This is a genomic window from Kluyvera ascorbata ATCC 33433 (assembly GCF_000735365.1).
Lineage (GTDB): Bacteria > Pseudomonadota > Gammaproteobacteria > Enterobacterales > Enterobacteriaceae > Kluyvera > Kluyvera ascorbata.
The window spans coordinates 1-57130 of the sequence record NZ_JMPL01000010.1; the positions used below are offsets into that span (position 1 = coordinate 1).

Below are 57130 nucleotides of genomic sequence, written 5' to 3' on the forward strand. Positions count from 1 at the left end.
AAGAGACATTGATTTCAGCTTGATTACAGATTACATCGACATGCTAAAGCGTGTTGATAACAGAATTTGCCTGGCGGCTGTAGCGCGGTGGTCCCACCTGACCCCATGCCGAACTCAGAAGTGAAACGCCGTAGCGCCGATGGTAGTGTGGGGTCTCCCCATGCGAGAGTAGGGAACTGCCAGGCATCAATTAGTGAAGAAGCCCATCCTGACGGATGGGCTTTTTTGCGTGTGTGGAAAATGAAAGCGCGGTGGCGCACGCTGCCGGATGGCGGCGAAAACGCCTTATCCTACCTACTATTCTGTCCCTAACCACGCCACAATAAACGCCACTATTTCCTGCAAATTATTCAAATCCAACACCGGCACATCAACGTTTAGCCGAATATCGCTGGCGACAGCAATCGTATGTTCATCGATAGTCAACTCGCTCACTGCATGTCCGGCATCCTGGCGAAATAGCAGAATTTTGGCGACGGATTCATGCTTGAAGCCTTCAACCAGCACAAGATCCAGCTTCGATGCGTCCATCCTACTCACCAGAAAAGCCAGATCGAGCTCCTCTTCTTCCGGTGTTTCCGTCATCAGTGCCCAACGCTGTTTACTCGCCACCAGAGTCTGTGCTGCCCCTGCCTTACGGAGTTCATAGCTGTCCTTACCCGGCTTATCGACATCCATATTGTGATGAGTATGCTTGATGAGGCCAGGGCGAATCCCGAGCTGGCAAAGCTCAGGTATGAGCTTTTTCAATAGCGTCGTTTTCCCCGTCCCGCTCCAGGCGGCAATGGCCAACAATGGAATCATGATTTTTCCTGATTAAGCTGCAAATCTTCCGGCGTATTCATGTTGCGAAATGCCGCTTTCATGTCGCTAAAATCGACAGAATGGCCGCCAACCTGACGCATAAATACCATCACGCGGCGTTCGCCGCTAGTAAGATAATCTACGATCTGCGGGGCGAGACTGCGGTGGGCAAGCGCCACTGCAGGGTGATCGCGATCGCCATCATGCACCCAAACGACGGGCGCGTCATGACGTCCTGCCACCAGGCGTTCAACCAGATTATTGGGAATAAACGGCGTATCACAGGGGCAAAACAGAAACCACTCGGCGGTTCTCTGCTGCATAACCGATAACAGTCCGGCAAGCGGCCCTGGATAACCCGACAGCGTATCAGCAATGACCGTTAATCCACTCTGCCGATAGATATCCAGATTGCGATTAGCACTAATGACGACATCATTTACCTGCGAACACAGACAATCTGCAACGTGCTGCCACAATGGTTTACCGTTAAGCAGCATTAATCCTTTATCCTGACCGCCCATTCTTGAGGCTTTACCGCCTGCTAATACCACGCCGGTTATCTGGCTCTGTGCATTCACCGCTATCGCCTCTTTTATTGTGTGGTTTACCCTGCTAACGTGTCTCCATCAAGCGTAAGGAGCACGACCATGAAATGTAAACGTCTGAATGAAGTTATCGAACTCCTCCAGCCAGCCTGGCAGAAAGAGCCTGAGCTGAATTTACTGCAATTTTTGCAGAAACTGGCGAAGGAGTCAGGCTATGACGGCGAATTGGCCGATTTAACGGATGATATTCTGATCTATCATCTGAAAATGCGTGACTCGGCCAAAGATGCGGTCATTCCGGGTATTCAGAAAGATTATGAAGAAGACTTTAAAACCGCGCTGCTACGCGCTCGCGGCGTAATAAAAGAGTAAAAGGTTGTAAGCAGAGCCACTCAAATCACTGTGAAATGATATCCTGAATCATTCGTATCGTTATCGGATGTCAGGATGAACGACAAGGCTTTCACTTTCCAGACTCTCCACCCGGATACCATCATCGATGCCCTATTCGAGCAGGGTATCCGGGTTGATTCTGGACTTACCCCTCTTAACAGCTATGAGAACCGGGTTTATCAGTTTCAGGATGAAGATCGTCGCCGCATGGTGGTGAAGTTCTATCGTCCGGAACGCTGGTCAGCGGCGCAGATTCTTGAAGAACATCAGTTCGCGCTTGAACTGGTTCAGGATGAAGTTCCCGTTGCGGCACCTATCGTTTTTAATGACCAGACGCTGCTAACTCACGAAGGCTTCTATTTTGCCGTCTTCCCTAGCATGGGCGGTCGCCAGTTCGAATCCGATAATCTGGATCAGATGGAGTGGGTTGGGCGCTATCTTGGGCGTATGCACCAGACGGGCCGCAAATCCCGCTTTACCGCGCGTCCTTCTATTGGTGTTAAAGAGTATCTCATTGAACCCCGAGCCCTCTTTGAGCATTCGGCGCTCATTCCTGCTGGTTTAAAAGACCGTTTCCTGAAAGCGACCGACGATTTGATCGATGCGGTTATGGGGCTATGGCACGGGCGTTTCGATGCCTTGCGCTTACACGGTGACTGCCACGCTGGAAATATTCTCTGGCGCGACGGCCCGCTGTTTGTCGATCTCGATGATGCGCGCAACGGCCCTGCAGTCCAGGATCTCTGGATGTTGCTTAACGGCTCTCAGGCAGAGAGACGTATGCAGCTTGAAACCATCGTTGAGGCTTACGAAGAATTCAGCAGCTTTAATTCAGACGAATTGGCGCTGATTGAGCCTTTACGTGCAATGCGGTTGGTTTATTATCTTGCCTGGATTATCAGGCGTTGGGATGACCCTGCATTTCCGAAAAATTTTCCCTGGTTAACCGGGGAAGATTTCTGGCATCGGCAGATCGCAACTTTTATAGAGCAGGTGAAGGTTCTACAGGAACCCCCTCTTCAGTTAACGCCAATGTATTAATTCGACACAGTCAGGAGAGAGTGAGTTATGAAAAAGGTTTGGCTTGCGCTGGCAGGTATGATTCTGGCATTCAGCGCATCCGCTGCTCAGATTACCGACGGCAAACAATACGTTACGATTGATAAGCCGGTTGCAGGTGAGCCGCAGGTGCTGGAGTTCTTCTCCTTCTACTGCCCGCATTGCTATCAGTTTGAAGAAGTTCTGCACGTTTCTGACAACGTGAAGAAAAAGCTGCCGGAAGGCACTAAAATGACCAAATACCACGTTGAGTTCCTGGGCCCATTGGGCAAAGACCTGACTCAGGCGTGGGCGGTAGCGATGGCGCTGGGCGTTGAAGATCAGATTACTGCACCGATGTTTGAAGCGGTACAGAAAACCCAGACCGTGCAGACCGTTGCAGATATCCGTAAAGTCTTCACCGACGCTGGCGTGAAGGGCGAAGATTATGACGCCGCCTGGAACAGCTTCGTGGTGAAATCTCTGGTCGCGCAGCAGGAAAAAGCGGCAGCCGATCTGCAGCTGCAGGGCGTGCCAGCAATGTTTGTTAACGGCAAATACCAGCTGAACCCGCAGGGCATGGACACCAGCAATATGGACGTCTTTGTCGCTCAGTATGCTGATACCGTAAAACAGCTTGTTGAGAAGAAATAAAAAAGAAAACGCCGGTCAATGACCGGCGTTTTTGTATTCTGCTTTGATGTCTGTAATCTGATGATCTTTCTCTTCCCACAGCGCATTCAGCCATAGCTGGAAGCGTCGCTTAAAGTTCTTATCTCCCACGTAGTCACCATGCATCTCCGGGTCAATCGGACGCAGATTCACACGAACCACAATGCGCGTCAGTTTACCGCTGAGCATATCGTAGAACGGTGTCTTATCGTTTTCCGGGTAGCAGAGCGTCACGTCGAGCAGCTTATCAAACTGGGTGCCTAACACGTTCAGCGCCATCGCAATACCGGCAGCTTTTGGCGGCAGCAGGTTTTGATAGGGCGAACGGGTTTGCAGGCGCTTTTCAGGCGTAAAGCGTGAGCCTTCGACAAAGTTGACGATTGTTGTTGGGTGCGCGCGGAATTTCTCGCAGGAACGGCGAGTCGTTTCTACATCTTTACCGCGGCGTTCCGGGTGGCGAATCAGATAGCTGCGTGAATAACGGCGCATAAATGGCATATCCAGCGCCCAGCATGCCAGCCCCATGAAGGGCACCCAGGCCAGCTGCTGCTTGAGGAAGTATTTGTTCATTGGGATATGCTTGCGGAAGATCACGCATAGCACCACGATGTCTGCCCAGCTGTGGTGGTTGCAGATAAGCAGGTACCAGTTCTTTTTATTGAGCGTCTCGAGCCCTTCAATATCCCACTTGAGCCAGGGGTTGAGATGCAGCAGCGCTGCCAGCCCTTCACACCAGCAGTACATCATAAAGTTGCAGAATACCGAGACGGAACGCCAGATCACCGGTACCGGTAAAATCAATTTAATAATGCCGGCGAGAATAATCGGTATTGAGCACAATATGGTCAATAAAATGGTGAGTGCGATACTGATGGGCAACGTTATCGCGGCGAGCAATCTCGACATAGTTTGTTTATTCAGATAGTTAGTTATTTAACGTGCGTATATAAAAGAGCACAAGGGGATGATTTTAACAGAAAACGCGCCAAATGACGGGTCTTACCGGAATAGAAAAATGGTCATAGTGTCTATCCACACTGTGTGAATTACCACCAGATCGCTCTCACTAACCTTGATCTTTAGTTAACTAATTGAAATTATTTAGATAATTTTTACTTTATCGCTGGTTACATATCATTTGTTATCAGTAAAATAAAACTATTCACAAACTTATCCACAATTTGTTTTGCGTGCGATCGCGAGGATCTGCAAATCTTTTCGCGTTATTTTGGCGAAAAACTCATGTTTTCATGCCGTATGTGGCATCCTTTACCCATAATCTGATAAACAGGCACGGAAATTATGGTTCAGATCCCTGAAAACCCTCTCATCCTCGTTGATGGATCTTCTTATCTCTATCGGGCATATCACGCATTCCCACCGCTGACGAACCGTGCGGGAGAGCCGACAGGCGCGATGTACGGCGTGTTAAACATGCTGCGCAGCCTTATCCTCCAGTATCAGCCAACCCACGCCGCAGTGGTATTTGATGCGAAGGGAAAAACCTTCCGTGACGAATTGTTTGAAGACTACAAATCCCATCGCCCGCCAATGCCGGACGATCTGCGTGCGCAGATTGAACCGCTGCACACTATGGTGAAAGCCATGGGACTTCCGCTGCTGGCCGTCTCTGGCGTTGAAGCGGATGACGTGATCGGCACGCTGGCGCGTGAAGCTGAAAAAGCGGGCCGTCCGGTGCTCATCAGCACCGGGGATAAAGATATGGCGCAGCTCGTCACACCGGGCATTACGCTTATCAATACCATGACCAATACCATTCTTGGCCCGGATGAAGTCGTGACCAAATACGGCGTGCCGCCGGAGCTGATTATTGACTTCCTCGCGCTGATGGGCGACTCCTCGGATAACATTCCGGGTGTGCCGGGCGTGGGTGAAAAAACCGCGCAGGCGCTGCTGCAAGGGCTGGGCGGCCTGGATACGCTCTACGGTGAACCGGAAAAAATCGCCGGGCTGACCTTCCGTGGCGCGAAGACCATGGCGGCGAAGCTTGAGCAGAACAAAGATCTGGCCTACCTCTCCTATAAGCTGGCGACCATCAAAACGGACGTTGAGCTGGAGCTGGGCTGTGAGCAGCTGATTGTTGCGGAGCCTGCGGCCGATGAGCTGTTAACGCTGTTCAAGAAATACGAATTTAAGCGCTGGATCACCGACGTAGAGTCCGGCACCTGGATGCAGGCCAAGGGCTCGAAACCAGCCGTTAAGCCTGCTGGTAAAGCCGCCGACGTTGAAATTGAGGTTGAAGTTGAAGAAACGGCAGCCACATTGTCATCCGAAAACTATGTCACCATTCTCGATGAAGCCACGCTGGTAAGCTGGATTGAGAAGCTGAAAAAAGCACCGCTGTTCGCTTTCGATACCGAAACCGACAGCCTGGACAATATCTCTGCCAATATGGTGGGGCTGTCGTTTGCGACCGAGCCGGGCATCGCTGCCTATGTGCCAGTTGCGCATGATTACCTCGATGCTCCAGACCAGATCTCCCGGGAACGCGCACTGGAACTTCTCAAGCCGCTGCTGGAAGACGAAAAGCTGCTGAAGGTTGGCCAGAACCTGAAATACGACCGCGGTATCCTTGCTAACTACGGCATCGAACTGCGCGGTATCGCCTATGACACCATGCTGGAGTCCTACACGCTGGATAGCGTTGTCGGGCGTCATGATATGGACAGCCTCTCTGACCGCTGGTTAAAACACAAAACGATCACTTTTGAAGAGATTGCCGGCAAAGGTAAAAACCAGCTGACCTTCAACCAGATTGCATTGGAAGAAGCCGGTCGCTATGCGGCGGAAGACGCCGATGTGACGCTCCAGCTGCACCTGAAGATGTGGCCGAAGCTGCAGAAGCATGAAGGGCCGCTGCGCATCTTTAACGAGATTGAAATGCCGCTGGTGCCGGTGCTGTCACGCGTTGAGCGCAACGGCGTGAAGATTGATCCTGCTGTATTACATGCGCACTCGCAGGAGATTGCTAAGCGCCTGGTAGAGCTGGAGCAAAAGGCTTACGAAATTGCCGGCGAAGAGTTTAACCTCTCCTCGCCGAAGCAGCTGCAGACCATTCTGTTTGAAAAGCAGGGCATCAAGCCGCTGAAGAAAACGCCGGGCGGCGCGCCGTCGACATCGGAAGAGGTGCTGGAAGAGTTGGCGCTCGACTACCCGCTGCCGAAAGTGATTCTGGAGTATCGTGGTTTGGCGAAGCTGAAATCGACTTATACCGATAAGCTGCCGCTGATGATCAACCCGAAAACTGGCCGTGTTCATACCTCCTATCACCAGGCGGTCACCGCAACCGGGCGTTTGTCCTCAACCGATCCAAACTTGCAGAACATACCGGTGCGTAATGAAGAGGGGCGCCGTATTCGCCAGGCGTTTATTGCCCCTGAAGATTACCTCATCGTCTCTGCCGACTACTCGCAAATCGAACTGCGCATTATGGCGCACCTGTCTCGCGATGAAGGCCTGCTGAAAGCATTTGCCGAAGGTAAGGATATCCACCGCGCCACCGCGGCTGAGGTATTTGGCCTACCGCTGGAAAGCGTGAGCAATGAACAGCGTCGCAGCGCTAAGGCGATTAACTTCGGCCTGATTTATGGCATGAGCGCCTTCGGCCTGGCTCGCCAGCTTAATATCCCGCGTAAAGAAGCCCAGAAATATATGGACCTCTACTTCGAGCGTTATCCTGGCGTGCTGGACTATATGGAACGCACTCGCCAGCAGGCTAAAGAGCAGGGCTATGTTGCCACGCTCGACGGTCGTCGCCTCTATCTGCCGGACATCAAATCCAGCAACGGCGCTCGCCGTGCAGGTGCTGAACGTGCGGCGATTAACGCCCCGATGCAGGGAACCGCTGCCGACATCATCAAACGCGCGATGATTGCGGTGGATAAATGGTTAGAAAGCGAGAAACCGCGCGTCCGTATGATCATGCAGGTACACGATGAATTGGTCTTTGAAGTGCATAAAGACGATCTGGATGCGGTATCGAAGAAGGTGCATGAATTAATGGAAAACAGTACGACTCTGGACGTGCCATTGCTGGTGGAAGTCGGCAGCGGTGAAAACTGGGATCAAGCTCATTAAGTATCCGATGAATAACGCTCTTTTTTGTAAGTAAGCAACATAACTTATCTAGTTTTGTGATGAACATTAGAATTCGTTATGTAACAAATGAAAAAAACTACAAAAAGTGCTTTCTGTACGGGGTAAAAAAGAGTAGAGTTAATCTCGTAGGGTACAGAGGTAAGATGTTCTATCTTTCAGACCTTTTACTTCACGTAATCGGATTTGGCTGAATATTTTAGCCGCCCCAGTCAGTAATGACTGGGGCGTTTTTTATTGGGCGAAAGAAAAGTTTTCGTCACGATAAATTTAAAAGATATTGAGTTAAATCAGCGGGATGTAGCGAGCCCGGAACAGGGCGCAGCGCGCCGCTATCCGGGATAAATGCGGGGGGTTACTCTTCTGCTGCTTCGACTTCTTCCTGTGGAGGAATGTCGTTAAACCAGCTATCCAGCTTCTGGCGCAGCTTATCAACACCCTGCTTTTTCAGTGAAGAAAAGGCTTCAACCTGCACGTCGCCGTTAAAGGCCAGCGCCGCTTCACGAACCTGGTTCAGCTGCGCTTTGCGCGCGCCGCTTGCCAGCTTATCCGCCTTCGTCAGCAGTACCAGTACCGGAATCTCACTCGCAACAGCCCATTCGATCATCTGCTGGTCGAGATCCTTCAGCGGATGACGGATATCCATCAGTACCACTAATCCTTTCAAACACAGACGCTTCTCCAGGTATTCACCCAGCGCACGCTGCCATTTGATTTTCATCTCTTCCGGAACCTGCGCGTAGCCATAGCCCGGCAGGTCGACCAGACGTTTGCCATCGGCGACTTCAAACAGGTTAATCAGCTGAGTACGGCCGGGCGTTTTTGAAGTACGTGCCAGGCTTTTCTGGTTGGTCAGCGTATTCAGGGCGCTGGATTTCCCCGCGTTAGAACGGCCAGCAAATGCCACTTCGATTCCGGTATCGGAAGGTAAGTGGCGGATATCAGGCGCACTGGTCACAAAGTGCGTCTGTTGATAATTCCAGTTAGTCAAAACGGTCATCTCCGTTAAATAAGGCAATGTGGGCGATTATACCCGATCGGCAAAAAAAGACTGGTTTTCCTCGTTGAGCATCGACTGTAAGACGATGCCCCTTCGTTTGTAAGACATTTGCCATTGCTACTATGCGAAATTTAGGAGAAAACGGAGGCGACATAATATTCAAACTATTTGGAATCATATAGTTAATGTTGGGCAATATTCTGAATTGTTCATCTTCCACCGTTTCGTTGCTTGTTAGTTTAATCCAACAAGGTAAAGTAGCACGCATCGGCAAGGGAGCCGGAAGGAATTCAGACTCAGGATGAGCGGTCAGGAACGCCAGGAGGCGAAGACCGAAGGAATTAGCCAGGAAGGCGAACGTCTGGAGACGTTGAACACGGATAAGGACCATAACAGGGACTGTTATAGAGCTAACGGATAGACAGGGCGCGTTGAGAGCCAACATGGAATGTATAACCCGTAGAGGGTTGTGAGTCAGGAAAAAAGGCGACAGATTACTCTGTCGCCTTTTTTCTTTGTTTGCTTTCTGCTAGATTCCGGCTCAATTCTATACTGAATAAAACGGCTTAAAGACAGACATCATGAAAAAACCAACCTCTGCACCGCGCAGTAAAGCTCCGGGCAAACAGCGCCGTAAAACGCGCGAAGAACTGGACCTGGAAGCTCGCGAACGTAAAAACGATAAAAAGCACCGTGGTAACGCGGCAGGTAGCCGTGCGACTGGCTCTAACGGTGCATCCGGCTCCAATAAGCAAAAGCAGCAAAAAGATCCTCGTATTGGCAGTAAAAAACCAATTGCGCTGGGCGTTACTGACGCACCGGTCGTTAAACAGCCCAAACCGAAGAGCGAGAAACCTATGCTTTCACCGCAGGCCGAGCTGGATATGCTGGAGAGTGATGAGCGCCTGGATGCGCTGCTGGAACGTCTGGAAAATGACGAAACCCTGACTGCTGAAGAGCAGAAATGGGTCGACGCTAAACTGGATCGCATCGATGAACTGATGCAGCAACTCGGCCTCTCTTACGATGATGACGAAGAAGAAGAGGAAGAAGAGGGCAAGGAAGACATGATGCGTCTGCTGAGAGGCGGAAACTAACGTTTGCACCCGATTGGCTTGCCAGTCCTGCTTATAACCCTTTTGGTTGTATGTTATCTGGTGTGGTTATTCGTTAAACTACGACGGTTGTCGCGGCGTCAAAAGTGGCTGCGCAACCGGCTGTTGCTCCGAAATGGAGCCAGACCGGCACGCCGTCGTCGTTTTCGACACCATCGGAAGGAGTGAGCATGTCTGAGCAGTTAATCGACTGGGATCTGGCCCTGATCCAGAAATATAACTATTCCGGGCCGCGCTATACCTCGTATCCCACCGCACTGGAATTCTCTGACGCCTTTGGCGAGCCTGAGTTTCACCACGCCGTCGCGCGTTACCCTGAGCGTCCGCTGTCGCTGTACGTGCATATTCCGTTCTGCCACAAGCTCTGCTATTTCTGCGGCTGCAATAAAATCGTCACCCGCCAGCAGCATAAAGCTGACCAATATCTTGATGTGCTGGAGCAGGAAATCCGCCAGCGCGCGCCGCTGTTTACCGGCCGTCACGTCAGCCAGCTTCACTGGGGCGGCGGTACGCCAACCTATCTGAACAAGGCGCAAATTAGCCGCCTGATGACGCTGCTGCGCGAGCATTTTCACTTTGATGCCGATGCTGAAATCTCTATTGAAGTTGACCCGCGCGAAATTGAGCTGGACGTTATCGACCACCTGCGCGCCGAGGGCTTTAACCGCCTGAGCATGGGCGTACAGGACTTCAACAAAGAAGTGCAGCGGCTGGTGAACCGTGAGCAGGATGAAGACTTTATCTTTGCGCTGCTCAACCACGCGCGCGAAATTGGCTTCACCTCGACCAATATCGACCTTATCTACGGCCTGCCGAAGCAAACGCCGGAGAGCTTTGCCTTCACGCTGCAGCGCGTCGCTGAGCTGAATCCCGACCGTTTAAGCGTGTTTAACTACGCGCACCTGCCGACGCTGTTCGCCGCGCAGCGCAAAATCAAAGATGCCGACCTGCCGTCGGCACAGCAAAAGCTGGATATTTTGCAGGAAACCATCGGCTCTCTGACGCAGGCAGGCTACCAGTTTATCGGTATGGACCACTTTGCTCGTCCGGATAACGAACTGGCCGTGGCCCAGCGTGAAGGCGTGCTGCATCGCAATTTCCAGGGGTATACCACTCAGGGTGATACCGACCTGCTGGGTATGGGCGTATCGGCGATCAGCATGATTGGCGACTGCTATGCGCAGAACCAAAAAGAGCTGAAACTCTATTATCAGCAGGTTGCCGAGCAGGGTAATGCGCTGTGGCGTGGCATCGCGTTAACCCGCGATGACTGTATTCGTCGCGATGTGATCAAAGCGCTTATCTGTAACTTTAGCCTCGATTTCACGGCGATAGAAACGCTGTGGGCGCTGAAATTCAGCGACTACTTTGCCGAAGACCTGAAACTTCTGGCACCGCTGGCGCAGGATGGGCTGGTGGATGTCGATGATAAAGGGATTAAGGTGACGGCGAAGGGTCGCCTGTTAATTCGTAATATCTGTATGTGCTTTGATGCCTATCTGCGGCAGAAAGCGCGGATGCAGCAGTTCTCGCGGGTGATTTAGCGTTGATATTGCCCGGCGGCGCTACGCTTACCGGGCCTATAGGCCGGATAAGCGCAAGCGCCATCCGGCTTAGCTAAACAGCCCAACCAGCGCGGCACACAGCACGGCAGCAACGGCCGTCTGTGGTGAATGACCGGCGGCGCCGCTTGAAGCCAAATTAATCAATGATTCAAACATTATCGTCCCCTCGAATTTGCGGGCTGAATAATACTGAACTCATCGGAACAGTAAAGTATAAAATTGCAGCAATTTGCGCGAATCGAGCAATATTTACACTTCACGTTGGCCTTACTCCATTCCTAACTCTTTCAGCTTACGCGTCAGGGTATTGCGACCCCAGCCCAGCAGGCGAGCCGCTTCCTGTTTGTGTCCCTGCGTGTATCGCAGCGCGGTGGTCAGCAGCGTACGCTCCATCTCCGGCTGTGCTTCGGAAAGCAGGTTTTGATGACCGGATCGCAGCGCGCGGTCGGCCCATTGCGCCAGCAGCGTTGCCCAGCTATCCGGCAGCGAGGTTGCCGTGGTGCTGTCCGGCATGCTGGCTTCAAACAGCTCGCTCGGAAGGTCCTGAATCAGCACCTCTTGCCCGGCGGCCATCACCGTCAGCCAGCGGCAGGTGTTTTCCAGTTGGCGCACGTTGCCCGGCCAGGCCAGACGCGTTAACGCCGCTTCGGTTTCCGGGTGCAGCAGCTTGGCTTCAACGCCCAGCTCGCGCGCGGCAACCTGCAAGAAGTGGTGCGCCAGGCGAGGAATATCTTCCCGACGCTCGCGCAGCGGCGGCAGATGGACGCGAATGACGTTCAGACGGTGGAATAAGTCTTCGCGGAATTTGCCTTCCTGAACGCGTTGTTCGAGGTTCTGGTGCGTTGCCGCGATGATGCGCACGTCGACCTTCACCGGCGCATAGCCGCCCACGCGGTAGAACTGGCCGTCGGCCAGTACGCGAAGCAGACGGGTCTGGACGTCCATCGGCATATCGCCGATTTCATCGAGGAACAGCGTGCCGCCGTCGGCCTGCTCAAATCGGCCCTGACGAACGGTATTGGCACCGGTAAACGCCCCTTTCTCATGACCAAACAGCTCGGACTCAATCAGGTCTTTTGGAATGGCCGCCATGTTGAGCGCGATAAACGGCGCTTTGACGCGAGGACTATGGCGATGCAGCGCGTGGGCCACCAGCTCTTTACCAGTACCGGACTCGCCGTTAATCAGCACGCTGATAGACGAACGTGAGAGACGACCGATAATACGGAACACATCCTGCATCGCTGGTGCTTCACCAATGATATCGGTGGTCGGGTCATTGACCTGCACGTTGCGCGGCTGCTGCTGCTCCTGGTAGTGGCTAATCGCCCGCTCTACCAGTGCTACGGCTTCATCGATATCAAACGGTTTTGGCAAATAATCAAAAGCGCCTTGTTGATAGGCACTAACGGCGGCATCCAGGTCTGAGTGCGCCGTCATTATGATGACCGGAAGCATCGGATGGCGCTGCTTGATTTGTGTTAACAGCGCCAGACCGTCCATACCGGGCATGCGGATATCGGACATCAGCACGTCAGGCGTTTTGGTGGCCAGCGCATCCAGCACCTCTTTTCCGCCTTCAAACGTGGTGCAGGTTAACCCTGCGCCGGTGAGCGCGCGTTCAAGCACCCAACGGATGGAGCTATCGTCATCAACGACCCAGACTATCCCTCGTTGCATAAACACACCTTATTTTTTGATTGGCAGGAAAACCGAGAACTCGGTATGGCCTGGCCAACTGGTAAATTCAATTTTGCCGGAGTGCTGATCGATAAGGCTGCGCGCTATCGACAGACCCAGCCCGGTGCCGCCTTCGCGGCCGCTGACCATTGGGTAAAACAGCGTATCCTGCAAATGTGATGGAATACCGGGGCCGTTATCTTCGACATCAATTCTGGCGGCCAGCCGATAACGCACGCCGTGCAGCGTTAACTGGAATGCGGTGCGGGTGCGCAGGACAATTTCGCCCCCTTCCGGGCCAAGCGCCTGCAGTGCATTTCGCACGATATTCAGCAGAACTTGCTCGATTTGGTCTGGATCGTGCGGAAGTTCCGGCAAACTTGGGTCGTAATCACGCACCAGCGTGACGTTCTCCGGCAGTTCCATAGAGACCAGCTTGACGACGCGCTCAGCCACTTTATGAATGCTCTCGGTGATATGCGTACCGGGATGCTGTGGGCCAAGCAGGCGGTCGACCAGATTACGCAGGCGGTCGGCCTGCTCAATGATGACGTTGGTGTACTCGGTCAACGCCGGGTCAGGCAGTGCCTTACTGAGTAGCTGTGCAGCGCCGCGTAAGCCACCCAGTGGGTTTTTAATCTCATGGGCGAGCCCTCGTACCAGATCGCGCGCCGCGATTTGCTGAGCGTGCTGGAGCTGCTCCTGGCTGAGGCGGCGTTGGTTATCCATTGGCGCCATTTCCAGCAGAATAAAACCGTCTGGCAAACGCTGTGCGGTCAGCGAAAGAATATGCGAGCGTCCGTCAATCACCAGCGTCACTTCGTTATCGGTAAACCCCTGACCCGTTTGCAGGCTCTCCTGCATCAAGCCAATGTTCAGCGAGAAATAGCTTAGAAGCTCGGGTAAAGGCGTACCAAAGAGTTTGCGCGCGCTCTGCGCCAGCAGCTGCTGTGCAGCAGGGTTCGCATAGTGAACGGCGAGGTCATCATCGACCAGTAAAATACTGTTGATTAACGAATTAAGGATCTGCCCAGCATCGGGCAGTGCGCCTGTTGCCATTTAGCAGTCTCCTGAAAAGGCTTGCACCATTTTAGTGCAGTATAGCTTTTTACGAGTAAAAAGCGCGAGATATCAGGTTGTTGGTGGAGAAAAAAGCCCATCCTGAGATGGGCTGAAAGTTTCCACGGCAACTTAATTCCAGGGAGTGCGCCAGAACCCAAGGGCAATGGCGCCGCTACAGCTGGAAAGTACAACTCAAAATACGATTAGACGCTGTAGTACAGTTCGAACTCAACCGGGTGCGGAGTCATACGTACGCGGTCGTTTTCTTCGGTGCGCAGCGTGATGTAAGCGTCGATAGCTTCATCAGTGAACACGCCACCTGCAGTCAGGAACTCGCGGTCAGCATCGAGAGCCTGCAGCGCTTCTTCCAGAGAGCCAGCAACCTGTGGGATCTCTTTCGCTTCTTCTGGCGGCAGGTCGTACAGGTTTTTGTCCATGGCTTCGCCAGGGTGGATTTTGTTCTTGATGCCGTCAAGGCCTGCCATCAGCAGTGCTGCGAAGCACAGGTATGGGTTAGCTGCTGGGTCCGGGAAGCGCACTTCGATACGACGCGCTTTCGGAGAAGCAACAACCGGGATACGGATGGATGCAGAACGGTTACGGGCAGAGTAAGCCAGCATTACCGGTGCTTCATAACCTGGGACCAGACGCTTGTAGGAGTTGGTGGTCGGGTTAGCCAGGGCGTTGATAGCTTTAGCGTGTTTGATAACACCGCCGATGTAGTGCAGTGCTTGCTCGGACAGGCCAGCATATTTGTCGCCGGAGAACAGGTTTACGCCGTTCTTGGACAGGGACATGTGGCAGTGCATGCCGGAACCGTTATCGCCAAACATTGGTTTTGGCATAAAGGTCGCGGTTTTACCGAAGCGGTGAGCGACGTTGTGCACAACATATTTGTAGATCTGAATTTCGTCCGCTTTCTTGGTCATGGTGTTGAAGCGGGTTGCGATTTCGTTCTGGCCAGCAGTCGCAACTTCGTGGTGATGCGCTTCAACAACCAGGCCCATCTCTTCCATGATCAGACACATGGTAGAACGGATGTCCTGTGAGGAATCAACCGGAGGAACTGGGAAGTAACCGCCTTTAACGCCTGGACGGTGACCTTTGTTACCACCTTCGTATTTGGTGGAGGAGTTCCATGCGCCTTCGATGTCATCGATAGCCACGTGAGAACCGGAGATGGATGCGCCGAAGCGGATGTCATCAAACAGGAAGAATTCTGGCTCTGGCCCGAACAGAACGGTGTCTGCGATGCCGGTAGCGCGCAGGTACTCTTCAGCGCGTTTAGCGATGGAGCGCGGGTCACGGTCGTAGCCCTGCAGGGTACCTGGTTCCAGGATGTCGCAACGGATAATCAGGGTAGACTCTTCAAAGAACGGGTCGATGAGAGCGGTAGATGCGTCTGGCATCAGAACCATGTCGGATTCGTTAATGCCTTTCCAGCCACCGATAGAGGAGCCGTCAAACATTTTGCCTTCTTCGAAGAATTCGGCATTTACCTGGTGCGCAGGAATAGTGACGTGCTGTTCTTTACCTTTGGTATCGGTGAAGCGCAGATCGACAAACTTCACTTCGTGCTCATTCAGCATCGTCAAAACGTGTTCAGCGGACATACTTAACATCTCCCGGATTTATCATTGTCGTCGTGGTAACGAGGTCTTCAATCACTGCTTAAAGTGGCGTTGTTGCCTTGAAATATACAAAGCGAAATCTGTGCCAACTTTTAAATCACCCCCAAAAGGCGTTATCATGCGCACCATAGTGCAAAAGGGCTGCACCACGATAGCGTCTTTGCACCATTATAGTGCTTATCATGAAGCGATGAGCACCATATTGGTGCAAATTGTGTCCAGGTGCCCTTTTTATGCTCCGTGAAAGCGATCACAAAGAAACTCTGCAATACTTGTTTGCGGAGGATCTCTGTGATCCTGTTTTGTAGTGCGATTAATCCGTGTACAATAACGCGCTATTTCTAATGCCCGAGGCAAAGTTGTGATCGAAAATTTGCGTAACATCGCCATCATCGCGCACGTTGACCATGGTAAAACTACCCTGGTTGATAAGCTGCTGCAGCAATCCGGTACGTTTGATGCACGTGCTGAAACTCAAGAACGTGTGATGGACTCCAACGATTTGGAGAAAGAGCGTGGGATTACCATCCTCGCGAAAAACACCGCAATCAAATGGAATGATTACCGTATCAACATCGTTGATACCCCAGGGCACGCCGACTTCGGTGGTGAAGTTGAGCGCGTCATGTCCATGGTTGACTCTGTGCTGCTGGTAGTTGATGCAATGGATGGCCCGATGCCGCAGACGCGCTTCGTGACCAAAAAAGCATTTGCTCATGGTCTGAAGCCAATTGTTGTTATCAACAAAGTTGACCGTCCAGGCGCGCGTCCTGATTGGGTTGTTGACCAGGTATTCGACCTGTTCGTTAACCTCGACGCGACCGACGAACAGCTGGACTTCCCTATCGTTTACGCTTCCGCGCTGAACGGTATCGCAGGTCTGGATCACGAAAATATGGCGGAAGACATGACCCCGCTGTATCAGACCATCGTTGATCGTGTACCGGCTCCAGACGTAGACCTGGATGGCCCGCTGCAGATGCAAATCTCCCAGCTGGACTACAACAACTACGTTGGTGTTATCGGTATCGGCCGTATCAAACGCGGTAAAGTGAAGCCAAACCAGCAGATCACTATCATTGATAGCGAAGGCAAAACCCGTAACGGTAAAGTCGGTAAAGTGCTGACTCACCTGGGTCTGGAGCGTATCGATAGCGACCTGGCTGAAGCTGGCGACATCATCGCGATCACCGGTCTGGGCGAGCTGAACATCTCCGACACCATCTGCGACCCGCAGAATGTTGAAGCGCTGCCAGCGCTGTCCGTAGATGAACCAACCGTAACCATGTTCTTTAACGTCAACACCTCTCCGTTCTGCGGTAAAGAAGGTAAATACGTTACTTCTCGTCAGATCCTGGATCGCCTGAAGAAAGAGCTGGTTCACAACGTTGCGCTGCGCGTTGAAGAAACTCCGGATGCAGACGCATTCCGCGTTTCTGGCCGTGGTGAGCTGCACCTGTCCGTTCTGATTGAAAACATGCGTCGTGAAGGTTTCGAAATGGCGGTTTCCCGTCCGAAAGTAATCTTCCGCGAAATCGATGGCCGTAAACAAGAGCCATTCGAAAACGTAACGCTGGACGTCGAAGAGCAGCACCAGGGTTCTGTCATGCAGGCACTGGGTGAGCGTAAAGGCGACCTGAAAAACATGAATCCAGACGGAAAAGGCCGCGTACGTCTCGACTACGTGATCCCAAGCCGAGGGCTTATCGGTTTCCGTTCAGAATTCATGACCATGACCTCCGGTACCGGTCTGCTGTACTCCACCTTCAGCCACTACGACGACGTTCGTCCGGGTGAAGTTGGCCAGCGTCAGAACGGCGTACTGATCTCCAACGGTCAGGGTAAAGCGGTTGCGTTCGCACTGTTCAGCCTGCAGGACCGCGGTAAGCTGTTCCTGGGCCACGGCGCAGAAGTTTACGAAGGCCAGATCATCGGTATTCACAGCCGTTCTAACGACCTGACTGTAAACTGCCTGACCGGTAAGAAACTGACCAACATGCGTGCTTCCGGTACTGATGAAGCTACGACTCTGGTCCCAGCTCAGAAAATGACTCTGGAACAAGCTCTGGAATTCATCGATGACGACGAACTGGTAGAAGTTACCCCAACTTCTATCCGTATCCGTAAACGTCACCTGACTGAAAACGACCGTAAACGCGCTATGCGTGGTCCGAAAGAAGATTAATTTCTCTCTTTTGTCGTGACCTGAAACCCCGCCTATATGGCGGGGTTTTTCTTTTTGAAATAGAGAGCGTTTGTTCATGGTCAAAGTTCGCCTTTCCCGCTAGAGTGAAATTTCCACGGCGTGAACGGAGGCAAAAATGCTCTATATCTTTGATTTAGGTAATGTGATTGTCGACATTGATTTCAACCGTGTTCTGGGAACGTGGAGCGATCTCGCCCGCGTGCCGCTGGCCAGGCTAAAGCAAAGTTTCACCATGGGAGAGGTATTTCATCAGCACGAACGCGGTGAAATATCGGATGAAGAGTTTGCGAAAGCCATGTGCCATGACATGGAGCTACCGCTCAGCTACGAGCAGTTTGCCCACGGCTGGCAGGCGGTTTTTGTGGCCCTTCGCCCCGAAGTCATCGACATCATGAAAACGCTGCGCGAGCAGGGGCATCGTGTGGTGGTGCTGTCTAATACTAACGCGCTTCACACCACTTTCTGGCCGGGCGAATACCCGGAAATCTATGCCGCCGCCGACCACGTTTATCTTTCCCAGGAGATGGGGATGCGTAAACCGGAGGCGCGGATTTACCAGCGCGTACTGGAATCTGAAGGTTTTTCTGCCGCCGATGCGGTCTTTTTTGACGATAACGCCGATAATATAGATGGCGCTAACCAGTTGGGGATCACCAGCGTACTGGTGACCGGGAGAGAAACCCTACCCGACTACTTTATGAAGTCGTTATGTTAAAAACCGTTCATCAAAAAGTGATTCATCATACCCGGCCGCTGGTGGTGTGGAGCAAATTCCTCTGGCGGCGCATTGAAGAAGACAACATGACGACACTGGCGGGTAACCTGGCCTACGTGTCGTTGCTTTCCCTTGTGCCGCTGGTGGCAGTGATTTTTGCCCTGTTCGCGGCATTTCCCATGTTTTCGGAAGTCAGCCTGCAGATTCGCCATTTTGTGTTCGCTAACTTCCTGCCCGCAACCGGCGATATTATTCAGCGCTATATCGAGCAGTTTGTTGCCAACTCCAACAGGATGACCGCCTTTGGCGCCTGTGGCCTGATTATTACCGCGCTGCTGCTGATGTACTCTATCGACAGCGCCTTGAATACCATCTGGCGGAGTAAACGTGTACGCCCAAAGGTGTACTCGTTTGCCGTCTACTGGATGATCCTGACTCTGGGGCCGCTGTTAGCCGGTGTTAGCCTCGCAATCAGCTCCTATTTACTTTCATTGCGCTGGGCCAGCGAGCTGCACGGCGTGATTGATAACGTGCTGCGCGTCTTCCCGCTGCTGCTTTCGTGGCTGTCGTTCTGGCTGCTCTACAGCATTGTGCCCACGACTCAGGTACCGAACCGTGATGCGGTGATTGGCGCGCTGGTTGCTGCGCTGCTGCATGAATTGGGTAAGAAAGCGTTCTCCCTCTACATCACTGCATTCCCGTCCTATCAGTTGATTTACGGCGTACTGGCGGTGATCCCCATTTTGTTTGTCTGGGTCTACTGGACCTGGTGTATCGTCTTGCTAGGTGCTGAAATAACTGTCACTCTCGGTGAATACCGAAAATTGAAAACAGAACAACAAGAAGCCGAAGAATCATGATTGCATTAATTCAGCGAGTCACCCGTGCGAGCGTTAGCGTCGCGGACGAAGTGACGGGAGAAATTGGCCTGGGGCTGCTGGTGTTACTGGGCGTAGAGAAAGACGACGATGAGCAGAAGGCAAACCGTCTGTGTGAGCGCGTGCTGGGCTACCGCATCTTCAGCGATGAAGACGGTAAGATGAACCTGAACGTGCAGCAGGCTGGCGGCAGCGTGCTGGTGGTGTCGCAGTTTACGCTAGCGGCTGACACCGAACGCGGTATGCGCCCGAGCTTCTCAAAAGGTGCCGCGCCAGATCGCGCCGAAGCGCTCTATGACTATTTTGTACAACGCTGTCGCCAACAGGACATGAACACGCAAACAGGACGATTCGCAGCGGATATGCAGGTGTCGCTGGTCAATGACGGCCCCGTGACGTTCTGGTTACAAGTATGACCACGCTTCCCGTTAGGACGTGGGCGACAAAAGAGAGTGCCATTATGTACCATCTCCGAGTACCGCAGACTGAAGAAGAGTTAGAGCAGTATTACCAGTTCCGCTGGGAAATGCTGCGTAAACCCCTGCATCAGCCAAAAGGTTCCGAGCGTGATGCCTGGGATGCCATGGCGCACCATCAGATGGTGGTTGATGAGCTGGGAAAGCTGGTCGCCGTAGGGCGGCTATACATCAACGCGGATAATGAAGCGTCTATCCGTTTTATGGCGGTACACCCTGACTTTCAGGATAAAGGTCTGGGAACGCTTATTGCGATGACCCTGGAGTCCGTTGCGCGTCAGGAAGGGGTTAAACGCGTCACCTGTAGCGCACGTGAAGATGCCGTGCCGTTCTTTTCCAAGCTAGGATTCAAGAACGAAGGGGAGATTACTACCCCGCAGACCACCCCCGTTCGCCATTTCCTGATGATTAAACCCGTTGCCTCGCTGGATGATATTCTGCACCGCGGTGACTGGTGTGCACAGCTACAGCAGGCCTGGTACGATCATATTCCGCTCAGCGAGAAGATGGGCGTGCGCATCCAGCAGTACACCGGGCAGAAATTCATTACCACCATGCCAGAAACTGGCAACCAGAACCCGCACCATACGCTGTTTGCCGGCAGCCTCTTTTCGCTGGCAACGCTCACCGGCTGGGGGCTTATCTGGCTGATGCTGCGTGAGCGCCACCTGGGCGGCACCATTATTCTGGCCGATGCCCATATCCGCTACCGAAAACCTATCGCCGGTAAACCGACCGCCATTGCAGACCTCGGCTCGCTTAGCGGCGACCTGGACCGACTGGCCCGAGGACGCAAAGCACGCGTGCAGATGCAAGTTGAGCTGTTCGGCGATGACACCCCCGGTGTGGTGTTCGAGGGGACCTATATCGTGCTGCCTGCGAAGCCATTCGGTTCGTACGAAGAGGGCGGTAACGAAGAGGAGTAGGGTATCTCCCAGCCTCGCTATCTTCAGTGGCCTGCCATCCTGCGGGCCACATCCTCCATTGCATCCCGCGCCGCCTGGCTCACGCCGCCAAGCTGGAAAAATCCGTGAATAACGCCATGATAGCGCTGGCAGGTGCAGGTTACGCCCTGTCGGGTTAGCCGTTCATAGAGCGCCTCACCTTCATCGCGGAGCGGATCGTATTCGGCGGTAATGATATGCACCGGCGGAAGGCCGTTAAAATCGTCGCGCCAGAGTGGGCTAGCTTCCTGGTGCAGTGGATCGTTTCCCTGCAGATACATCTCAAAACCTGAAAGTAGCGTATCGCGAGTAATAATGTAGTCCTGCCCATTGCTGATGTAGCTGGCAAAGCTGGCGGTAGCGTCGAGCATCGGGTAAATCAGCATAAGTTTTGACGGTGTCCATGCCGCGTTGGCTTTTAGGCGTAGCGCGGTGACCAGTGCCAGATGGCCGCCAGCGCTATCGCCAGCGAGCGTGATATGCTTGCGGTCGATACCAAGCTGCTGAGCATATTTATAAACCAGGTTCGCGCCACGCTCGGCGTCATCGTGAGCGGCGGGGAAAGTGTGTTCTGGTGCCAGACGATACTGCACCGCAATCACCCGGCATCCACTGTGCCAGGCTAGCTGCCGTAGCTGGTTGTCGTGCGTGATAAACCCACCGCTGACAAAACAGCCGCCATGAAAGTAGAGAATGCAGGGGAGTGATGATGCTGAATTTAGCGGCGAAATGACGCGAAATGTCATCCCTTCCAGCACGATATCTTCTGATTTGACGCGAATCTCTTTCTCGCCTGCCAGCGCCGTGCTGGCAATATACCCCTTTCTCCGGTCATCAATATTCTGCTCACGTGAAGAAGGGCGACCGGCCGCAATAAACTCAGCAACTAGCTGCGCAATACCGTTTTCCAATGCCATGATAATGTCCTTTTCGCTGTATAAACATACAGCTTTATAGCCTGGTTTATCGCGAATGGAAACGGGAAATTGGGTGGGATAGTGATTGTGGATAGCGGCTCGCAAAAACCAAAGCCCGGTTGGTATCTTCGGTTTAATTTCAGTACGGTGAGTGAAACCGACTGTACGCCATTGACGTATTGTCTGATTGGACTAATATAAGCCAATGGCGTACTGAATATGCTATTTATAGAAACGGAATTCTTCACTGAAGATGTCAGGAAGTTGTTGGACGACGATGAGTATCACCGGTTGCAGCTATTCATGGCGCAGCATCCTGATTGCGGCGTTCTGATTCAGGATACGGGTGGTCTGCGAAAAATCCGCTGGCGGTCACGAGGCAAGGGAAAACGTAGTGGAGTACGTATTATCTATTTTTATCAGAGCCATAAGTTTGAGATTCGCTTATTGCTGATTTATCAAAAGGGCATTAAGGACGATATCACGCCACAGGAAAAAGCGATTCTGCGTATGTTGAATGAGAGGTGGTAGATGGATAAGGCACTCTTTGAGCGGCTCACCAAAAGCATGGCTCAAATGAATGAGATCATCGAAGGAAATCGGGAGCCTTCGCGGACCTTTCACATCGATGCTATGAAGATTAAAGCCATCCGACAGGCATCGGGATTATCCCAGCCCCGCTTTGCCGAACTTATCTCCGTTAGCGTGGATACGCTGCGAAATTGGGAGCAGGGCAGGCGCTCGCCAACAGGGCCTGCAAAAGCGCTGTTACGTGCCATTGCTAACGATCCCCGAAATGTTTTACAAGCATTGAGTGACTGAAGAAGCGCCCGGAAGCATATCTGCTTACCGGGCTTATGGGAAATTACTCCCCTTCCCCCGGGAACAGGAACGGATTAATCGAGCTGCGGGCGAACCCTTCTTGCTCCATTCGCGCGTCCAGTACCAGTGAGGCCAGGTCGTCGGCAACCGCTTCGACTTTTGGGTCTTTTTCCTGATACAGAATCTTCAGGTAAGTGCCGCAGTCGCCGCAGCTTTCGGCTTTGATGGCTGCCTGCTCGTTATCCAGTGACCAGTAGTGCAGGTCGCGGCTTTGCTCGCAGTTGCTGCATTTCACGCGCACTACGTGCCATTCGGTTTCACACAGGTTGCAGTGCAGGTAACGCAGACCCTGAGTGGTGCCGATTTGCACCATGCTTGAAACTGGCATTGAGCCGCATACCGGGCAGAACTGGCGTTGCTCGCCGTATTCTGCACGGGCCTTGCCCGGAATCAGACTGGCCATTTGCGCCCAGTAGAGCGACAGTGCAGCCCAGATAAACGGCGCTTTATCACTGCTCACGGAAGCAAAGTCAGAGGCAAACAGCGCGCTCGCCATCAGCTCCAGCTCTTGCTCGGAGGCTTTCTCCAGGTTCTCGATAACCGCCAGCGCCGGGCCGCTCATCTCTGGCTTCAGCTCGGCAATCATCGAATGCAGCAGCGTGTGCCAGTGCTTGTCGCGCGGCAAAACGTGAATATCCAGCGGCGGTTTGCCCTGGTCATTCGCTTCTTTGATGCGTGCGGTAAGATCCATTTTCAGCGGGTGGTCGTAGAGCACCACTTCCTGAGCATGGGCAATCAGCGCAGCAAAGCGCAGGTAATCGCCCAGCGGATTATTCTCTGCCAGCTCGCGCAGACGTTCGGCGCGGCGGTTATAGAGGTTCTTGAGTCTGGGGAACAACAACGGCGGAATGACTTCCGCCGTACGTTTCTCGCTCGAACCCAGCTCATCTTGCGGGATTATGCGAATACTCATTCAGATGACTTTTCCTGTTTCTGGCGGACTTCACGGTACCAGCGCGGGTGATGTTTCTTCGCCCACGTTTTGGTAACCCATCCCTCCACCATCGCGGTAATGGTGCCTTTCACCCAAAGGGCGGCGTAGATATGCACCATGATAACCACAATTAACGCTACTGCGGCAAATGAATGCAGCATTAGCGCAAATCGGATCACCGGGATTGAGAAAGCAGGCGCAAAGTACGGACGCCAGATAACCACACCGCTCACCAGCAGCAGCACCAGGAAGATAATCGCCGCCCAGAATACGCATTTCTGGCCGAAGTTATAACGCCCGGTGTCACCTACTTCCTCGTTGACGACGATCTTACGAATATTCTTCGCCCAAAAGATATCATCCCGATTGATTAGATTGTGGTGCCAGTAGCGGAAAAACATGATGATAAACGAGGCAAACATGATGACGCCGACAAACGGGTGCAGAATACGCGCCAGCTGCGGAGTCCCCATGATTTGCATCAGCCAGTTGAAGGATGGGAAGAAAAATCCCAGCCCGCTTATCGCCGCCAGCATGAAGCAGAAGGCGGTGACCCAGTGGTTGATGCGTTCCGGCGCCGTGTAGCGCACGATGGTGTCACGTTTTTTCATTTGCGCACCTCATCGTCTTTCTCATCCAGATTGTCTTCTTCCTCTTCCGCACGGTTCGGACCGACCCCGACGTAGTGGAAGATGCTCGCGGCGAACGTAGCAGCAAAGCCGATAGCGGCCAGCGGTTTCCAGACGCCTTTCCAGAACTTCACGGTAGCGCTGATTTCCGGGTTCTCCGGCAGACCGTGGTACAGATTCGGTTTGTCGGCATGGTGCAGCACGTACATCACGTGCGTACCGCCAACGCCTGCCGGATCGTACAGGCCCGCATTGTCGTAACCACGGGTTTTCAGTTCGGCCACGCGCTCGCCCGCCAGCACTTTCATATCCTCTTTGGAACCAAAGTGGATAGCGCCGGTTGGGCACGTTTTCACGCATGCCGGTTCTTGCCCAACGTTCACGCGGTCAACGCACAGCGTACATTTGTACACGCGGTTGTCTTCCGGGTTAAGTCGCGGCACGTTGAACGGGCAGCCAGCGATACAGTAGCCACAGCCAATACACTGCTCGGACTGGAAGTCGACGATGCCGTTGGCATACTGAATGATAGCCCCTTCTGACGGGCATGCTTTCAGGCAGCCCGGGTCGGCGCAGTGCATACAGCCATCCTTACGGATGAGCCACTCCAGTTTGTCGTTCTGTTCCACTTCCGAGAAACGCATCACCGTCCAGGATTTGGCGGTCAAATCTGCCGGGTTGTCATACACCCCGACGTTGCTGCCAATCTCGTCACGGATATCGTTCCACTCTGAACAGGCCACCTGACAGGCTTTACAGCCGATACAGGTGGTCACGTCGATAAGCTTCGCCACCTCTTCCTGGTGATCCCGCGCGCGAGGCGCGGGAGTAAAACCGTTAGTGGCGGAACGACGGATAATGTCCTGCGATTGATAAGCCATAGGTCGTCTCCGTTACACCTTTTCCAAGTTCACCAGGAAGGACTTGAATTCCGGCGTCTGCGAGTTCGCATCACCAACGGACGGAGTTAAGGTGTTCGCAATAAACCCTTTCTTCGCCACGCCTTCATAGCCCCAGTGGATTGGAATACCGATGGTATCGATATCCTTACCGTCAACTTTCAGCGTGCGGATACGTTTGGTCACCACCGCCTTGGCTTTGATATAGCCGCGGTTGGAGGAGACCTTCACGGTATCGCCGTGGCCGATGCCGAGCTTATCGGCCAGCTTCTCACCAATCTCCACGAACTGTTCCGGCTGTGCGATGGCGTTAAGCAGCGCATGTTTGGTCCAGTAGTGGAAGTGCTCGGTCAGACGGTAGGTGGTACCGACGTACGGGAACTTGTCCGCTTTACCCAACGCTTCCCTATCGCCTTTAAAGATACGGGCGGCAGGGTTCGAGATGACGTTCGGGTGCAGTGGGTTAGTGCCCAGCGGCGTTTCAAACGGCTCGTAGTGTTCCGGGAACGGACCTTCTGCCATCTTATCGAGGGCGAACAGGCGACCCATCCCTTCCGGCTGCATGATAAACGGCCCGACGTTGCTGCCCGGTGCCGCGGTGCTGTAGTCCGGAATATCCACGCCGCCCCATTTCGCGCCGTCCCACTTGATGAGCTGGCGTTTCGGATCCCACGGGTTCCCCTGCGGGTCTGCGGAAGCACGGTTATACAGGATGCGACGGTTCAGCGGCCATGCCCAGGCCCAGCCCAGCGTGTTGCCAAGGCCGGATGGATCGGCGTTATCACGACGCGCCATCTGGTTGCCGTCCGGCGTCCAGCTACCGGCGAAGATCCAGCAGCCGCTGGCGGTGGTACCGTCATCGCGCAGTTGGGCGAACGAGCTCAGCTGTTGGCCTTTTTTCACGATAACCGCGCCGGTTGCCGGGTCGATAATATCGGCCAGCGCCTTACCGTTGTTCTCCATCGCCACTTCCTCAGACGCTGGTTCATCCGGCGTTGAGTAGTTCCAGCTCATGTTCAGCACCGCTTCAGGTACCGGGCCGCCCTCTTCGGCGTACATCTTACGCAGGCGTAAGAAGATACCGGCCAGGATCTCACCGTCGGTGACGGCATCCCCTGGGGCGTCCGCGCCTTTCCAGTGCCACTGCAACCAGCGGCCGGAGTTAACGATAGAACCGTTCTCTTCGGCGAAGCAGGTAGATGGCAGGCGGAAGACTTCAGTCTGGATTTTCGACGGGTCAACATCGTTTGACTCGCCGTGGTTTTGCCAGAAGGTCGCCGTTTCAGTGTTGAGTGGGTCAATGGTGACGAGGAACTTCAGTTTAGAAAGCGCCGCGACCGTTTTGTTTTTGTTCGGGAATGAAGCAACCGGGTTAAAGCCCTGGCACAGATAGCCGTTGACCTTGCCCTCGTTCATCATCTCGAAATACTGCAGGACGTCATACCCTTTGTCCCACTTCGGCAGCCAATCAAAGCCCCAGCTATTTTCCGCCGTCGCTTTATCGCCGTAGAAGGTCTTCATCATTGAGACGAAGAATTTCGGGTAGTTGCCCCAGTAGTTCACCTGACCATCCAGCAGCGGTTTAGGCGTGTTGGCGGTGAGATAAGTTTGCAGGTCAGCCTGTTTCTCGCTTGGCAGCGTCATATAGCCCGGAAGGCTTGTCGACAGCAGGCCGAGGTCGGTCAGACCCTGAATGTTAGAGTGACCGCGCAGGGCGTTCACACCGCCGCCTGCCATGCCCATGTTGCCGAGCAGCAGCTGAATCATCGCCATGGTACGGATGTTCTGCGAACCGATGGAGTGCTGCGTCCAGCCCAGTGCATACAGGAACGAGGCGGTTTTATCGTGGGCGCTGGTTTCTGCAATGTACTCACAGACTTTCAGGAAGTCCGCCTTCGGCGTACCACAAATCTGCTCAACCACGTCCGGCGTGTAGCGTGAAATGTGCTGTTTCAGCAGATTCCAGACGCAGCGAGGATGGCTGAGGGTGGTATCGCGTTTGGCGTGACCGTTCTCGTCCAGCTCGTAGTTCCACGAGGTTTTATCGTACTTACGGGCTTCCGGGTCATAGCCGCTGAACAGGCCGTCGTCGAAGCTAAAGTCTTCGCGCACGATCAGGCTAGCGTTGGTGTAGGCCTCGGTGTACTCGCGGTTGAATTTTTCGTTATTCAACAGGTACAGCATCACGCCCGACAGGAAGGTAATGTCGGTGCCGGAGCGAATAGGGGCGTAGAAATCCGCCACTGACGCGGTACGCGTAAAGCGGGGATCGATAACAATCAGCTTCGCGCCATTATGGATCTTGGCTTCCATCGCCCAGCGGAACCCCACCGGATGCGCTTCTGCCGCGTTCCCACCCATCACAACGATGAGATTGGCGTTCTTAATGTCAACCCAGTGGTTGGTCATCGCACCGCGACCAAATGTTGGAGCAAGACTTGCTACCGTTGGTCCGTGTCAGACACGCGCTTGGTTGTCGACCGCGAGCATACCGAGCGCGCGGGTGAATTTCTGGGTTAAGAAGCCGGTTTCGTTACTGGAAGCAGAGGCGCACAGCATCCCGGTGGTCAACCAACGGTTAACGGTGGTACCTGCTTCGTTTTTCTCAATAAAGTTGGCGTCACGGTCGGCCTTCATCAGTTTAGCGATGCGGTCAAACGCTTCGTCCCAGCTGATTTGCTGCCATTTATTGGAGCCAGGTGCGCGGTATTCAGGGTATTTCAGACGGCTTTCAGAGTGGATAAAGTCCACCAGACCTGCGCCTTTCGGGCACAGCGCGCCGCGGTTGACCGGGTGATCCGGGTCCCCTTCGATGTGGAAAATTGAGGCTTTCGCGTTTTTTGCGCCGTCGCCGAGGCTATACATTAAAAGCCCACAACCGACAGAGCAGTAAGTGCAGGTGTTACGGGTCTCACGGGTGCGCAGCAATTTATACTGCCGTGTTTCCGCGAGTGCGATGCCTGGGGCAAAGCCCAGTGCGGCTGCCGTGGTTCCTGCCATACCGCCAGCGCAGATCTTAAAGAACTGCCTTCTGCTGACCTGCATGGTTAGCTCCTTGTTTCGACATTGTCATTGCTTGTAATTGTTCTTCGTCGTAGTCAGACGAAGATTCTGAATACTGCGATGCCCTCAGTTCCTGGAGGGCTTTGGTTCAGAATACCACAATATCGGTAGGCTTGTTCTAACGCGGTTAACGACAGGTGAATGGATTTTGCCAGGGTTAACATTGAATCGTGATATTTATCACATTTAACCCTGCATATCGCACTGATTTTGCGCGTGATTAACGAAGATAACCATAAGGTAGTACCTCTGGTTTAATCAGTCGTTTTGTAGCAGAATGCCGCGAAAAATGCGTATTGTGCGTTATTGCACCACAACTTGATCCATAATAAGCCTCAATTCCCTCCGGTTGTGATGGAATAGATGCCCCTTATTTCGATGTCGTTCAGAGTATTTGCCGTGTTTAATTTTAAAGATGAAGTCGAACCCTCGTTGCAGCTGATTGGTGCAGCCGAGCGTGCTGTCTTCAGAAGGCCAAAGATTATGCAACCCACACAGGATATTCTCGCTGAAGAAGTTCCCGTTGCGCTGGTCTACAACGGCATTTCTCACGTCGTCATGATGGCGACGCCGAAAGACCTCGAAGCCTTTGCCATAGGTTTTTCCCTGTCTGAAGGCATCATTGAACATCCGCGTGAAATATTCGGGATGGACGTTGTGCCGGCCTGCAACGGCATGGAAGTCAGAATTGAGCTCTCCAGCCGTCGCTTTATGGGGCTGAAAGAGCGCCGTCGTGCGCTTGCCGGGCGAACCGGGTGTGGCGTTTGCGGCGTCGAGCAGCTCAACGATATTGGCAAACCTATCCAGCCTCTGCCTTTCAGCCAGACCTTTGATCTGGCTTACCTCGATCATGCGTTAAGGCATTTAAACGATGTTCAGCCCGTTGGCCGTGAGACGGGTTGTACCCACGCGGCAGCCTGGGTTATGCCATCGGGTGAGCTGGTGGGCGGGCATGAAGACGTGGGTCGCCATGTGGCGCTGGATAAACTGCTGGGCCATCGTGCGCAGGAAGGGTCGCGCTGGCAGTTGGGCGCAGCGCTGGTTTCCAGCCGTGCCAGCTACGAGATGGTGCAGAAATCAGCCATGTGCGGCGTCGAGATTTTGTTTGCGGTTTCCGCAGCCACCACGCTGGCGGTAGAAGTTGCCGAACGCTGCAACCTGACGCTGGTGGGTTTTTGTAAGCCGGGCAGAGCGACAATCTACACGCATCCACAGCGTCTTATCGGTGAGTAATTAATATTCAATTAATTTGAATGATGACAACAAATCCTTCCGCTTTTCGTTGAACGATGTGAGGACTATTATTTATCACATCAAGGCAACACGCCTTACCCAAACAACCAAGTGAAAGGGTTTACATCATGAAAAGCATCAAAACTTTTGTCGCAGTTATCGCTCTTGCCGCTTCTTTCGGTACCTTCGCTGCTCAGACCGTGACCGCAACTGCCTCTACCATTGACGGTGCAGAAGCGAAAATTGCAGCCCAGGCTGAACAGGCTGGTGCAAGCTCCTACAAAATTACCCAGGCTTATTCCGGTAACCGCGTGCACATGACCGCTGAACTGAATAAATAAGCTGCGAGTCACCGTCGAAAGAGCGCCCTTGGGGCGCTTTTTTTGTTTCTAGGGTTCTACGCCGGAACTACCGACATTTTCATCACTCCCCCCGTCCTTTTCGTGGAAGATAAGACCTGGATCAATCTGTCCGATGGGCAGAATCAGATATTTTTATAGGGCGATACAATCCTGTGGTTCCGATGGGTATGACTGAGTTATTTTTCGCTCCCGCCCCGCAGTCTATCGGATGTTTTCCTGAGGAACATAATGGGAAAATGGATTTAATGAAAATTAACATGGAGCAGTTATGTACAACAATAATGAGGTTATCAGTTACCTACAAGCCAACAAAATTCTTGCACTGAAGCTCGAGCATGCTGTTTCAGCCGTCGGAGAACAGGTCAGAAATCAGGTTGATATATTAGGTAAGGGGACGACCCGTCTGCTGTATTACACGTCTTGTTTCACCGATGAATATAACGATGTTTGCCAGCAGCAAAAGACAGAAGATCTGCGTTTTAGAAATGCAGTTATTCGAATTATTCAGCATGGTGATGTTGTCTATGAAATGCTTCGAATCTACTTTGAAGAAATGTTGAAATACAAAACCAATGCTCAGTTAGAGCATATTAAAAAATTACTTATGGCAGTGAATATCCATATAGCTGCTAGCTCCCTTACAGGTGCAGGGTATGCTTTAGCGGTTGCTACCAGCGTTCGTATTGGATTGAATTTAAGTATACAACTCAGTGCCCTTACGGGACGTGCTGCGGGCACGGTTGCTGGAGTTGTTGCTACATATGGCCTGGTTCAGAAAGCGGCGGATAGTGCCCATCGTTTACATGTCCAATACCCAGCCTATTACTCAGGACTTTACATGCAACAACTAGAAATGATGTATTTCCTGATTGAACCAACATTTGAGCGTGCAGGCGCACTAGAAGCGCAATGGTCATCTGATTCCAATATAGCAAACATCATCACCCGGATGATCCGATAACCATGATTCAATCAATAAAAAAATTTCTACTGTGGCAACTCAGATTTTTATCATCGCTTTATGGTCCGGTGATTTTCACGGTTATTTTTGCTCTACTTCAGGGGCATTTTTTCCCTGACAGCCCTATCTGGCCTATAGGACTATTCGCCATAGTTATGGTATTTATTTTTACACGTTACTGTAAATGGTGAGAGCGTGAAGATCGCAGTTATTTAAATTACAATGGGTATCGGATGATGAGATTGTAGATATTATTATCAGGATGATTAGATATCCATGATGAATATCATTAAAAGATTGATCGGGCGAATATTAAGATCATTGATATTGATGTACAGACCTGCCGTAGTGACGGTTTTATTTGCAATTGTCCTTTTCCAAATTTTCCCTGACGGGCCAATATGGCCTGTCCCCATATTCTGCATTTTTGCGATCGTTGTTTTTTATCGGTATATGAAATAATAATATTAAAAGATAGCATTATCTTAAATTTATATATAAGGGAATTCTATGTCTGCACCCGCGCATTTATGGCTTGAAGATGAAAATGGTTCGCCGATCGTTGGTAGTTGTTTAATACCACTTCGTCTGGGGTCTATAGAGTTAAAATCATTTTCTCACGGTGTAACTATCCCGGTAGATCCAAACTGGGGAAAGCTAACAGGAACGCGCGTCCATCGCCCCATCACGGTAGTGAAGGAATTTGACCAAACGACACCTATTCTGTATCGCGCCGTATGCGAGGGCCGAACACTGAAAAAAGCAATAATCAAGATGTATCGAATACTGGAGTCGGGCATTGAGTCTGAATATTTCAATATCATCCTGGAAAACGTCAAACTCACGACGCTTTCCCCTTACCTTGCCCCTAATGGCATGAGTAGCACCCATCTTGAAACGCTCGAGTTGCGTTATGAGGCAATTACCTGGAAGTATACCGAGGGTAATATTATTTATCGCGATGTATGGAACGATCGTTGTTGTGCTTGAGTAAACATGGTCAATGAATTTGAATGATGACAACAAATTCTTCCGCTTTTCGTTGAACGATGTGAGGACTATTATTTATCACATCAAGGCAACACGCCTTACACAAACAATCAACTTAAAGGGTTTATATCATGAAAAGCATCAAAAATTTTGTCGCAATTATCGCTCTTGCCGCTTCTTTCGGTACTTTCGCAGCTCAGACCGTGACCGCAACCGCCTCTACCATTGACGGTGCAGAAGCGAAAATTGCAGCTCAGGCTGAACAGGCTGGTGCAAGCTCCTACAAAATTACCCAGGCTTATTCCGGTAACCGCGTGCACATGACCGCTGAACTGAACAAATAAGCTTAAGCAACTGTAGAAAGAGCGCCCCAGGGCGCTTTTTTCGTTTTAGCAGTAGGCCGGATTAGTTGATACCTGCCAGACGCAGCAGTGCGGTAACTACCGCAGCAGCAATAATCACGACGATAAGCGGCGCTTTGCGCCAGGCCAGAAATACCGCAAAACCTACCCCCAGCACGCGCGCCGCACCGGAGAAATGCTCCCCCTCATAAAACGTAGTCGCCAGCGCAACGGAAAAGAGCAGCACCGTGGCGGCATCGGAAAGTAGCGCCTGCGAGCGCTCGGAAAAGGCCAGGCGATTACCCAGCTTCGCGCCGCCAAGACGCATCAGATAGGTCCCCACGGAAAGAATGGCGATTCCGGCGATAAACAGCGTCATGTTACCCATTATTTTTTCCTCGCCAGCAGGCCAAACAGTGAGAGCAGAACCGGCAGCCCAACCGGCGCGAACGGTACAGCGGCAAGCGATAGCGCCGCGCCGCTGCAGGCGCGGATAAGCGTGGTGCGATTTTTAAAGGCCGGGATCACCAGCGCCAGCAGAATGGCCGGGAATACGGCATCCAGCCCGATGGTTTCTGGTGCGGGCAATAATCTCCCGACTGCTGCGCCAAAAAGTGCTCCGAGCGGCCAGAAGAGTGCGACGCCAAGACCACAGAGCCAGAAAGCGGCTTTGCGCTGTTCAGGGGTGGGTTGCGATAAGCCAAAGACCACGCTTTCGTCGTTCATGATATGGCAGCCAATAAAACTGGCGGCGCGTTTGCCCACCAGGTCACGCACCGTCACGCCAAAAGGAATATGACGAGCGTTGACTAACAGACCCGCCGCCGCCGCGGCCAACGGGTTTCCGCCGCTGGCAACAATGCCGATAAACATAAATTCTGACGCCCCCGCGAGGACGGAGACCGAGAGCAGCAGCGGTACCCACAGCGGGAAGCCGTACGCCATTGCTAGCGAACCATAAGAGACGCCGACTACGCCGACAGCGAGACAAACAAGAAAGACGGCCTTAATTGTGCTGCCTTTCAGACAGGAGAACATTTTTAATGACATCGAATTTTACCATATCGAACGATATATCCATTATAATGAACGAATCAGTGTGGTAGTTCAAGATGAACGTTTCGTTCGATAAATAAAACGATGGAGTTGTGTATGACACAGCCAATCAGCGTGATTGCTCAAAGCCTGGTACGTGAGCGCGCAAGAACCGGATTATCTCTGGCCGAAATCGCCCGTCGCGCCGGTATTGCCAAATCAACGCTTTCGCAGCTTGAGGCCGGGAACGGTAACCCTAGCCTGGAAACTTTATGGGCACTTTGTGTCGCGCTGGATATTCCTTTTGCCCGTCTGCTTGAGCCGCAGCCCAACAAAACCCAGGTGATCCGCCGGGGTGAGGGGACGAAGGTGATTGCCGAGCAGGCCAACTATCAGGCCACATTACTCGCGACCTGCCCACCGGGCGCGCGCCGCGATATCTATCTGCTGACGACGCAGCCTGGTGCAGACCGTATCTCGCAGCCGCACCCGCCTGGTTCAATTGAGCATATTGTTGTCACGCAGGGCCGAGCACTGGTTGGCCTGACCGCAGCGCCGGAAGAGCTGAATGCGGGCGATTACATCTGCTATCCCGCTGATGAGCCACATCTTTTTAAAGCGCTGGAGCCGGATACGCTGGCGATTCTGGTCGCGGAGCAGAACTGAAAGTGGATAGATGCAGATATATATAATTCTGCATCTATTTTTTAAAATCATAACATCAAAATAATATTTAATTTTTATTTGTTTATATATCTTATATTTTGGATTTATAGTTTATCCTGCTATTATTATTTTATCTTCCATCAATGTTATCTCGCTCACGATCTTTTCATTCCCCTTATTTACGCGCTAAAAATTATTAGCTAGTGTTCGTGTGCCTGCTAAGAAATGTAATTTCTCTTTAGAATGTATTCATTCTGGTAAGGGAATTATAAAAACATTCATCACTATTATATAAGTGCGCATGAAATCTCTTTTGGGGTTTCCAGGTTATTCTTTATTTCAAGGAAAGTGAATAATGAAGAAAACGACATTAGCTGTCGCTATTGGATTATTATTAGTGGCTAATACTAGTTTTGCTAAAACAACGAAAATGACGTTGGAGCAGCGACTGGAACAGTTAGAATCCCGTCTGGAAGCAGCAGAAAACCGGGCCGATCGGGCTGAGCAAAAAGTCCAGGATTTGCAGGTACAGCAGGCCGCTGAAATTAAAGAAATTAAAGCTGCTCAGGGCAATACGCCGGTGAACGGTGAAACGAGAGTGGAAGAAACCAGGAAAAATGCGGCCACACCTAATCTTGTTTTGAGCGGCTATGGCGATCTCAAAATCTACGGTGACGTTGAATTCAATATGGATGGCGAAAGCCGCCGCGGTACGCTGAGCAAACTTAATGAAGATCACTCCATTGGAACATGGGATATGGACGGTCGTATCCTGATTGGTTTTGATGGGGTGCGTAAGATGAGTAACGGTCAGTTCGCTGGCTTCTCTATACAACCGTTGGCCGATATGTATGGCACCATGAATCTTGATGATGCGCGCTTCAATTTCGGCCAGGAAAATGACTGGAAAGTGGAAGTCGGTCGTTTCGAAGCTTTCGATATGTTCCCACTGAATCAGGATACCTTTGTCGAGCATTCGGGGAATACAGCTAATGATCTGTATACCGATGGTCAGGGTTACATCTATATGATGAAAGAAGGCCGCGGTCGTTCCGATGCGGGTGGTAATTTCCTGATGAGTAAGCAGGTAGATGACTGGTACTTCGAACTTAACTCGCTGATTGAAGACGGTACTACTCTTTTTTCTGACGGCGATAACGTGAATGTAGACGGTCGTACCTATCACGGTCGTAAGATGGAACAGGATAAAAACGTCGTCTATCTGCGTCCGGTTGTGAACTGGAAGCCAACATCTGAGCTTTCTTTCTCCGCGGCAATGGAATCGAACGTGGTGAACAACGCTTACGGTTATACCAACAGCAAAGGCGAGTTTGTCGATCAGTCTGACCGTACCGGCTATGGTTTAACCATGACCTGGGATACCACTAAAGGTGACCCGGATAATGGCGTTATCTTTAACCTGAACACTGCCTATCTGGACGCCACTAACGAAGATGACTTTACTGCGGCCACTAATATCTGGTGGAAAAATGTTGAAGTGGGTTATATCTACGCACACAATAAAATTAGCGATTTTGCGGGTGTAGTCTGTGATAACAACTGCATTATTCAGGAAGAAGGCACTTACGATATTCATACAGTCCATGCGTCATATTGGATTAAAAACGTAATGAATATGGAGAACTTTAATATTTATCTGGGGACTTATTATTCTAAAATCCAGAGTGATGAAAAAGTCATCCTCTGATGACGATCGCTACGGCGCACGTGTCCGCTTCAAATACTATTTCTAAAAATGGAAAAGGCCTCTGGATACAGAGGCCTTTTTATATGGCACGGTATACAAACCGTTTATTTATTCCAGATAAAACACTTCTTTCAATTCTGCGCTTACCGGGCTGTTATCCGGGTTAGACGGCATCACGTCGGTCATGTGCTTCCACCAACGCTGGCACACCTCGGTGTTCGCCACCGCGTTCCAGCGATCTTCGGACTCAATCTCTACGGTTGCAAACAGCAGGTTACGTTCTTTATCGAGATAAATCGCGTAATGGTGAGCGCCGTGTGCTTTTAGCACGGCTTCCAGCTCCGGCCAGATTGGGCTGTGGCGACGTTGGTACTCTTCGTGTGCGTTGGCGTTCACCTGCATCACAAAGGCTTTACGGATCATAAGGCCTCCAGGTACAGCTCGCGAACTTCATCGCGGCTGGCGGTTCGCGGGTTGCAAGGCGCACATGGGTCGGCCAGCGCTTTATCCAGCCAGCCTTCGATATCAGCTTTGGTCACGCCGAGTTTGCTGAACCCTTCAGGAATGCCCACGCGAGCGCTGAGTTTACGGATGGCGGCGATCGCCTCCATGCTCGCAACTTCATCGCTCATGTTGCGGGTATCAACGCCCATCGCCTGCGCCACGCGGGCAAAGCGCGCTACGGCGTTCGGGCGGTTAAAGTTCTCGATGATTGGCAGCAGAATAGCGTTACACACGCCGTGCGGCAGGTTGTGCGTGGCACCCGGCTGATGCGCCAGCGCGTGTACTAAACCCAGACCGGCGCTGTTAAACGCCATGCCCGCCAGATACTGGCCAAATGCCATCTGCTCGCGAGCTTCCAGGTTGTGACCCTCGTCGACGGCTTTCGGCAGCCACAGAGTAATAAGGCGAATGGCTTCGAGCGCGTTGGCATCGGTCAGCGGGTGTGCGCCGACGGAGACATACGCTTCAACCGCGTGAGTCAGCGCGTCCATGCCAGTGGCGGCGGTGACGGAAGCCGGAATATCGAGCATCACGCTGGCATCGTCAACGGCGATGTCCGGAATGATGTTGGAATCGATAATCACCTCTTTCACCTGGCGCGCGGAATCGATGATCACCGCATTGCTGGTCATTTCTGCGGCAGTACCGGCGGTGGTATTGATCGCCACCAGATGGACGCCCGCATTCAGCACTTTGCCGACGCCAGAGTACGCGGTTGACGGACCAAGGTTGGCGGTCAGGATCTTAATCGCTTTCGCCGTGTCGATTGGACTGCCGCCGCCGAAGGCGATGATGTAGTCACAGTTTTCGGCCTGATAGGCGGCAAAGCCTTTTTGCACCAGCTCTTCGGTTGGGTTCGGGAAAACCTCATCGAACAGGTGATAAGACATTTTATGCTCGTCCAGCGCGGTGAACAGGCTCTCCAGCAGGCCCATTTTCACCAGTTGGCCGTCGGTGACGATCAGCGCTTTTCCCCATTGCTTACCGGCAACCAGGTTGACCATATCACCAATGGCGCCCGCGCCGTGCAGGCTGATTTTTGGCAGTGCTAACATAAAACTCATGGTGTTTCTCCTTAAATACCTAACTTATGAAATCCTGTTTTCCCCTCATCCTGTGGGGTGAGGAGCATCTTTAAATTCGTCTTCGTTGCATCACCCGGCGAGCAATAATCGGCAGTGAAATCACCACGATCAGCATCGCGCCGATGATGATGGACATGACGATGCCGGGGACGTTTAGCAGGCTCAGCCCGAAGGTGACGAGCCCCATCAGAAAGGCGGCGATAATGACGCCGACCATGCTGCCGGAGCCGCCAAGAATGTTAATGCCGCCGAGTACCGCCATGGTCACCACCGCCAGCTCCCAGCCCATCGCAATGGTGGGCCGGGTACTGCCCAGACGAGAAGTTAGCAGCACCGCCGCCAGGCCAGACATCAGCCCGACCAGCGCGAACAGCAGCAGGTTGTGGCGCTTAACGTTAATCCCCGAATACCATGCGCCGGTGGGGTTATTGCCGATGGCGTAGGTGCGACGGCCAAAGTTGGTTTTGTGCAGCAGGAAGGCAAATGCTGCGGCGAGCACGATAAACAGCGCAAACTCAAACGACAGTGCGCCCCATACGTAGCCCTGGCCGAACCAGGCGAAGCTCTCCGGGTATTTGTTCAGTGCCTGGTCACCGAGCAGAATGTAGGTAATGCCGCGATACAGGCTCATCGTGCCGATGGTGATGACGATGGAAGAGAGGTTAAAGCGGGTGACCAGCAGCCCGTTAAACAGCCCGCACAGCAGGCCGACCCCTAGCCCAACGCAAACCAGCAATGGCGTGTCCATTCCAGCGGCGGCGCAGAAGCCCATCAGCGTGGAGCTCAGGGCGATGGTCGACGCGACTGACAGGTCAATCTCGCGGGCGATAATCAGCATCGCCATCGGTAGCACGATGATCGCTTTCTCGGTGAAGTTGAAGGTGGCGTCCGACAGGTTCCAGATGTTGAGGAAGTAGGGCGAAGCCAGCGCGTTCCCGACAAACACCAGCAGCGTCACCGCCAGTAAAAAGCCTTCCCAGCACAGCAGACGCTGGAAGAACGACGGCGCAGCGATTTCCGTTTTAATCTCGTCCGGCATCATTATTTTGCTCATGAGCGCACCGCCTGTTTTTGTCGGGCCAGCGCGGCATCGCGCAGGATCAGTCGTCCTTTGCGTTTATTGCCGCGTTCGTTCAGCAGGACGGCAATCACAATGACCGCGCCGGAAATGGCCATCTGCCAGAACGGCGAAATACCGATCACCGGCAGGGCGTTGTTGATGATGCCGAGGAACAGCGCGCCGCACAGGCAGCCCACCACACGCCCGGTACCGCCCATGGTGCTGATCCCGCCAATCACGCAGGCAGCTACTACCTGAAGTTCGAAGCCGTTAGCGACGTCGACGTAGGCCACGGCAAAGCGCGAGATCCACAAATAGCCGCAGAACCCGGCCAGTGCGCCAGAAAGGCAGAAGCTGACGAACTGCATTTTCCCGGCGTTGATCCCGGTGTAGTAGGCGGCGGTGGCGTTGCCTCCGGCGGTGTAGAGCGCCCGCCCGGTGCGGCTAAAGCGCAGGAAGTAGCCGACCAGCAGCAGCGCAGCCACGGCACACCAGCTTAGTACCGGCAGACCCAACAGTGAGGCGCGCGGCAGGCCGAGGAAATCGGCGCTCATCTGATGCGAGTTGACCCAGCCGCCGTCGGAGAGCAGGAAGATAATCCCGCGGTAGATGCTCATGGTGCCAAGCGTCACCACAATCGCCGGAATACCGAGCTTCCAGACCAGCAGGCCGTTAATCATGCCCATCACCAGCCCCAGCGCCGTCGCTAGCAGCAGTAACGCCCATACAGGAACGGTCGGAAAATGGAAGTTAAGCAGCGCAACGATCATCCCGGTGAGCGCCAGATTGGCGGCCATCGACAGGTCGATGCCTTTGGTTAGCAGCACCATCATCTGTCCCAGCGCGAGGATGATTAGGATGGCGGTATCGTTGAACATTTCCACCAGGTTACCCGGTGAGACGAACGACGGCACGCGGCTGCCGATGGCACCGATCATCAAAATGATGACCGCGGCGAGCAGCGCTTCGCGGTGTTTAAATAAGGATTGCCACATTTATGCTGCCTCCTTCCCCGCGCCGCTGGCGGCACTGACGATGGTTTCTGCTGTAGCTTCACCGGCCTGATATTCCGCGACCATCAGCCCTTCATGCATCACGATAATGCGGTCGGCCATGCCCATCACTTCCGGCAGTTCCGATGACACCATAATCACCGCCAGCCCCTGAGCAACCAGCTCGGACATAAACTGATGCACCGCGGCCTTTGAGCCGATATCGATGCCTTTGGTCGGTTCATCAAGAATGATCACGTCAGGATGGGTTGCCAGCCATTTGCCGATCACCACTTTCTGTTGATTACCGCCGGAGAGAGTCTCCACCGGCTGTCGCCAGCTAAAGGCTTTTACCTGCAATCGTCGGGCGTATTCGTCGGCAAGCTGCCATTCGCGCGCGTCGTTGAGCACGCCGCGCGGGTTGAGTTTGCTCAGCTGCGGCAGGCTAATGTTCTGGGCAATCGGCAGTTCGATAATCGCCCCCTGCTTTTGTCGCTCTTCCGGCACGCAGACGATTCCGGCATTGATGGCATCAGCAGGCTGGCGAAAACGTACCGGTTTGCCGTTCAGGACTATCTCGCCGGACGACGGATGCGACACGCCGGAAAGCGCCTGCATCAGCTCGGTGCGCCCGGCGCCGACCAGGCCGTAAAAGCCGAGAATTTCCCCTTTACGCAGGGTGAAGTCGATATGGGCAAATTCGGTCGGGTGGCAAAGGTCTTTGACCTCCAGCACCACGCTGCCTTTTTCACAGGCCACTTTCGGGTAGGTTTGCGTGATCGCACGGCCTACCATCATGGCAACCATTCGCTCTTCGGTTATCTCATTGATTGCGCCGGAGCCCACGTATACGCCGTCGCGTAAGATGGTGTAGTGATCCGCGAGCTCAAAAATTTCATCAAACTTGTGCGAGATAAACAGGATGGCTTTGCCTTCCAGCTTCAGACGTTCAACGATTTGATAAAACTCCAGAATCTCGTGCTGGGAGAGGGCGGCGGTGGGTTCGTCGAGGATCACCACCTGCGCCTCAAATGACAACGCGCGCGCGATCGCCACCATGTGGCGCTGGGCGATGCTGAGGGTTTTTAAGATGGCGCGCGGGTCAATCTGCACGTCGAGGCGGGAGAGGATTTCCCGCGCTTTCTGGTGCATCGCAGGCCAGTCGAGCTTTTTCAGCCAGCCTTTGTAGAGGTACTGGCCGACAAAAATATTTTCGGTGACCGAGAGTTCATCGAACAGCACGGTTTCCTGATGAATAGCGGTGATCCCTACCCGGTGCGCGGAGTCCGGCGTGGGCAGGGTAATCGGAATGGCCTTGTAGAGAATCTCGCCCTCTTCGGCCTGATAAATGCCGGTCATCACTTTGACCAGCGTGGACTTGCCCGCGCCGTTTTCACCGATTAACGCGGTGACCTTGCCGGGCCAGAGATCGAGCTGTACGTTTTCAAGCGCGCGCACGCCGGGGAAGACTTTGGTTATCCCCTTAAGCTGCAGCAAAGGTGTAGCCATAATCGTTCTCCATCATAGGGGATTTGTAGGGCAGGTAAGCCATAGCGCACCTGCCGTTTTGCCGGATGGCGCTAGCGCTTATCCGGCCTACAAAACGCATCAGAAGATTTTTGAGAACTTATCAATATTGCTGGCATCGTAGACGAACGGCTCGGACATCGCGCCGTTGCCGTCAGCATCGAGCTTCACTTTGCCCAGCTTGCCCATGCTGGCTTCGGTTTTGGTTGCCGTGCCTTTTACCAGGTCATCAGCGAGATAAGTCGCGGCATAGCCCAGATCGATCGGGTTCCAGATGGCGAAGCTTTTGCTCGCGCCGGACTTAATCGCCCCGGCCATTTCAGACGGCAGCCCCAGCCCGGTAACGTAAACTTTGCCGATTTTTCCCTGATCCTTCACCGCCTGCGCCGCCGCGACGATGCCGACGGAAGACGGTGAGACAATCACTTTCAGGTCCGGATAGGACTTCAGCAGCCCGACCGCTTCGCGGTAGCTTTTATCCGACAGGTCGTCGCCGTAGGCCACGGTCACCAGGTTGATGGACGGATAGTTCGGCAGCACCTTTTTCATCTCGCCAATCCAGATATTCTGGTTGGTGGAGGTTGGGGTCGCGCTCAGAATGGCGACATCGCCTTTCTCCACGTTCAGCGCTTTCAGCGCATCGGCGGCAAGCTTAACGTTGGTTTCACCAATCAGCTGATTGTTCGACGGATTCAGGTGAATCTGGCGGCCACCGGCGGCAACGCCGGAATCCCATGACACGACTTTAATGCCGCGCTGCATGGCTTTTTTCAGTACCGGCACGACGGCATCGGGATCGTTAGCGGAAATTGCGATCGCATCGACGCCCTGAGCGATCAGCCCATTGAGCACTTCGATCTGCGCCTCGGCCGTGGTGGTGGTCGGGCCGGTGTAAATGACTTTAACATCGCCTAACTCTTTGGCCGCCTCCTGTGCGCCAACGTTCGCGGCTTCGAAGAAGCCATTGCCTAATGACTTCGCCACGAGGGCAATTTTCACTTCAGCTAAAGCGGAACCGGACAACGCCAGGGCGGCAACGGTGAGGATGAAGCTTGCTTTTATTTTCATTGCTTGTACTCCACGGTTTTGAGTTAGTTGGTTTGCAGGTAACAGAATTTTTTCCCCTGCGGATCGTTGCCCGCAGGGGTTATGCGATGTTCTTACTTGTACAGATTTAATGCGCTGGCCATCGGGGTCACGCCAAAGCGTTGGCCGAGGGCAATCAGTTCTTGCTGCGTGATGGTCTGCTTCATGCCGCCCATCGAGTACACCTTAACCAGCACTTCTGCGGATTTTTCGGCGGTATCAATCAGACCAAAAGTTTCGTCGAGCGTAGGGCCGCTGCCGAAGACGCCGTGGAACGGCCACAGCACCAGAGAGTGTTGCTGCATAGAAACGGCGGTCGCCTGACCGATTTCATCCGTTCCCGGCACCATCCACGGCAGAATGCCGACACCGTCCGGGAAGACCACCAGACACTCGGTGCTGCCTTCCCACAGTTTGCGGGTAATCAACGCGGAGTCGTTTTCCAGTACGTAGGTCAGCGCGATCAGGTTGGTCGCGTGGCAGTGCATGATGACGCGGTCTTTACCGCCGGTCAGTTTGATACGTTCGCAGTGTGACAGGAAATGCGCCGGCAGTTCGGAGGTTGGTACAGCTTCGTGAGTCAGCCCCCACAAAATATGGTAGCCCGCGCCGTCGCTATCGACTTTCACCACGCCGAGGTTGGCGGCCGGGTCGAGCTGCACGTTGCGGAAGAACTTGCCGGAACCGGTGACGATAAACGGCGTATTTGCCAGCATTGGCATCGGCTGGCTCAGGGCGATATAGCGCGGTTTAGCGTGGAAATCAGCGGTGAACGGCGCGATATCCGTATCGTCCAGGCGCAGCGTCAGGTTGCCGCCGTTGCGTTCGTCCCAGCCTTTTAACCAGGCGTCAGAGGTGGCTTTAATCATGCCCTGGACGAACCAGGAATCGGTAATGGTCTGCATAGTCTTTGTGTCCTGTTTGCTTTAATGCCCGATGGCGCTGCGCTTATCGGGCCTACAACGGCTGTTGTTTCGTAGGCCGGATAAGGCAAAGCCGCCATCCGGCAATCGCACTCGATTATTTACGCTTATTCAGAATCTCTTTCTCGTAGCTGCGCACGCTCTCCAGCCACTGGCTGCCCGCAGGCGTATCGTTACGCTGGCAGTACATTTCCCACACCGCTTGCCACGGCAGGCACTTCTGCTCTTCCAGCAGCGCCAGACGCGCGGTGTAGTCACCGTCAACTTCCAGCTGACGCAGCTGTTCGGTTGGCTCCAGCAGCGCGCGCAGCAGGGCTTTCTTCATGTTGCGGGTACCGATAACCCACGCGGCGATGCGGTTGATGGAGGCGTCGAAGAAATCGAGGCCGATGTGCACGCGGTCAAACAGGTCGTGGCGGATGATTTCGCTCGCGATGGCCTGAGTTTCGTCGTCCAGCAGCACCACGTGGTCGCTGTCCCAACGTACCGGGCGGCTCACGTGCAGCAGCAGGCGCGGCACGTACAGCATGGCGGCGGAGATTTTGTCCGAGATAACTTCGGTTGGGTGGAAGTGGCCAGCATCCAGGCACAATGCGGTCTGGCGGCTGGTGGCGTAACCCATGTAGAACTCGTTGGAGCCCACGGTGTAGCTTTCTGCGCCAATGCCGAACAGCTTGCTCTCAACGGCATCGATGTGATGCGCTGGGTCCAGTTTTTCGCTGATGACTTCATCCAGCGCGGCGGCCAGACGCTGGCGCGGTGCTAAACGGTCAACGGTCACGTCTTTCATGCCGTCTGGGATCCAGATATTCATCACCGAAGGCGTCCCCAGTTGCTCGCCAAAGTAGGCGGAAACGCGGCGGCTGGCCTTGCAGTGGTCAATCCAGAACTGGCGAATTTTCGGGTCGGCGTGGGACAGCGTAAAGCCGTCTGCGCTCAGCGGGTGCGAGAAGCAAGACGGGTTAAAATCGAGGCCCAGCTTGTGTTCTTTCGCCCACTCAACCCAGTTTTTGAAGTGCTCCGGTTTGATTTGGTCTCGTGCTACCGGGGTGTCTGACTCCAGATAGATGGCGTGCAGGTTGAGACGTTTTGGCCCAGGGATCAGGCTCAGCGCCTGCTCCAGGTCGGCGCGCAGCTCGCTAGCGTTGCGCGCTTTGCCCGGGTAGTTACCGGTCGCCTGAATGCCACCCGTTAAACTGCCTTCTGGATTTTCAAAACCCGCGACGTCGTCGCCCTGCCAGCAGTGCATCGAAACCGGTAAACGGTCCAACTGGCGTAACGCCTCTTCGACATCGATACCTACAGCGGAATAGCGCTGTTTCGCGAGTTCCCAGGCTTGGTCAAGTTGAGTGGTCATGCGCAAAGCTCCTTTGTCTGTCGTTTTTGCTGAAACTGCGCAACGTAGCGGGCAATTTCATGGTCTGGATTGGGGGTGAATGTGGTGAGGCCGTAGTTACCGGTCACCACTTTGCGGAAATCGTCAACGTTAGTGAGTTCGTCCAGCGTCATTAGCTGAATGCCGATATTGCCGAGGGTTGATGCTTCAATCGGTCCCGCGACCACGGTAATACCGCAGGCATCAGCGCAAAGCTGATTCAGCATCTGGTTCTGGCAGCCGCCGCCCACGATGTGCAGCTGGCTGAACGGCTTGCCGCGAAGCTGCGCCAGTTCGTTGAGCACGTCGGCATACAGCAGCGCCAGGCTGTCGAAGATGCAGCGCGCCAGTTCGGCAGGCGTGGTCGGAATGGGCTGTGCCGTTTCGCGGCAGGCGGCCTGAATCTCCGCGCTCATGTTTTCCGGGTTGATGAAGCGGTCTTCGTTCGGGTTAATCAGATAGCGGCAGGCTGGCAGCGCCTGCGTTTTTGCAATCAGCTCAGGCAGGTCGCCAACATGTTGTTCTTTCAGGACGCGCTGTAGCAGCCACAGACCCATGATGTTTTTCAGCACCCGGTAGCGCCCTTCCGCACCACCTTCATTGGTGATGTTGGCGCGCTGCGCCATCTCGCTGGTGTACGGGGTTTTACTTTCAAAACCCATCAGCGACCAGGTGCCGGAGGAGAGATAGGCGGCATCGTGGTCTGCCAGCGGTGAGGCAATCACGGCGCTCGCGGTATCGTGGCTGGCGACGGCAACCACCGGGATTTTATTACCCAGCGGGCAGATCCAGTGACCGATCACATTGCCGGGGTGGGTCGGCGTACCGAACCACTCGCGCGGCGCACCGGTCCAGTTCAGCAGGTCTTCATCCCAGTTATCGCTGTTAATATTGACCAACTGCGTGGTGGTGGCGTTGGTGTATTCCCAGTTCATTTTTCCGGTCAGGCGGAAGCTAAGGTAGTCCGGGATCAGCAACGCATGAGCCGCTTTACTGACCAGCTCCGGTTGCTGTTCAACCAGCGCCCGTAGCTGGTAGAGCGTATTGAACGGTAGAAACTGAATGCCGCTGCGACGATAGATCTCACCTTTACCCAGTTGTTCCATCGCCAGGGCCATGACGCCATCGGTGCGGCTATCGCGGTAGGCCACCGGCAGGCCAACGCGCTGCCCGTGCTTGTCCAGAAGGACGTAGTCCACGCCCCAGGTGTCGATACCGATGCTGTCGATCAAAATGCCTTCATCGCACACTTTGTTGAGGCCGATGCGGATTTCCGCTTCCAGCGCGTCGATATCCCAGGTATCGAAACCTTCCTGCTTATGCAGATTGTTCACGAAACGGTGAATTTCGCGCAGTGAAAGCGAACGCTGTTCGGCATCAAAGCGCGCCAGCATTACGCGTCCGCTGGAGGCGCCTAAATCGACGGCCACACAATGGCGAAAAGTCATGGCAAGAGTCCTTCTATGAGTCATTGCCAGACAGTCTAGAAAAAGCGCAATGTCACAACCTTCTCGTTACTGACAGGCGAAATTAGGCGCTGGCAAGAAAGCAAAGATGAACGTGAGAGAGTTCACAAATTCCGCCGATGGCAGGGTTTTCAGGGGGTGTGATGATGACCGCATTTCCCGATCTTTCCGGCTGTTTCTTGAAAAAACGACCGGCTTTGCGCGGTTTGCTGTCAAAACGTCAAGGTCAGATCGCTCATCGGATATTACTATCCTGATAATCTTTCTCATTTGTTGAGGCTCGCGATGACCGTACTACACAGCGTGGATTTCTTCTCTTCTGGCAAGCTTCCCGTGGCTATCGAACCTCGACTTCCTCAGGCTGCATTTCCTGAGCATCATCATGATTTTAATGAGATTGTTATTGTTGAGCACGGTACGGGTATTCATGTGTTCAATGGTCAGCCGCATACCATTTGTGGCGGCACTGTTTGCTTCGTTCGCGACTTTGACCGGCACTTATATGAGCACACGGAAAACCTCTGTCTGACGAATGTGTTATATCGCGCGCCGGATGCTTTCCAGTTCTTGTCAGGTCTGAATAAACTGCTGCCGCAGGAGCAGGACGGTCACTATCCTTCCCATTGGCGCGTAAACCAAAGCACGCTACAGCAGGTGAGGGCGATCGTCGGCCAGATGGAAGAGGCGAACGACAGCACCGATATGATGTCGCTGGCCAATCGCGAAATTCTGTTTATGCAGCTGCTGGTGCTGCTGCGTAAAGGCAGTCAGGAACAGGGGGCGATGGATAACGATGCGCGCCTGAATCAGCTGATGGCGTGGTTGGAAGAGCATTTCGCGGAAGAGGTGTGCTGGGAGGGGCTGGCGGAACGTTTCTCGCTCTCTTTGCGTACCCTGCACCGCCAGCTCAAACATTGCACCGGCCTGACGCCACAGCGCTACCTTAACCGTCTGCGCCTGATTAAAGCGCGCCATATGCTGCGCCACAGCGATGAGAGTGTGACCGAGATTGCTTATCACTGTGGTTTTGGCGACAGTAACCACTTTTCTACCCTTTTTCGTCGCGAATTTGACTGGTCGCCACGCGATATTCGCCAGGGGCGAGATACCCTGCTTCAGTAACGAGAAGACAATCACCGTTTTTTGCCTCGAAACGGCGAATAATAAGGAGTTGTTAGTCGTGAGGTGCCCGCGTGTCAGGTCAGTTAATTCTTCGAAAAGCCGATTTTTTTGCCAGCCCGGCGCAGGCCGTGGCGGTGGCTGACCGCTATCCACAAAATGTCTTTGCTGAGCATACCCATGAATTCTCCGAGCTGGTGATGGTCTGGCGCGGCAACGGTTTGCACATTCTCAACGACCGTCCCTATCGTATTACCCGCGGCGACCTGTTTTACATTCGCGCCGAGGATAAACACTCTTACGCCTCTGTTAACGATCTGGTTTTACAGAATATTATTTACTGTCCTGAGCGCTTAAAGCTCAACCTCGATTGGGTAGCTCATATTCCCGGGCTGCACGGCTCGCATTGGGCACCGCACTGGCGGATAGGCAGTACCGGCATGACGCAGGCGCGGCAGATAATGACTCAGTTGGAGCAAGAGAGCCGCAAAGACGACGCGTTAGCCAACGAGATGTCCGAGCTACTGTTTGCCCAACTGGTGGTATGCCTGAAGCGGTACCGTTATGCCACCGATAACCAGGCGGCGACGCAGAGTGAAGCCTTGCTCGACAAGCTGCTGACGGTGCTGGCGGGCAGCCTGAATCGTCCTTTCGTACTTGATACCTTCTGCGAGCAGCAGGGCTGTAGTGAACGCGCTCTGCGTCAGCAGTTCCGCAGCCAGACCGGCATGACCGTTAACCACTACCTGCGCCAACTGCGAATTTGCCACGCGCAGTATCTGCTCCAGCACACGGAAATGCTGATTGGCGAAGTCGCAATGAGCTGCGGGTTTGAGGATAGTAACTACTTCTCGGTGGTATTTAACCGTGAGATAGGGATGACGCCAGGGCAGTGGCGGCAACGGAGTCGCGTTGCCGCCTGAGGTTCGCGGTTTAGCTTGCCATACCTAGCCCAACGACGTTGGCGGCAATAATGATGACGACGCAGCCCAGACTCAGCACGCTAACGGGTTGGCGTCCGGCATTTTTCCACTCTTTCAAAATCAGCCCCACCAGACCGCCACACAGCACATAGAAGCTCATGTGCAGCATCCAGCTCATATAGTCATACTGCGACGGAATGCTGGCGTGGCCCCACGCGTAGAAGAAGAACTGGAAATACCACATCAGCCCGCCTAAGGCAGAAAGCAGAATGTTGCTGATTATCAGCGGTTTTGCCAGCGAGAAGTCGGCTTTTATCGACAGGTTTTTGACTTTTAGCAGACGAATAAAGCAGAAGCCGAGGTTAACCAACGCGCCGCCGCCCATAATGACCACGTAGCTTGGCAGCGCGGTATAGAGCGGGTCGACCCCTAGCGCGGCGGCGGCTTCGTGCATCGGCTTGGCGGCGTTCATGGCAAAGGACATCCCGGCGGAGAAGACGCCGCACATGATGGCCAGCATTAACCCTTTCTTCAGGTTGAAATCTTCCGCTTTGATGCCCATTTTGCGCTCTTTCAACTGCCCGGCACGGGTGACGATCCCGACGCCAATCACGGCTATCAGCACACCCAGCAGCGTCATTTGGCCGCCCTGGGTGTGAATGAGTACGTCAAACTGGCCGTTAATAATTGGTGTCATTAACGTACCAACAATCAGCGTGATGCCAATGGCAATACCGATCCCCATCGACATGCCGAGATAGCGCATGGTGAGGCCGTAGTTGATGTTGCCGACCCCCCACATGGCGCCAAATAGAAACACCGGCAGGAGCGTTGAAGCGCTGAAGGAACGATAGTAGGCCCAAAAGTCGGGCAAGAGCAGGGCGCTAACCGCCCAGGGCAGGACAATCCACGAAACAATCCCGCCAATAGACCACATGGTTTCCCATGACCACTGCTGAACTTTTTTGAACGGGGCATAGAAACAGGCTGCACTGGCCGCACCTATCAAATGCCAAAATATACCCATCGTAATTGCATGGTTCATTGATTTTATCCTCATCCATTTTTTGTCGTAGTAATCGTCTTCCGACAGGATGAGGATAAAAATTTGGCGCTTTTTTAACCTTCAGGCTGTTGCCATTCAGGGAGATACATTGGCAGTAAGTGGTGTAATTAGCTGTTCAGGCTCACAAAAAAACATCTATGCCCTAAAGTTATAACCTTATAAAAACTACGGCATTGATAATCATTTTCAATATCATTTAATTAACTATAATGAACCAACTGATTACGCGGCGTTTACAGGTTTGCCGCCCGACAATAATGGAGATGATTATGAGCTATACCCTGCCATCACTGCCTTATGCGTACGATGCCCTGGAACCGCACTTCGACAAACAGACGATGGAAATCCATCACAGCAAACACCACCAGGCTTACGTTAACAACGCTAACGCAGCGCTGGAAAGCCTGCCGGAATTCGCTGCGCTGTCTGCTGAAGAGCTGATCGCGAAACTGGACCAGCTGCCGGCTGACAAGAAAACCGTTCTGCGTAACAACGCTGGCGGCCACGCTAACCACAGCTTCTTCTGGAAAGGCCTGAAAAAAGGCACCACCCTGCAGGGTGACCTGAAAGCGGCTATCGAGCGTGATTTCGGTTCCGTAGATAACTTCAAAGCTGAATTTGAAAAAGCAGCAGCAACTCGCTTCGGCTCTGGCTGGGCGTGGCTGGTGCTGAAAGGCGACAAACTGGCTGTGGTTTCTACCGCAAACCAGGATTCCCCGCTGATGGGTGAAGCCGTTTCCGGTGCTTCCGGTTTCCCAATCGTGGGCCTGGACGTTTGGGAACACGCTTACTACCTGAAATTCCAGAACCGTCGTCCGGACTACATCAAAGAGTTCTGGAACGTGGTGAACTGGGACGAAGCAGCAGCGCGTTTCGCCGCTAAAAAATAATTTGCATTGCCGGTCTGTAGAAGCGAGTCTGATGACTCGCTTTTTTTGTATCCGCCTAAGGAGCAGCAGATGCATTATCCGGTTGACGTGTTTATTGGCAAAATCCGTGACTATGACGGCAGTCGCCCAAGCGCCATCGCGAAGGTCCAGATGGATGGCGAACTGGAACTCACCGAGCTGGGACTGTTGGGTGATGAACAGGCCGAGAAAAAAATCCACGGCGGCCCCGACCGCGCGCTGTGCCAGTTCCCCCGCGAACATTATGAAGACCTGATTCGTGACTTCCCCGAACAGGCTGCCCTGTTTTGCGCCCCGGCGTTTGGTGAAAACCTGTCAACGGAAGGGATGACCGAGCACAACGTTTTTATCGGTGATATTTACCGCTGGGGTGAGACGCTGATCCAGGTCACCCAGCCGCGTTCGCCGTGCTTTAAACTCAATTTCCACTTTGCTATCAGTGATATGGCATCTTTGATGCAGAACAGCGGTAAGGTCGGCTGGCTGTATCGGGTGATTGCGCCGGGTAAGGTCTCCACAGACGCTCCGCTGGAGTTGGTGTCGCGCCTGAGCGATGTGTCGGTGTATGACGCCGCCGCTATTGCCTGGCATATGCCGTTCGATGACGACCAGTATCACCGCCTGCTGAGCGCGGCCGGGTTATCGGTTAGCTGGAGCAGAACCATGCAGAAGCGCCGTTTGAGCGGCAAGATTGAAGATAACAGCAGAAGGTTGTGGGGCTAGACGATACAAAAAAATCGGCCTGCATTCGCAGGCCGATGGTTTTTAGGTTCGCTTATAAAGCGGTAGCCACAGCGTGAGCCGTAACCCGCCGAGCGGGCTGTCATCAGCCTTCACCCAGCCGCGGTGCTGCTGCATGGCGCTTTCAACAATCGCCAGCCCCAGCCCCGTTCCGCCAGATTCACGGTCTCGCGCCTCATCGGTACGATAGAACGGACGGAAAATTTGCTCGCGGTCTTCCGGGCTTACACCTGGGCCGTCATCGTCCACGTGGACGGTAACGCCGTCTTTATCCACCGAGAAACTGACGGCAATTTTGGTATGCGAGTAGCGCAGGGCGTTACGTACGATGTTCTCCAGCGCGCTTTCCAGCGCGTTCGGGTTACCGTAAAGCGGCCACGGCCCCGGCGGATAATCGACGCTAAACGATTTGCCCATCTGCTCAGCTTCAAACGCGGCGTTATCCAGCACTTCGCCCCACAGCTGATTAGCCTTGAGGGTTTCACTGACCAGCGCGCTTTTCTGCTGATTGCGCGACATCACCAGCATGTCGTTAATCATGCTATCCAGACGCTGCGCTTCGGTTTCAATACGCTCCAGCTCTTTGCTCTCACCGCTGCGACGACGCAGAAGCGCCGTGCCAAGCTGCAGACGCGTCAGCGGCGTACGCAGCTCGTGAGAGATGTCAGAGAGCAGTCGCTGCTGCGACGTCATCATTCGCTCAAGTGCCATCACCATCTGGTTAAAGCTGGCACCGGCGGCGAGGAATTCCTGTGGCCCTGCCTCCAGCTCTGGATGCTGACGCAGGTTGCCCTGAGCCACTTCATCCGCGGCGTTTTTCAGCTTACGCGCCGGTTTTGCCAGACTCCATGCGAGCCATAGCAACAGCGGGGCGCTAACCAACATAGTGACGATAAGCAGCAGTAAAGGCCGGTCGAACAGCAGATTGATAAAGTCGGACTGCGAACTGCTTGCTGGGCGGATCAGGTATAACTGGTAGTTATCTTCCCCGTCGCGAATGGAGAAAGGCCCGACCAACTCAACGCGCCCGTACTTCTTCTTCTGCGGATGATCGGAATTATCAGACTGGCCGATAAAGTTACGAATGATCTGCATTTCGTTGCGTTCTGCGCCGATCACGCGACCTTCGCTAGTGACCAGCAACAAACGCTGGCCCGGCGGAGCCCACTTATCAATCGCGCGGAACAGCCGACGCCACCACATCAAATCGTTGGGGGGATCGTTGGCAAGCTCTTCTTCAACATGCTGCTCAATCATCAGGCCTTGGCGCTGCTCGCTATCGAGCAGCTCGGTCATTTGACGGGAGTCGAGCTTTGGTAGCATCAAAACCAGCATCAGCACCAGCGCTAGCGTTAACCAGAAAATGGCGAAGATGCGGGCGGTTAAACTTCCTATCATGAAGCAGAGACCATCAGGTATCCGCGACCACGCAGGGTTTTAAACCATGGGTGACCGTCTTTACGCTCTGGCAGCTTCCGGCGCAGGTTGGAAATGTGCATATCAATCGCGCGGTCGAACGGCGTTAAGCGTTTACCCAGGACTTCCTGACTCAGGTGTTCACGGGAAACCACCTGACCCAAATGCTGTGCCAGCAGATAGAGCAGGGTAAATTCAGTGCCGGTCAGCTCGAGCGTTTGACCATCGAAGCTAGCTTCCTGACGCCCTGGGTTCAGGCTTAGGGAATCAACTTCTACGGTTGGTGAGCTCGTATCGCTACTTTGCTGCTGTTCGCTCCAATGTGAACGGCGCAAAATAGCGCGAATACGGGCGACCAGTTCGCGATCGTTAAACGGTTTTGGCAAATAGTCATCCGCGCCAAGCTCAAGGCCCAGTACGCGATCCAACTCGCTACCGCGAGCGGTTAACATAATGACGGGAGTCTGGTGTGTCTGTCGCAATTCTTTCAGCGTGTCGATACCGTTTTTCTTCGGCATCATTACGTCGAGTAAAAGTAGGTCGATGCTGTCGTCAATCAGCGTTAACGCCTGTTCGCCATCGTGGGCAACAAGGACATTAAAGCCTTCCATATCAAGAAGTTCCTTGAGCAAGGAAGTCAGCTCGCGGTCATCATCAACTAATAAAATTTTATTCATATTTTCATCCCTCCGAGGCAGAAATTACGTCATCAGAGCCAGCGAATCCATGACTTTACGTTGTTTTACACCCCCTGACGCATGTTTGCAGCCTGAATCGTAAACTGTCTCTCGTTGAATCGCGACACAAAAGTTTTTGGGAGCATGTGATGCGCAATGTTATCGCTGCCGTCATGGCCTCAACGCTGGCATTCAGTGCATATAGCCAGGCCGATGAAGTCGTCACCAGCGTTAATTGGCACCCAGCGGAAAGCAATACGCTGCGAAGCGGCCAGGGCCATATGTTCGACGGTATTAGTTTAACCGAACATCAGCGCCAACAGATGCGCGATCTGATGCAACGGGCACGACACGATCGTCCACCTGTTAATGTTAGCGAAGTGGAGACAATGCATCGCCTTGTCACCGCAGAAAAATTTGATGAAGCCGCCGTGCGAGCCCAGGCCGAGAAAATGGCCGAGGAGCAGGTTAACCGCCAGGTAGAAATGGCGCGGGTACGCAACCAGATGTACCGCCTGTTAACGCCGGAGCAGCAAGCGGCTTTAAATGAGAATCACCAGCAGCGTATGGAGCAGCTGCGTGACGTTGCACGGATGCAGCAAGGTTCAGTACCGAGTCAGAACCTGTTTAGTAGCAATACCCGTAGCAACCAGTAACAAACCCTGTTTTTCCTTGCCATAGACACCATCCCTGTCTTCCCCCTCATGATGAGGGGGTTTTTTTTGTCTTAAATTCGTCACCGCGCACCCCTCATACATTCCGCTATACTACGCAGATCGAAAGCAGGAGTGTTTATGAATCAATCTTATGGACGACTGGTAAGTCGTGCAGCAATCGCCGCAACGGTCATGGCTTCCGTGCTGCTGGTGATTAAAATCTTTGCGTGGTGGTATACCGGGTCGGTCAGTATTCTGGCGGCGCTGGTGGATTCGCTAGTGGATATCGCCGCCTCGCTGACCAACTTGCTGGTGGTGCGCTATTCGCTGCAACCGGCGGATGAGGAGCATACTTTTGGTCACGGTAAGGCCGAATCGTTGGCGGCGCTGGCACAAAGTATGTTTATTTCGGGTTCGGCGCTGTTCCTGTTTTTGACCGGGATCCAGCATCTGGCCCGGCCGACGCCAATGAGCCAGCCGGGCATCGGCGTGGTAGTGACGGTGATTGCGCTTATCAGTACATTAGTCCTCGTGACGTTTCAGCGATGGGTGGTCAGAAAAACCCAGAGCCAGGCCGTACGCGCGGATATGCTTCATTATCAGTCTGATGTTATGATGAACGGCGCGATTCTTGTTGCGCTCGGCCTCTCCTGGTACGGCTGGCATCGTGCCGATGCGCTGTTTGCATTAGGAATTGGCATCTATATTCTATATAGCGCGTTACGCATGGGGTACGAAGCGGTGCAATCGTTATTGGATCGCGCGCTGCCCGATGAAGAACGTCAGGAAATTTTCGACATCGTGACCACCTGGCCTGGTGTAAGCGGTGCTCACGATCTCCGAACGCGGCAGTCAGGGCCGACCCGCTTTATTCAGATTCATATTGAAATGGAAGACAACCTGCCGCTGGTTCAGGCGCATCACGTTGCCGATCAGGTGGAGCAGGCGATTTTGCATCGTTTTCCTGGGTCCGACGTGATTATTCATCAGGATCCGTGCTCTGTTATGCTGCAGGCAAACAGAGACGTTTGAACTTTCGCAGTGGTTGTATTAAATGTGAGCTAAGTCGGCATTATTTGTATAAATAACCGCCGGTTAGCCTGACCTGAATCAATTCAGCAAGAAGCGCTTGATATACTATCTCTACATAGAGTCGTTCTCTCCCCCCTACAACTGTGGGAGCGCTTCGGGCAGAAGAATTAATTTTTAGCATTCCTAAGTTCAGAGGTAGTCATGATTAAGAAAATCGGTGTGTTGACAAGTGGCGGTGATGCGCCGGGTATGAACGCCGCCATTCGCGGTGTTGTGCGCGCAGCATTGACGGAAGGCATTGAAGTCATGGGCATCTATGACGGTTATCTGGGCCTGTACGAAGACCGTATGGTACAGCTCGACCGTTACAGCGTGTCTGACATGATTAACCGTGGCGGCACCTTCCTGGGCTCCGCGCGTTTCCCAGAATTCCGTGATGAAAACATCCGTGCCGTGGCTATCGAAAACCTGAAAAAACGCGGTATCGATGCGCTGGTTGTTATCGGCGGTGACGGCTCCTACATGGGTGCCGTGCGTCTGACCGAAATGGGCTTCCCATGCATCGGCCTGCCGGGCACCATTGATAACGACATCAAAGGCACCGACTACACCATTGGTTTCTTCACTGCCCTGAGCACCGTGGTGGAAGCAATTGACCGTCTGCGTGACACCTCTTCTTCTCACCAGCGTATCTCCGTTGTGGAAGTCATGGGCCGTTACTGCGGCGACCTGACTCTGGCTGCGGCTATCGCGGGCGGCTGTGAGTTTATCGTCGTTCCGGAAATCGAATTCAAACGCGACGACCTGGTTGCCGAAATCAAAGCGGGCATCGCCAAAGGTAAGAAACACGCGATCGTGGCGATTACCGAACATATGTGTGACGTTGACGAGCTGGCGCACTTTATCGAGAAAGAAACTGGCCGTGAAACCCGTGCAACCGTTCTGGGCCACATCCAGCGCGGCGGCTCCCCGGTTCCTTACGACCGTATCCTGGCATCCCGCATGGGCGCGTACGCGATTGAACTGCTGCAGCAGGGCTTCGGCGGCCGCTGTGTCGGTATTCAGAACGAAAAACTGGTTCACCATGACATCATCGACGCTATCGAAAACATGAAGCGTCCGTTCAAAGGTGACTGGCTGGAATGCGCTAAACAGCTGTACTAAGTCGCGTTTACCCGGAAACGGGCAGATTCGAGTGAAAAAAAGCCTTCTCAATGAGAAGGCTTTTTTGTACGCGTAAGGCGCTTATTCGATATCCAGTGCGTCTTCCGACAGGATAATGCCGGTATTGTCGGCATAGAGATGGTCGCCGGAGAAGAAGGTTACGCCGCCGAAGTTGACGCGAACGTCGCTTTCGCCGATGCCTTCGCCCGCGGCACCAACCGGAATGGCGGCAATCGCCTGAATGCCGATATCCAACTCTTCTAAATCATCGACCTGACGCACCGCACCGTATACCACGATGCCTTCCCACTCGTTCTGAGTGGCCAGGCGGGCGAGGTCGGCGTCGATCAGCGCGCGACGGACAGAACCGCCGCCGTCGACCAGCAGAATGCGGCCACGGCCGTTCTGTTCGAGCAGATCGTACAGCAACCCGTTATCCTCGAAACATTTTACGGTGATGATTTGTCCACCAAACGACAGCCGTCCGCCAAAGTTAGAGAACAGGGGTTCTACTACGTTGACATCTTCCTGGTAGATGTCGCAAAGCTCGGAAGTATCGTATTTCATAGGATTAACGCTCAGTCGCTGCGAGTGATTTTAGTATATCGCGCTCTACGCATTGTTGGCAAAATCATCAATTGTTAATTGATATTTGTCAGTTAAGCCAGCGTCTTGCTCAGCACAATTCCGATGACGAACAGCAGGTTAGTTAACAATGCCCCTTTTACCGTTCTTTCCAGCATTGGCGGCATCGCCTGTGGGGAGCGCTCGCGCATCACAAAACGCGCTTGTTTCACCAGCAACGGCGCGCTGAGAATAAACAGCCAGCCCCACGGACTATGCAGCGAGAGCAGGTTGAATAGTGCCAGGCAGACCAGCGTCCCCATCAGTAGGCAGACGTGGTAACGGCGGGCGTTAACCGGCCCTAAACGCACGGCCAGCGTGTTCTTACCGTTCTCCCGGTCGCTGTCGATATCGCGCAGGTTATTGATATTCAGCACTGCCGTTGCCAGCAAACCGCAGGCGGTCGCAGGCAGAATAATGGCGCTGCTCAAGGTGTGCGTTTGTAAATACCAGCTACCAATAACGCTCAGCCAGCCGAAGAATATCAGCACCGAGACATCGCCAAGGCCAATGTAGCCATACGGACGCGTGCCGACGGTGTAGGTGATGGCGGCAATAATCGCCAGCAGCCCCAGCACCAGGAAGCCGATAAAATCACCGGTAGTCTGTGAAGCGGTAAACAGCAGAGCAAGACCAGAGACGCAGATAAGCCCGACGGTGATGATCAGCGCGCGCTTCATTTGCTCTTTGGTGATAACCCCTTTTTGCATACCGCGCAGCGGCCCGATACGGTCCGGCTTATCGCTGCCTTTCACCGCATCGCCATAGTCGTTGGCGAGGTTAGAGAGAATTTGCAGCAGGCTTGCGGTGATTAGCGCCAGCACGGCAACGCCCGCGTTAAAGTGCCCTTGCCACCACGCCAGCGCGGTGCCAACGACGATTGCCGCACAGGCCAGAGGTAACGTTTTCGGACGCAGACTTTCCAGCCAGGCCTGAGAGCGGCTTACAGGTGTATTTGTCATAATAATTAGCCAATAAAAATGGGGCTTTTCAGCCCCATCAATTAAAGATGAAAATGCAGTGACCGCGATTATAGGATAAAACGGCTCAGATCTTCATCTGCGACTAATGCATCCAGATGTTTGCTCACATATTCCGCATCAATTGTGATGCTTTGACCGTTGAGGTCGCTGGCGTCATAGGAGATATCTTCCATCAGACGTTCCAGAACGGTATGCAGACGACGGGCACCGATGTTCTCGGTGGTTTCGTTGACCTGCCATGCCGCTTCGGCGATACGCTTGATACCGGATTCGGTGAACTCGATGTTCACGCCTTCGGTGGCCATCAGCGCTTTGTACTGTACGGTAACAGAAGCATTTG

At 53.4% G+C, this 57130-nt stretch carries 57 protein-coding genes, 1 rRNA gene and 1 pseudogene (1 of these 59 cut by a window edge); 29 read left to right on the top strand and 30 right to left on the bottom strand.

The window, feature by feature from the left end; genetic code table 11:
• Positions 1-69 precede the first annotated feature (69 nt).
• Positions 70-185 (top strand): 5S ribosomal RNA (gene rrf / locus GKAS_RS04545).
• 112 nt (positions 186-297) lie between these two features.
• Here rrf and mobB read toward each other — a convergent pair.
• Both mobB and mobA read right to left on the bottom strand, forming a co-directional pair.
• Positions 298-804 (bottom strand): molybdopterin-guanine dinucleotide biosynthesis protein MobB, encoded by a 507-nt coding sequence (mobB, locus tag GKAS_RS04550; protein ID WP_035892294.1) that lies wholly within the window; start codon positions 802-804, stop codon positions 298-300.
• Complete coding sequence (mobA, locus tag GKAS_RS04555; protein WP_035892295.1) at positions 801-1385, bottom strand: molybdenum cofactor guanylyltransferase MobA; 585 nt, start codon at positions 1383-1385, stop codon at positions 801-803. Before mobA ends, mobB begins: the two co-directional genes overlap by 4 nt.
• A 69-nt stretch (positions 1386-1454) precedes the next feature.
• Here mobA and GKAS_RS04560 point away from each other — a divergent pair, with 69 nt between their 5' ends.
• The 3 genes from GKAS_RS04560 (at position 1455) to dsbA (ending at position 3437) form a co-directional block, all read left to right on the top strand.
• Entirely contained in the window at positions 1455-1724 is a 270-nt protein-coding gene (locus GKAS_RS04560; RefSeq protein WP_035892297.1) for a YihD family protein, read from the top strand.
• 75 nt (positions 1725-1799) lie between these two features.
• Entirely contained in the window at positions 1800-2786 is a 987-nt protein-coding gene (locus GKAS_RS04565) for a serine/threonine protein kinase (protein WP_035892298.1), read from the top strand.
• Between the two features lie 27 nt (positions 2787-2813).
• The gene (dsbA, locus tag GKAS_RS04570; RefSeq protein ID WP_035892299.1) at positions 2814-3437 is read left to right on the top strand and encodes a thiol:disulfide interchange protein DsbA; all 624 of its coding nucleotides are present in this window, start codon (positions 2814-2816) and stop codon (positions 3435-3437) included.
• A 15-nt stretch (positions 3438-3452) separates the two neighbouring features.
• On the opposite strand, the gene GKAS_RS04575 is transcribed toward dsbA, so the two are convergent.
• Positions 3453-4361 (bottom strand): 1-acylglycerol-3-phosphate O-acyltransferase, YihG family, encoded by a 909-nt coding sequence (locus GKAS_RS04575; RefSeq protein ID WP_035892300.1) that lies wholly within the window; start codon positions 4359-4361, stop codon positions 3453-3455.
• Between the two features lie 396 nt (positions 4362-4757).
• Here GKAS_RS04575 and polA point away from each other — a divergent pair, with 396 nt between their 5' ends.
• Together polA and spfP are read left to right on the top strand one after the other, a co-directional pair.
• A complete protein-coding gene (gene polA, locus GKAS_RS04580) occupies positions 4758-7553 on the top strand; it encodes a DNA polymerase I (protein WP_035892301.1) in 2796 nt (931 codons plus the stop codon).
• A gap of 164 nt (positions 7554-7717) precedes the next feature.
• On the top strand, positions 7718-7765 hold the full coding sequence (spfP, locus tag GKAS_RS25630) for a small protein SpfP (protein WP_071892919.1): 48 nt from the start codon (positions 7718-7720) through the stop codon (positions 7763-7765).
• Positions 7766-7926: 161 nt separating this feature from the next.
• Here spfP and yihA read toward each other — a convergent pair whose 3' ends face one another.
• Complete coding sequence (gene yihA, locus GKAS_RS04585) at positions 7927-8562, bottom strand: ribosome biogenesis GTP-binding protein YihA/YsxC (RefSeq protein ID WP_035892382.1); 636 nt, start codon at positions 8560-8562, stop codon at positions 7927-7929.
• Between the two features lie 590 nt (positions 8563-9152).
• On the opposite strand from yihA, the gene yihI reads away from it, so the two are divergent.
• Both yihI and hemN read left to right on the top strand, forming a co-directional pair.
• Positions 9153-9668 carry a Der GTPase-activating protein YihI gene (yihI, locus tag GKAS_RS04590; RefSeq protein WP_035892302.1) on the top strand — a complete coding sequence of 172 codons (516 nt, stop codon included), beginning with the start codon at positions 9153-9155 and terminating at the stop codon, positions 9666-9668.
• 188 nt (positions 9669-9856) lie between these two features.
• Positions 9857-11230, top strand: a complete 1374-nt coding sequence (gene hemN, locus GKAS_RS04595) for an oxygen-independent coproporphyrinogen III oxidase (protein ID WP_035892303.1) — start codon at positions 9857-9859, stop codon at positions 11228-11230.
• Between the two features lie 69 nt (positions 11231-11299).
• Here hemN and GKAS_RS24775 read toward each other — a convergent pair whose 3' ends face one another.
• The 4 genes from GKAS_RS24775 to glnA all read right to left on the bottom strand — a co-directional run bounded on the left by GKAS_RS24775 (position 11300) and on the right by glnA (position 15606).
• Entirely contained in the window at positions 11300-11407 is a 108-nt protein-coding gene (locus tag GKAS_RS24775) for a YshB family small membrane protein (protein ID WP_147281518.1), read from the bottom strand.
• A 111-nt stretch (positions 11408-11518) separates the two neighbouring features.
• Positions 11519-12931, bottom strand: coding sequence for a nitrogen regulation protein NR(I) (gene glnG / locus GKAS_RS04600; RefSeq protein WP_035892305.1), 1413 nt, complete (start codon positions 12929-12931; stop codon positions 11519-11521).
• Positions 12932-12940: 9 nt separating this feature from the next.
• A complete protein-coding gene (gene glnL / locus GKAS_RS04605; protein ID WP_035892306.1) occupies positions 12941-13990 on the bottom strand; it encodes a nitrogen regulation protein NR(II) in 1050 nt (349 codons plus the stop codon).
• A 206-nt stretch (positions 13991-14196) separates the two neighbouring features.
• Positions 14197-15606, bottom strand: coding sequence for a glutamate--ammonia ligase (glnA, locus tag GKAS_RS04610; RefSeq protein ID WP_035892307.1), 1410 nt, complete (start codon positions 15604-15606; stop codon positions 14197-14199).
• Between the two features lie 379 nt (positions 15607-15985).
• On the opposite strand from glnA, the gene typA reads away from it, so the two are divergent.
• The 5 genes from typA (at position 15986) to fabY (ending at position 20825) form a co-directional block, all read left to right on the top strand.
• A complete protein-coding gene (gene typA, locus GKAS_RS04615) occupies positions 15986-17809 on the top strand; it encodes a ribosome-dependent GTPase TypA (protein ID WP_035892308.1) in 1824 nt (607 codons plus the stop codon).
• Positions 17810-17945: 136 nt separating this feature from the next.
• Entirely contained in the window at positions 17946-18545 is a 600-nt protein-coding gene (yihX, locus tag GKAS_RS04620; protein ID WP_035892310.1) for a glucose-1-phosphatase, read from the top strand.
• Positions 18539-19405 (top strand): virulence factor BrkB family protein, encoded by an 867-nt coding sequence (locus GKAS_RS04625; RefSeq protein ID WP_035892311.1) that lies wholly within the window; start codon positions 18539-18541, stop codon positions 19403-19405. Before yihX ends, GKAS_RS04625 begins: the two co-directional genes overlap by 7 nt.
• Positions 19402-19839 carry a D-aminoacyl-tRNA deacylase gene (gene dtd, locus GKAS_RS04630; RefSeq protein ID WP_035892312.1) on the top strand — a complete coding sequence of 146 codons (438 nt, stop codon included), beginning with the start codon at positions 19402-19404 and terminating at the stop codon, positions 19837-19839. Before GKAS_RS04625 ends, dtd begins: the two co-directional genes overlap by 4 nt.
• Before the next feature lie 44 nt (positions 19840-19883).
• Complete coding sequence (gene fabY, locus GKAS_RS04635; protein ID WP_035892313.1) at positions 19884-20825, top strand: fatty acid biosynthesis protein FabY; 942 nt, start codon at positions 19884-19886, stop codon at positions 20823-20825.
• 23 nt (positions 20826-20848) lie between these two features.
• On the opposite strand, the gene GKAS_RS04640 is transcribed toward fabY, so the two are convergent.
• The gene (locus tag GKAS_RS04640) at positions 20849-21760 is read right to left on the bottom strand and encodes an alpha/beta hydrolase (RefSeq protein ID WP_035892315.1); all 912 of its coding nucleotides are present in this window, start codon (positions 21758-21760) and stop codon (positions 20849-20851) included.
• A gap of 219 nt (positions 21761-21979) precedes the next feature.
• On the opposite strand from GKAS_RS04640, the gene GKAS_RS04645 reads away from it, so the two are divergent.
• The gene (locus GKAS_RS04645) at positions 21980-22291 is read left to right on the top strand and encodes a toxin HigB-2 (protein ID WP_035892316.1); all 312 of its coding nucleotides are present in this window, start codon (positions 21980-21982) and stop codon (positions 22289-22291) included.
• Complete coding sequence (gene nadS, locus GKAS_RS04650; protein WP_035892317.1) at positions 22292-22582, top strand: NadS family protein; 291 nt, start codon at positions 22292-22294, stop codon at positions 22580-22582.
• Between the two features lie 43 nt (positions 22583-22625).
• Here nadS and fdhE read toward each other — a convergent pair whose 3' ends face one another.
• The 4 genes from fdhE to fdnG are packed head-to-tail and all read right to left on the bottom strand — an operon-like array spanning position 22626 to position 28149.
• Entirely contained in the window at positions 22626-23555 is a 930-nt protein-coding gene (gene fdhE, locus GKAS_RS04655; protein WP_035892319.1) for a formate dehydrogenase accessory protein FdhE, read from the bottom strand.
• The gene (fdoI, locus tag GKAS_RS04660; protein ID WP_035892320.1) at positions 23552-24187 is read right to left on the bottom strand and encodes a formate dehydrogenase cytochrome b556 subunit; all 636 of its coding nucleotides are present in this window, start codon (positions 24185-24187) and stop codon (positions 23552-23554) included. The genes fdhE and fdoI overlap by 4 nt, the downstream gene beginning before the upstream one ends.
• The gene (gene fdxH / locus GKAS_RS04665; protein WP_035892321.1) at positions 24184-25086 is read right to left on the bottom strand and encodes a formate dehydrogenase subunit beta; all 903 of its coding nucleotides are present in this window, start codon (positions 25084-25086) and stop codon (positions 24184-24186) included. Before fdxH ends, fdoI begins: the two co-directional genes overlap by 4 nt.
• A gap of 12 nt (positions 25087-25098) precedes the next feature.
• Entirely contained in the window at positions 25099-28149 is a 3051-nt protein-coding gene (fdnG, locus tag GKAS_RS04670) for a formate dehydrogenase-N subunit alpha (protein ID WP_147281517.1), read from the bottom strand.
• A 501-nt stretch (positions 28150-28650) separates the two neighbouring features.
• Here fdnG and fdhD point away from each other — a divergent pair.
• From fdhD to GKAS_RS04700, 5 genes are all read left to right on the top strand, one after another.
• The gene (gene fdhD, locus GKAS_RS04680) at positions 28651-29400 is read left to right on the top strand and encodes a formate dehydrogenase accessory sulfurtransferase FdhD (protein WP_220182503.1); all 750 of its coding nucleotides are present in this window, start codon (positions 28651-28653) and stop codon (positions 29398-29400) included.
• A 128-nt stretch (positions 29401-29528) separates the two neighbouring features.
• Entirely contained in the window at positions 29529-29741 is a 213-nt protein-coding gene (locus GKAS_RS04685) for a YdgH/BhsA/McbA family protein (protein WP_035892326.1), read from the top strand.
• 289 nt (positions 29742-30030) lie between these two features.
• On the top strand, positions 30031-30723 hold the full coding sequence (locus tag GKAS_RS04690) for a hypothetical protein (protein ID WP_035892327.1): 693 nt from the start codon (positions 30031-30033) through the stop codon (positions 30721-30723).
• A gap of 510 nt (positions 30724-31233) precedes the next feature.
• On the top strand, positions 31234-31713 hold the full coding sequence (locus tag GKAS_RS04695) for an Hcp family type VI secretion system effector (RefSeq protein ID WP_035892328.1): 480 nt from the start codon (positions 31234-31236) through the stop codon (positions 31711-31713).
• Positions 31714-31844: 131 nt separating this feature from the next.
• The gene (locus GKAS_RS04700) at positions 31845-32057 is read left to right on the top strand and encodes a YdgH/BhsA/McbA family protein (RefSeq protein ID WP_035892329.1); all 213 of its coding nucleotides are present in this window, start codon (positions 31845-31847) and stop codon (positions 32055-32057) included.
• 61 nt (positions 32058-32118) lie between these two features.
• Here the strand turns inward: GKAS_RS04700 and GKAS_RS04705 are convergent, their stop codons facing one another.
• Positions 32119-32442 (bottom strand): AzlD domain-containing protein, encoded by a 324-nt coding sequence (locus tag GKAS_RS04705; protein ID WP_035892330.1) that lies wholly within the window; start codon positions 32440-32442, stop codon positions 32119-32121.
• On the bottom strand, positions 32442-33092 hold the full coding sequence (locus GKAS_RS04710; RefSeq protein WP_115074394.1) for an AzlC family ABC transporter permease: 651 nt from the start codon (positions 33090-33092) through the stop codon (positions 32442-32444). The genes GKAS_RS04705 and GKAS_RS04710 overlap by 1 nt, the downstream gene beginning before the upstream one ends.
• A gap of 114 nt (positions 33093-33206) precedes the next feature.
• Here GKAS_RS04710 and GKAS_RS04715 point away from each other — a divergent pair, with 114 nt between their 5' ends.
• Both GKAS_RS04715 and GKAS_RS04720 read left to right on the top strand, forming a co-directional pair.
• On the top strand, positions 33207-33755 hold the full coding sequence (locus GKAS_RS04715) for a helix-turn-helix domain-containing protein (RefSeq protein WP_035892332.1): 549 nt from the start codon (positions 33207-33209) through the stop codon (positions 33753-33755).
• Between the two features lie 355 nt (positions 33756-34110).
• Positions 34111-35509 (top strand): annotated as a pseudogene (locus GKAS_RS04720) (carbohydrate porin).
• A gap of 62 nt (positions 35510-35571) precedes the next feature.
• Here the strand turns inward: GKAS_RS04720 and rhaM are convergent.
• From rhaM to rhaB, 9 genes are all read right to left on the bottom strand, one after another.
• On the bottom strand, positions 35572-35886 hold the full coding sequence (gene rhaM / locus GKAS_RS04725; RefSeq protein WP_035892333.1) for an L-rhamnose mutarotase: 315 nt from the start codon (positions 35884-35886) through the stop codon (positions 35572-35574).
• Entirely contained in the window at positions 35883-37031 is a 1149-nt protein-coding gene (fucO, locus tag GKAS_RS04730) for a lactaldehyde reductase (RefSeq protein WP_035892335.1), read from the bottom strand. The genes rhaM and fucO overlap by 4 nt, the downstream gene beginning before the upstream one ends.
• Positions 37032-37101: 70 nt before the next feature.
• Positions 37102-38106: an ABC transporter permease gene (locus tag GKAS_RS04735; RefSeq protein ID WP_035892336.1), complete on the bottom strand. Its 1005-nt coding sequence runs from the start codon at positions 38104-38106 to the stop codon at positions 37102-37104.
• Positions 38103-39107: an ABC transporter permease gene (locus GKAS_RS04740; RefSeq protein ID WP_035892337.1), complete on the bottom strand. Its 1005-nt coding sequence runs from the start codon at positions 39105-39107 to the stop codon at positions 38103-38105. Before GKAS_RS04740 ends, GKAS_RS04735 begins: the two co-directional genes overlap by 4 nt.
• Positions 39108-40613 carry a sugar ABC transporter ATP-binding protein gene (locus tag GKAS_RS04745; protein ID WP_035892338.1) on the bottom strand — a complete coding sequence of 502 codons (1506 nt, stop codon included), beginning with the start codon at positions 40611-40613 and terminating at the stop codon, positions 39108-39110.
• 99 nt (positions 40614-40712) lie between these two features.
• Entirely contained in the window at positions 40713-41699 is a 987-nt protein-coding gene (rhaS, locus tag GKAS_RS04750; protein WP_035892339.1) for a rhamnose ABC transporter substrate-binding protein, read from the bottom strand.
• Positions 41700-41791: 92 nt separating this feature from the next.
• Entirely contained in the window at positions 41792-42622 is an 831-nt protein-coding gene (rhaD, locus tag GKAS_RS04755) for a rhamnulose-1-phosphate aldolase (RefSeq protein WP_035892340.1), read from the bottom strand.
• A 115-nt stretch (positions 42623-42737) separates the two neighbouring features.
• Complete coding sequence (gene rhaA / locus GKAS_RS04760) at positions 42738-43997, bottom strand: L-rhamnose isomerase (RefSeq protein WP_035892341.1); 1260 nt, start codon at positions 43995-43997, stop codon at positions 42738-42740.
• A complete protein-coding gene (gene rhaB, locus GKAS_RS04765) occupies positions 43994-45463 on the bottom strand; it encodes a rhamnulokinase (protein WP_035892342.1) in 1470 nt (489 codons plus the stop codon). Before rhaB ends, rhaA begins: the two co-directional genes overlap by 4 nt.
• Before the next feature lie 303 nt (positions 45464-45766).
• Here rhaB and rhaS (GKAS_RS04770) point away from each other — a divergent pair, with 303 nt between their 5' ends.
• Both rhaS (GKAS_RS04770) and rhaR read left to right on the top strand, forming a co-directional pair.
• Positions 45767-46603, top strand: coding sequence for an HTH-type transcriptional activator RhaS (gene rhaS, locus GKAS_RS04770; protein ID WP_035892344.1), 837 nt, complete (start codon positions 45767-45769; stop codon positions 46601-46603).
• Positions 46604-46674: 71 nt separating this feature from the next.
• Entirely contained in the window at positions 46675-47523 is an 849-nt protein-coding gene (gene rhaR, locus GKAS_RS04775; protein ID WP_035892345.1) for an HTH-type transcriptional activator RhaR, read from the top strand.
• Between the two features lie 10 nt (positions 47524-47533).
• Here the strand turns inward: rhaR and rhaT are convergent, their stop codons facing one another.
• Positions 47534-48568 (bottom strand): L-rhamnose/proton symporter RhaT, encoded by a 1035-nt coding sequence (rhaT, locus tag GKAS_RS04780; RefSeq protein WP_035892346.1) that lies wholly within the window; start codon positions 48566-48568, stop codon positions 47534-47536.
• A 290-nt stretch (positions 48569-48858) separates the two neighbouring features.
• On the opposite strand from rhaT, the gene sodA reads away from it, so the two are divergent.
• Both sodA and yiiM read left to right on the top strand, forming a co-directional pair.
• The gene (sodA, locus tag GKAS_RS04785) at positions 48859-49479 is read left to right on the top strand and encodes a superoxide dismutase [Mn] (RefSeq protein WP_035892347.1); all 621 of its coding nucleotides are present in this window, start codon (positions 48859-48861) and stop codon (positions 49477-49479) included.
• Positions 49480-49485: 6 nt separating this feature from the next.
• Positions 49486-50220, top strand: a complete 735-nt coding sequence (gene yiiM, locus GKAS_RS04790; protein WP_115073659.1) for a 6-hydroxyaminopurine reductase — start codon at positions 49486-49488, stop codon at positions 50218-50220.
• Between the two features lie 42 nt (positions 50221-50262).
• Here the strand turns inward: yiiM and cpxA are convergent, their stop codons facing one another.
• Both cpxA and cpxR read right to left on the bottom strand, forming a co-directional pair.
• The gene (gene cpxA / locus GKAS_RS04795) at positions 50263-51636 is read right to left on the bottom strand and encodes an envelope stress sensor histidine kinase CpxA (protein ID WP_035892349.1); all 1374 of its coding nucleotides are present in this window, start codon (positions 51634-51636) and stop codon (positions 50263-50265) included.
• Positions 51633-52331: an envelope stress response regulator transcription factor CpxR gene (cpxR, locus tag GKAS_RS04800; RefSeq protein ID WP_035892350.1), complete on the bottom strand. Its 699-nt coding sequence runs from the start codon at positions 52329-52331 to the stop codon at positions 51633-51635. The genes cpxA and cpxR overlap by 4 nt, the downstream gene beginning before the upstream one ends.
• A 149-nt stretch (positions 52332-52480) precedes the next feature.
• On the opposite strand from cpxR, the gene cpxP reads away from it, so the two are divergent.
• The 3 genes from cpxP (at position 52481) to pfkA (ending at position 55183) form a co-directional block, all read left to right on the top strand.
• The gene (cpxP, locus tag GKAS_RS04805) at positions 52481-52987 is read left to right on the top strand and encodes a cell-envelope stress modulator CpxP (RefSeq protein WP_035892351.1); all 507 of its coding nucleotides are present in this window, start codon (positions 52481-52483) and stop codon (positions 52985-52987) included.
• Positions 52988-53125: 138 nt separating this feature from the next.
• A complete protein-coding gene (gene fieF / locus GKAS_RS04810; protein ID WP_035892352.1) occupies positions 53126-54019 on the top strand; it encodes a CDF family cation-efflux transporter FieF in 894 nt (297 codons plus the stop codon).
• A 201-nt stretch (positions 54020-54220) separates the two neighbouring features.
• Positions 54221-55183, top strand: a complete 963-nt coding sequence (gene pfkA / locus GKAS_RS04815) for a 6-phosphofructokinase (protein ID WP_035892353.1) — start codon at positions 54221-54223, stop codon at positions 55181-55183.
• An 81-nt stretch (positions 55184-55264) separates the two neighbouring features.
• Here pfkA and rraA read toward each other — a convergent pair whose 3' ends face one another.
• From rraA to hslU, 3 genes are all read right to left on the bottom strand, one after another.
• Entirely contained in the window at positions 55265-55750 is a 486-nt protein-coding gene (gene rraA / locus GKAS_RS04820; protein WP_035892355.1) for a ribonuclease E activity regulator RraA, read from the bottom strand.
• Positions 55751-55842: 92 nt separating this feature from the next.
• The gene (menA, locus tag GKAS_RS04825; protein WP_035892356.1) at positions 55843-56769 is read right to left on the bottom strand and encodes a 1,4-dihydroxy-2-naphthoate polyprenyltransferase; all 927 of its coding nucleotides are present in this window, start codon (positions 56767-56769) and stop codon (positions 55843-55845) included.
• A 68-nt stretch (positions 56770-56837) separates the two neighbouring features.
• Positions 56838-57130: the 3' portion of an ATP-dependent protease ATPase subunit HslU gene (gene hslU / locus GKAS_RS04830; RefSeq protein WP_035892357.1), read on the bottom strand. 1039 nt of this gene lie beyond the right edge of the window; 293 of the gene's 1332 nt are visible here — the last part of the coding sequence; the start codon falls outside the window, past its right edge; its stop codon occupies positions 56838-56840.

Coding starts and splice junctions, on each gene's coding strand:
- GKAS_RS04705 (WP_035892330.1), bottom strand. CDS start 32,442: ATGGGTAACATGACGCTGTTTATCGCCGGAATCGCCATTCTTTCCGTG.
- yihI (WP_035892302.1), top strand. CDS start 9,153: ATGAAAAAACCAACCTCTGCACCGCGCAGTAAAGCTCCGGGCAAACAG.
- GKAS_RS04700 (WP_035892329.1), top strand. CDS start 31,845: ATGAAAAGCATCAAAAATTTTGTCGCAATTATCGCTCTTGCCGCTTCT.
- GKAS_RS04560 (WP_035892297.1), top strand. CDS start 1,455: ATGAAATGTAAACGTCTGAATGAAGTTATCGAACTCCTCCAGCCAGCC.
- fdhE (WP_035892319.1), bottom strand. CDS start 23,555: ATGAGTATTCGCATAATCCCGCAAGATGAGCTGGGTTCGAGCGAGAAA.
- cpxR (WP_035892350.1), bottom strand. CDS start 52,331: ATGAATAAAATTTTATTAGTTGATGATGACCGCGAGCTGACTTCCTTG.
- fdhD (WP_220182503.1), top strand. CDS start 28,651: ATGCAACCCACACAGGATATTCTCGCTGAAGAAGTTCCCGTTGCGCTG.
- GKAS_RS04740 (WP_035892337.1), bottom strand. CDS start 39,107: ATGTGGCAATCCTTATTTAAACACCGCGAAGCGCTGCTCGCCGCGGTC.
- mobB (WP_035892294.1), bottom strand. CDS start 804: ATGATTCCATTGTTGGCCATTGCCGCCTGGAGCGGGACGGGGAAAACG.
- glnA (WP_035892307.1), bottom strand. CDS start 15,606: ATGTCCGCTGAACACGTTTTGACGATGCTGAATGAGCACGAAGTGAAG.
- rhaS (WP_035892344.1), top strand. CDS start 45,767: ATGACCGTACTACACAGCGTGGATTTCTTCTCTTCTGGCAAGCTTCCC.
- polA (WP_035892301.1), top strand. CDS start 4,758: ATGGTTCAGATCCCTGAAAACCCTCTCATCCTCGTTGATGGATCTTCT.
- GKAS_RS04575 (WP_035892300.1), bottom strand. CDS start 4,361: ATGTCGAGATTGCTCGCCGCGATAACGTTGCCCATCAGTATCGCACTC.
- cpxP (WP_035892351.1), top strand. CDS start 52,481: ATGCGCAATGTTATCGCTGCCGTCATGGCCTCAACGCTGGCATTCAGT.
- rhaB (WP_035892342.1), bottom strand. CDS start 45,463: ATGACTTTTCGCCATTGTGTGGCCGTCGATTTAGGCGCCTCCAGCGGA.
- GKAS_RS04690 (WP_035892327.1), top strand. CDS start 30,031: ATGTACAACAATAATGAGGTTATCAGTTACCTACAAGCCAACAAAATT.
- rhaS (WP_035892339.1), bottom strand. CDS start 41,699: ATGAAAATAAAAGCAAGCTTCATCCTCACCGTTGCCGCCCTGGCGTTG.
- fdxH (WP_035892321.1), bottom strand. CDS start 25,086: ATGGCTTATCAATCGCAGGACATTATCCGTCGTTCCGCCACTAACGGT.
- GKAS_RS04745 (WP_035892338.1), bottom strand. CDS start 40,613: ATGGCTACACCTTTGCTGCAGCTTAAGGGGATAACCAAAGTCTTCCCC.
- nadS (WP_035892317.1), top strand. CDS start 22,292: ATGGATAAGGCACTCTTTGAGCGGCTCACCAAAAGCATGGCTCAAATG.
- GKAS_RS04645 (WP_035892316.1), top strand. CDS start 21,980: ATGCTATTTATAGAAACGGAATTCTTCACTGAAGATGTCAGGAAGTTG.
- fdoI (WP_035892320.1), bottom strand. CDS start 24,187: ATGAAAAAACGTGACACCATCGTGCGCTACACGGCGCCGGAACGCATC.
- rhaD (WP_035892340.1), bottom strand. CDS start 42,622: ATGCAGACCATTACCGATTCCTGGTTCGTCCAGGGCATGATTAAAGCC.
- yihX (WP_035892310.1), top strand. CDS start 17,946: ATGCTCTATATCTTTGATTTAGGTAATGTGATTGTCGACATTGATTTC.
- pfkA (WP_035892353.1), top strand. CDS start 54,221: ATGATTAAGAAAATCGGTGTGTTGACAAGTGGCGGTGATGCGCCGGGT.
- GKAS_RS04735 (WP_035892336.1), bottom strand. CDS start 38,106: ATGAGCAAAATAATGATGCCGGACGAGATTAAAACGGAAATCGCTGCG.
- fucO (WP_035892335.1), bottom strand. CDS start 37,031: ATGAGTTTTATGTTAGCACTGCCAAAAATCAGCCTGCACGGCGCGGGC.
- GKAS_RS04685 (WP_035892326.1), top strand. CDS start 29,529: ATGAAAAGCATCAAAACTTTTGTCGCAGTTATCGCTCTTGCCGCTTCT.
- GKAS_RS04715 (WP_035892332.1), top strand. CDS start 33,207: ATGACACAGCCAATCAGCGTGATTGCTCAAAGCCTGGTACGTGAGCGC.
- glnG (WP_035892305.1), bottom strand. CDS start 12,931: ATGCAACGAGGGATAGTCTGGGTCGTTGATGACGATAGCTCCATCCGT.
- GKAS_RS04710 (WP_115074394.1), bottom strand. CDS start 33,092: ATGTTCTCCTGTCTGAAAGGCAGCACAATTAAGGCCGTCTTTCTTGTT.
- GKAS_RS04695 (WP_035892328.1), top strand. CDS start 31,234: ATGTCTGCACCCGCGCATTTATGGCTTGAAGATGAAAATGGTTCGCCG.
- rraA (WP_035892355.1), bottom strand. CDS start 55,750: ATGAAATACGATACTTCCGAGCTTTGCGACATCTACCAGGAAGATGTC.
- GKAS_RS04640 (WP_035892315.1), bottom strand. CDS start 21,760: ATGGCATTGGAAAACGGTATTGCGCAGCTAGTTGCTGAGTTTATTGCG.
- rhaM (WP_035892333.1), bottom strand. CDS start 35,886: ATGATCCGTAAAGCCTTTGTGATGCAGGTGAACGCCAACGCACACGAA.
- glnL (WP_035892306.1), bottom strand. CDS start 13,990: ATGGCAACAGGCGCACTGCCCGATGCTGGGCAGATCCTTAATTCGTTA.
- rhaA (WP_035892341.1), bottom strand. CDS start 43,997: ATGACCACTCAACTTGACCAAGCCTGGGAACTCGCGAAACAGCGCTAT.
- cpxA (WP_035892349.1), bottom strand. CDS start 51,636: ATGATAGGAAGTTTAACCGCCCGCATCTTCGCCATTTTCTGGTTAACG.
- hemN (WP_035892303.1), top strand. CDS start 9,857: ATGTCTGAGCAGTTAATCGACTGGGATCTGGCCCTGATCCAGAAATAT.
- dsbA (WP_035892299.1), top strand. CDS start 2,814: ATGAAAAAGGTTTGGCTTGCGCTGGCAGGTATGATTCTGGCATTCAGC.
- dtd (WP_035892312.1), top strand. CDS start 19,402: ATGATTGCATTAATTCAGCGAGTCACCCGTGCGAGCGTTAGCGTCGCG.
- fabY (WP_035892313.1), top strand. CDS start 19,884: ATGTACCATCTCCGAGTACCGCAGACTGAAGAAGAGTTAGAGCAGTAT.
- rhaT (WP_035892346.1), bottom strand. CDS start 48,568: ATGAACCATGCAATTACGATGGGTATATTTTGGCATTTGATAGGTGCG.
- fieF (WP_035892352.1), top strand. CDS start 53,126: ATGAATCAATCTTATGGACGACTGGTAAGTCGTGCAGCAATCGCCGCA.
- sodA (WP_035892347.1), top strand. CDS start 48,859: ATGAGCTATACCCTGCCATCACTGCCTTATGCGTACGATGCCCTGGAA.
- GKAS_RS04625 (WP_035892311.1), top strand. CDS start 18,539: ATGTTAAAAACCGTTCATCAAAAAGTGATTCATCATACCCGGCCGCTG.
- GKAS_RS04565 (WP_035892298.1), top strand. CDS start 1,800: ATGAACGACAAGGCTTTCACTTTCCAGACTCTCCACCCGGATACCATC.
- menA (WP_035892356.1), bottom strand. CDS start 56,769: ATGACAAATACACCTGTAAGCCGCTCTCAGGCCTGGCTGGAAAGTCTG.
- GKAS_RS24775 (WP_147281518.1), bottom strand. CDS start 11,407: ATGTTTGAATCATTGATTAATTTGGCTTCAAGCGGCGCCGCCGGTCAT.